We start from the raw sequence: 56,845 nt of genomic DNA, 5'->3' as shown, positions 1-56,845 counted from the left end.
CGGGCCTGGTCGACGGCGTCGTGCAGGTAGTCGCGGATCGCGCCGAAGCGGTTGAAGTACACCTCCATCTGCGCCTTCGCCTCCTCGGCGCTGATTTTCAGCTGCTGGGACAGGCCGTAGGCCGACAGACCGTAGGCCAGCCCGTACGACATCGCCTTGATCCGGCGCCGCATCTCCGGATGCACCTCCGACAGCGGGATGTCGAAGGCCTTGGAGGCGACGAAGGTGTGCAGGTCCTCACCGGAGTTGAACGCCTCGATCAGGCCCGCGTCCTTGGACAGGTGGGCCATGATGCGCATCTCGATCTGGCTGTAGTCGGCGGTCATCAGCGACTCGTAGCCGGGGCCGACGACGAAGGTGTCGCGGATGCGACGACCGGTGTCGGTGCGGATCGGGATGTTCTGCAGGTTCGGTTCGGTGGACGACAGCCGGCCGGTGGCCGCGATGGTCTGGTTGAAGGTGGTGTGAATGCGGCCGTCGTCGGCGACCGACTTCAACAGGCCGTCCACGGTGACCTTCAGACGGGTGGCGTCGCGGTGGGCCAGCAGATGCTCGAGGAACGGGTGCCCGGTCTTCTCGAACAGCGACTCCAGCGCGTCGGCGTCGGTGGTGTAGCCGGTCTTGGTGCGCTTGGTCTTCGGCATGTCCAGCTCGTCGAACAGCACCACCTGCAGCTGCTTCGGGGAGCCGAGATTGATCTGCTTGCCGATCACCTCGTAGGCGGCCTCGGCGGCCTGGGCGACACGGTCGGCGAATTCGGATTGCAACTGCTGCAACTGATCGCCGTCGACCGCGATACCGGCCTCCTCCAAATCGGCCAGCACGCCGAGCAGGGGCAGCTCCATCTCGGTGAGCAGCTTGGTGGACTCGATGCCCTCGAGTTCGGCGTCGAAGGCCTCGGCCAGGTCGGAGACGGCGCGGGCACGCAGGATCTCGGCCTTGGCCAGTTCGGCGTCGACCTGATCCTCGTCGTCCAGCAGCGAGAGCTGGGTGTCCTCGCCGGATTCCACCCGCAACTCGCGCGACAGATACCGCAGCGAGAGGTCGTCGAGGTTGAAGGTGCGCTGGCCCGGCCGGACCAGATAGGCGGCCAGGGCCGTATCGCTGGTGAGACCGGCCAGCCGCCAGCCGCGGGCGCGCAGCGCGTGCTGAGCGGACTTGGCCTCGTGCACGGCCTTCGGGGTGGCGGGGTCGGCCAGCCAGGCGCCCAGCGCCTGCTCGTCCTCCGGGGTCAGGCCGATGACGTCGAAGTAGCCGCCCTCGCCGTCGGCGGCGGCGATCGCGATCGCCTTCACGTCGCCGTTCACCGGGGTCCCGGTGCCCGCTATCGAAATACCATGGCGCACACCGGATTTCGCGTGCTCGGCGAGCCAATCGGCGACCGCGCCCGGCTCCACCGCGCCACCGCTGATCTCGAAACCGCCCTCGGCCTCCGGCTCCGGCGGCGCCAGCGTCTCGAACAGCCGGTCGCGCAGCACCCGGAACTCCAGGTCGTCGAACAGGCGGTGGATCCGATCGCGGTCCCACGGCTGCTGGGCCAGCTGCTCGGGGGTGTAGGGCAGCGGGACGTCCTTGACCATCTCGGTGAGCTGCCGATTGAGCACGACGCTGGACAGGTTGGCGCGCAGGGCGTCACCGACCTTGCCCTTCACCTGGTCGACCCGGTCCACCAGCGTGGCCAGGTCGCCGAATTCGCGCACCCACTTGGTCGCCGTCTTCTCCCCCACGCCCGGAATGCCCGGCAGATTGTCGCTCGGGTCGCCGCGCAGGGCCGCGAAATCCGGATACTGCGCGGGCGTGAGGCCGTACTTCTCCGAGACCGCTTCCGGTGTGAACCGAGTGAGCTCGGAGACGCCCTTCTTCGGGTACAGCACTGTGACATCGGAATTCACCAACTGCAGCGCGTCGCGGTCGCCCGTCACGATCAGGACGCGGAAGCCCTCGGGCACCGCCTGGGTGGCGAGGGTGGCGATGATGTCGTCGGCCTCGTAGCCCTCCAGGGCCATGGTCGGGATGCCGAGCGCGGCCAGCACCTCCTGGGTGATCTCCACCTGGCCGCGGAACTCGTCGGGCGTGGTGATGCGGTTGGCCTTGTAGTCGGGGAACGCCTCAGTGCGGAAGGTCTTGCGGTTGACGTCGAAGGCGGCCGCGACATGGGTGGGCTTCTCGTCGCGCAGCAGGTTGATCAGCATCGCGGTGAACCCGTACACCGCGTTGGTGGTCTGGCCCGTGACGGTTTTGAAGTTCTCGGCGGGTAGCGCGTAGAAGGCGCGATAGGCCAGCGAATGCCCGTCCAGCAACAACAGCGTGGGCCGCTCACCGGCGGAACTCGGGGTCGCTGCGGACACACTGCGCGGGCGCTGATCGGTGGTCGCTGGAGTCACGGCCCCGAGTCTATGTACCGGCACCGACAAACGGGCGCACCGGGGATGACGTGGGCCACATCGACACCCTCTCTCTCGTGGCGGTGGCTACACGACTACGGCACGCCCACCGGAGTACGCCACCTACGCCACGCCCAGGTACGCCGACTTGACCGCCGGATCCGTCAGCAGGTCCCGCCCGGCACCCGTCTTGGTGACCTCGCCGGTCTCCAATATGTAGGCGCGGTCGCTGCGGGTGAGCGCCTGCTGGGCGTTCTGCTCGACCAGCAGCACCGTGGTGCCCTGGGCGTTGATCTCGCCGATGATGCGGAAGATCTGCTTGATCACCATCGGCGCCAGGCCCATCGACGGCTCGTCGAGCAGGAGCAGCCGGGGCCGGGCCATCAGCGCGCGGGCGATGGCGAGCATCTGCTGCTCGCCGCCGGACAGCGTGCCGCCGACCTGTTTGCGCCGCTCGGCCAGCCGCGGGAACACCTCGAAAATCCAGTCCAGTGTCTCGGTGTACTGGGCACGCTGCTTGAACGGGCGGGCGTGGCAACCCATGTCGAGGTTCTCCTGGACCGTCATGCCGGGGAACACACCGCGGCCCTCCGGCGCCTGGATCAGGCCCGCCACCACTCGTTCGTGGGCCTTCATCCGGGTGATGTCCTTGCCTTCGAACATGATTCGCCCCCGGGTGAGCGGCAGCAAGCCGGACAGCGCCCGCATAGTGGTGGTCTTGCCCGCGCCGTTGGCTCCCAACAGGGTCACCAGTTCGCCCTGCGCCACCTGGAGCGAAACGCCATGCAGCGCTTCGATCCTGCCGTAGTTGACCACCATGTCCTCGACTACGAGCAGCGACTCCCCGGCCGCATCGACGCCCGGCGAAACCGATCCCGCCGGAGCGAACCCGGTTGCGACACCGGGCAATTCGTCCGCAGATTCCGGAAGGATCGCCGATCCCGCATCGGCCGATGATTCCGGAGATCCCGGAATACCTTCGCCCCCAGCCGCTTTCACCACATCCTCGACCTCGTCGTCGGGCACGCCGAGGTATGCCGCTACCACGGCCGGATCGTCGCGGATCTCCTCCGGCAGCCCGGCGGCGATCTTGCGGCCGAACTCCAGCACCACGATGCGGTCCGTCACGCCCATCACCAGCCGCATGTCGTGCTCGATGAGCAGCACGGTGAACCCGTCGTCGCGGATCTTGCGGATCAGATCCATCAGCGCCGACTTCTCGCTCGGATTGAATCCGGCGGCCGGCTCGTCCAGGCACAGCAATTTCGGCTCGGTCGCCAGCGCTCGCGCGATCTCCAATCGGCGCTGATCGCCGTAGGAGAGGTTGCGGGCCTTCTCCACCGCGTGCGGCGCTATGCCGACGAACTCCAGCAGCGCCATGCCGCGCTCGATGGCGTCGTGTTACTCTCGCCGATGCCGCCCGGTCCGGAAGATGGCGCCCCGCCCCCAGGGTTGGTGGCCGGCGGCCGTTGCCCCCCCCCCCTTGCCCCCCGGTCCCTTATCTGGCCCCCCGCCCCGTTGTTGGGGGGCGGGGCGTCGGTGCCGACCACCACGTTCTCCAGCGCCGTCATCTCACCGAACAGCCGGATGTTCTGGAAGGTGCGGGCGATGCCGAGACGGGTGATCTCGTTGCGCTTGGTCTTGGTGAGCGGCCGTCCGTCGAAAAACACCCGGCCCGCCGACGGCCGGTACACCCCGGTGATGGCGTTGAAGCAGGTCGTCTTGCCCGCGCCGTTGGGTCCGATCAGTCCGAGGATCTCGCCGCGGCGGATCTCGAAGGTCACGTCGTCGAGCGCGGTGAGACCGCCGAACCGCACCGTCAGCCCCTCGGTGCGCAGCAGCGGCGCCCCGATCTCGGTCTCGATCGCCCGGGTGGGAGCCACCACCTCGGCCACGGTCTCCGCGTCGGCCAGTTCCGGCAGCACCTCGCCGACGTCGACCACGCCCGCGCTCGGGGCCGCTTGCTCGGGCTCGGCGTATCCGGCGGCCATGTCCTCGTTGTCGAACAAGGCGCCGCCCGGCCCGGTCATCGGCTCGCTCCGGTCGTCTCGGGCCGCCGCACCGCCTGATACACCTGACGGCCGTAGGCGAGGAGTTTCTGCCGCACCGGGAACAGCCCTTGCGGACGGAAGATCATGACCACCACCAGTGTGAGACCGAAGAACAGATACTTGTAGTCGCCGAGCGACTGCCCGCCGACGTTCACCGACATGAACCGGTTGGGCAGATACACGATCAGAAAGGCGCCCACGAGCACGCCGAGCTTGTTGCCCTGGCCGCCCAGCACCACCGCGCACAGGAACAGCATCGAGTTGATGATGTTGAACCCGGCCGGGTTGATGAACTGCACCTGACCGGCGTAGAGCGCGCCCGACAGACCACCGATCGCGGCGCCGATGGTGAATGCCCACAGCTTGAACTTGAACGTCGGCACGCCCATCATCTCCGCGGCGTCCTCGTCCTCGCGGATCGCCACCCACGACCGGCCGACCCGGCTGCGCTCCAGATTGCCGACGACCAGCAGCACGATGATCACCAGCACCATGCCGATCCAGAACCACCAGGTCCCGGAGTTGGCGCGGTCCAAGGGATTCCACGAATGCGAGTCGCCGAGATTGCCGGAGGAGAAATAGCCGCCGGGGTGCTGCGCCGACTCCCCCACGCGCGGATACGCGATCCCGGCCAGGCCGAGGCTGCCGTTGGTGATGTCGCCGAGATTGTCCGCCAGCAACCGCACGATCTCGCCGAATCCGAGGGTGACGATCGCGAGATAGTCACCGCGCAGCCGCAGCGTCGGGGTGCCCAGGATCAGCCCGGAGAGCGCGGTCAGGACGATGGCCACCGGCACACACGCCAGCCACGCCCACTGGGGACTCAGAAAACCACCCGCCGTCTGATTCCACGGGCTGTTGGGACTGGTGAGCAGGCCCACCGAATAGGCTCCGACGGCGTAGAACCCGACGTAGCCCAGATCCAGCAGACCCGCCTGTCCCACAACGACATTGAGGCCGATCGCGAGCAGCGCGTACATGGCGAACTGCGCCATCACGCCGCCGAAGCTGGTGCCCGGGGTGTCCAGCAGCGGCGGCGGGAACATCGGCAGCAGCGCCAGTACCACGATCGCCGGTATGCCGACGGCCCATTGCATCGGCCGGGACAGTCCGTTCCACCAGGAGCGGATCGCATCGCCGACGCCGTGCATCGGTCTCGAGGTGGTCATGCCCGCGCCCTCCCCAGGCTCTCGCCCAGAATTCCGGTCGGGCGGATCATCAGCACGGCCACCAGCAGCACGAACGCCACCACGTCGCGCCATTCCGTGCCGAACAGGATCTGCCCGTAGTTCTCCGCCAGGCCCAGCAGCAGCCCACCCAGCAGCGCGCCGCGCAGATTGCCGATGCCGCCGAGCACCGCGGCGCTGAACGCCTTGATGCCCAGCACGAATCCGCCCGAATAGATGATGCCGTTCGGAATCTTGAGCGTGTACAGCAGCGCGGCGGCGCCCGCGAGCAGGCCGCCGATGAGGAAGGTCAGCATGATGACCCGCTCCCGCGACACTCCCATCAGCGTCGCGGTGTCCGGGTCCTGCGCCACCGCGCGGATGCCCCGGCCGAATTTCGTTCTGTTGATGACCAATTCGGTGAGTACCGCCAGCGCCACCGCGGACACCACGATCACCAGCGCGACGTTGGTCACCGCGGCGTCGAAGAGGTGGAATTCGTCGGTGGGCTTCACCAGGATGATCGGCTGCTGGGCATTGGTGCCGCCGAGATCCGGGTCGATCTTGGGTAGCACGTAGTGCACGAATTCCTGCAGCACGAACGACATGCCGATCGCGGTGATCAGGAAGATGAGCCGCTTGGCGCCGCGCCGCCGCAACGGCCGATAGGCCACGCGTTCCAATCCGACCGCGGCCCCGCCCGACACCAGCATGCCGATCACCATCGCCACGCCGAGATAGATGACGGTGAGAAATGTGCCCTGCGAATAGATGTCGCCACTGGCCGCGAAGCCGAGCAGCATCAGCCCCACCAGCTGACCGAACATGCCCAGCATGAATATTTCCGAATGGGCGAAATTGATGAGCAGCAGCACCCCGAAAACCAGTGTGTAGCCGACCGCCACCAAGGCGTAGATCGAACCATAGGTCAGGCCGTCCACGGTGAGTCGCCAGAATTGGTCGACGACACCGGAGACGTTGAAATCGATGGACCCGCTGGCCAGCAGGGTCGTGACTGAGGAAGTCATCGTTACTCTCGCCGTCTGGAAAACAGCGTGCGCCGGCGAATCGCCGTACTCCGGTCGCTCCGGACGTCAGCGTGCCGGCACACGCTGTTGTGTTCGGAGGATCGCTACTTGACCTGGTACATCCAGATCAGGGCGTTCGACAATTCGCCCGTCGCGTCCCACTGGTAATGCCGGGCCACGCCCTGCCCGTCATAGGTGCGCACGAATTCCACCAGGTCGGGGCGCGTCACCTTCCCCTGCGCCAGACCCTTCAGCACGATGGTGGTCAGGTCGTAGCCCTCGGTCGAATAGGTGCCCGCGTCGAATCCGTTGAGCGCCTTGTAGTCGGCGGCGAATTTGTCCGGCGCCGGGCCGCACGGGCAGGACAGCACCGAATCCTTCGAGGCGTTTCCGGCCTGCTTGACGAATTCGACGTCCTTGGTGCCGTCGTCGGAGATGAACGTCGAGGTCACGCCGCCGGAACGCAGCTGCTGCACGAACGGTGCCGCCTCGGCGTAGTAGCCGGCGTAGAAGATGGCGTCCGGTTTCGCCGAGGCCAGCTTGGATACCGCGGCGGAGAAGTCCTTGTCGCCTTCCTTGACGTTGACCGCGCAGCTCGGATCGGCCACCGGGCCCAGCGTCTCGGTCAGCGATTTCGCCAGGCCGGTGCCGTAGTCGGTGTTGTCCTGCGCGACGCAGATCTTCTTGTACCGATCGGTGCCGATCAGGTACTTGGCGACCGACGGCCCCTGAATTCCGTCGTTGCCCAGGCCGCGGAAGAAGGTCTTCCAGCCGTTCTTGGTCAGGTCGACATTGGTGGCCGACGGGGACAGCGACAGCAGTCCGGTATCACTGATGCGCTGCCCGGTCGCCTTCGTCTCACCGGAGAACGTGGGGCCGATCAGGGCGACGATGGATTGGTCGCCGAGAATCTTGTCGATCACCTGGCTGGCTTTCTGCGGATTGCCCTCGGTGTCGAATTCCTTGAGTTTGACCTGGCAGTCCGCGTTGGCCTTGTTGTGCTTGTCCAGCGCCAGTTTCACGCCGCGGACGATATTGAGGCCGAGATTGGCGTTCGGCCCGGTGAGCGGGCCCGCCATGGCGATGGTCGTCTCCGGGGCGCATTTCGTCTTGCCGTCGCCTGCCGGATCGGCGGCCGCGGAGGTATCGGCCGCGGGGACCTCCTTGCCCTCGCTGTTCACCTGCACGAGCGGGGTGATCGTCAGCCCGCCGCCGGTGCCGGTACTGTCACCGGAGCTGTTGTCTGTCGATTTGCTGCTGCACCCGGCAACCGCGAGCACGGCCGCGGCTCCGATCACCAGCGCGCATCGCGTCACACGGCTACGTGTGGCCCTCCGCGTCATTGAACCAAGCACGGTACACCTCTATGTCCTGCTGAACCCTCGGGATCGCCGAGGAAGCCGACCACGTCGACCCGGCTCAGAACTTAGCGGCGTCACGTTAGCTCTGCATCACATTCGAGTCATTTGCATGACTTCGATTCCGAGTATTTACACGGATGTGTTGCACCGGCGTTAATTCTCCGCAATCCGGTGCGCGGGCGGTGAACCCGTCCGCGGCACCGGAGTTCGGTATCAGGACTTCGGCGCGAGGTTTTCCAGCACCACCTCGGCGACCGCCTTCATCGTCGTGCGGCGATCCATCGCGGTGCGCTGTATCCATTTGAACGCCTGCGGCTCGGACAGCCCCTGCGTCTGCATCAGCACGCCCTTGGCCCGCTCCACGAGTTTGCGCGTCTCCAGCCGATCGGACAGGTTCGCGACCTCGTCCTCGAGCGCGGTGATCTCGTGGAAGCGGCTGGCCGCCAACTCGATCGCCGGCACCAGATCCGACTTGGTGAACGGCTTCACCAGGTAGGCCATCGCGCCCGCGTCACGCGCCCGCTCCACCAGGTCACGCTGGCTGAAGGCGGTCAGAATCACCACCGGCGCAACGCGTTTCGTGGCGATCTCGGCCGCCGCATCGATCCCGTCGCGGCGCGGCATCTTGACGTCCATGATCACCAGATCAGGGCGCAACTCCTCGGCCAGGTCGACCGCCTGCTGGCCGTCACCCGCCTCGCCCACCACGTGATAACCCTCCTCGGAGAGCATCTCGACCAGGTCCATCCGGATGAGCGCTTCGTCCTCGGCGACCACCACCCGCTTGGCGGCGGTCGCCGCATCCTTCTTCGCGCCCGCGCCCCCTGCTGTCGTTCCCATAGATAGACCCCTCGTGATTCCGATGCCAAATACCCGAAGCGCGCGCCCGTCCGCCCCACCCTTAGCCGGACCGCCACACTCTCCCGAGTGCCCTAAAGCGTACCGTTCAACCTCGCACAGAACCCATCTACCCAGCGAGAGTTCGGCCACCCCGACACCGATTCGGTCAACCGGCCCCCCACCCGCTATCATTTTCCACCGGTGCGCCGAGTTGGCGGAACTGGCAGACGCGACGGTCTCAAAAACCGTTGTCCTCACGGACGTGTGGGTTCGAGTCCCACACTCGGCACCAGGTTGGGGGGCTATTGGGGGTCCCGTTGGCGGAATTCGGGGTGGTCGGTTCGCGGCGGTCCGCGGGCTTCGGCGGTGATCCCATCGGCCATCGAATCCCTGGATGACCGTAGAGATCGAGCGTCATGGTCCCCGGTCATGTGCCCCGATGCGCCTTCTGCACAACCTTGATATTCGCACACCACACTGATTGCCAGCGACGCGCCCGAATGCCGAAAACACTGCGGCACAGAACCTTTCATTTCATACGCTTCCGCCGCCCGCTGAACACCTAGCGGAACTCGGTCGATCCCAGGTAGCCGCCCCTTACGGCCGAGAAGCACCTCCAGCGCGACTCCGACGAGCGTACCGCCTTCATCGAAGGTGATTGAACTCTTTGTCCCGCAACGGAACTGACGTCTCGCGGGCAGAACGAGAGTCGCGAGAAGCGGCCGCCCGTCTTGGGAACCAGGCAGCTTTCCGGTCACAGCCGATGTGCCTCCACCAACGCGAGTGTCATCTCTTGTTACGTATACGCATCTTCGTATACGCTGTTTCCATCACAGTCAAGGCCACTGCCGGGCGGATCACTGCACGCCCTGCGGCTGGCTACGGAGCACGATGAGGGGTGTGCGATGAGACTCCAACCAACCGCATTTGGGTGGATCGACCTTGACGTGAGCGTCGCCCCTTGCTGGGACAGCGCCCAGATGCAACGGCTAGCCAGACATCTGGGATACGTACTGGTCTGGCCGGAGCCGTCACTCGCACCGCTACTCGACCAAGTGCGCACCGCTGATGTCGATGCAGTAATTGCGCCATCACCTGCACACTTCCATCCGATCACCTTGAACACCCTCATGAACCACGCCGACGTGGAAACTGTGCTGCCTCGCATGTCGTTCGCGCGCTGGACATTTACCCGTTCGAACGGAGGGCTCGGGTGAGCGGGTTGGCAGAGTTCGCAATATTTCTCGGTGCACTCGCGCTCTCGGCTGTCGTATATCTCGTTGTCGCGTACTGGCCACACAGACCGCCGAAAGACCGAACGGTCGAAGCCATACGAGAGCGCATCGAAGACGAAGGACTGGAGTAGTTCCCCTATGCCTTCTCACCAGCTCAAACCGCTTTATGTATACGAAGTACTGTATACTTAGTTCGGCGAACATTGAACCGAAGGGACTGTGCTCCATGGCGGAACCGGCTTACGTTTCCATTGCGGGCGAATACGCGCGGCGTATTCGAAATGGCGAGCTACCACCGGGAATGCAGCTCCCAAGCTATGCCGAGATCGCCTCACGGAACAAGGTCTCAGACATCGTGGTACGCAAGGCGATCGAGCTGCTTCAAAGCCAGGGCCTCGTCCGCGCCGTCCGGCGACGTGGCGTATTCGTCGCGGACCGACCAAACCTCGTTCGGATCTCGCCCGAGCGCCAAATGGAGAATCCCGAAGCGACGTTCGGAAACGAGTCCGGCAGCGATGTTCAGATCAGCCGGACTACCGAACGGGTTCCCGCGACCGAGGAACAGGCCGAGGCATTCGGCCTGCCGGTCGGTCACGAAATCACGCACACTCTCACCCGAGCAAGCGATGACGGCCGGCCGATCTCCGTATCGGACACCTACCAGCCGATCGACGTCACGGACACGACCAGCGCGACGATGCTCGAAGAAACGGTCTCCGACCGACTACCCGCACCCAGCCATGCTGAATGGCTCGAGACCACGCCTGGCGATCTCGTCAAAACAGTCCATCAGCGGTACCTCACCGCCGAAGGCCGCGTAATCATGGTTTCGGACGTGTCCTATCCACGAGATCGCTACGAAGCCTTCGTATTCCGCATGGCGCTGCCACCAGCGTCCGACAACGTGTAGCCGCTGACACGCTCTGCCGGCCTAATGCCAGGGGGCATCGGGTCGGCGGTCGTCAGCTCCGAACCCAGAACTGCGCGCGGTCATCCAGGTTCCACCACGAGACGAACTGTGCGTCTTCATCTTTCAGATCCCACCGTGCAGCGAGCGCATCGAAGAACGCGTCATCACCGGTCTTCCCGCCTTTCGGCTCACCGATGTAGACCAACCGCTCACCACCCGCGGCCTCGAACGCGGCAACCGCTTCCGACGCCATCGTGTTGCCCCAGCCGGGAGGCCAGCACAGAAACAGCACATCATCGGAGTTGAACAACCGTGACGCGAAGTCGTTCAGATCACCGACGCTGTGCCAGATATCCGACTGCCCAGCGGCCTGGACGAACGATACGTTCTCCGTCCTGTCCGGCGGTTCCGAGTCATACGCCTCGATCCGCAAACCTGTACCAGCCAGCTGAGCCGCCCAGTAACCCCGCCCGGCACCCAGCTCCGCCACCGTGCGCCCTTCGCAGATTCGACCCAGCCAGGCGATCGTCTCGGGCGACGGAATCGCGTACGCGTAAGCAGCCTGCAAGACGGTCTGCGCATACCCAAGCCGCGCACTACCTTTCGACCGGCCACCGTTCACCACCCGCCGACCTTCATGCTCGAACACAGACGGCGCAACAACGTCCCAGTACGGATTCGCGCTAACCGACCGATCACCGGTCATGTAGTGCACCAACCGCAGATCGAACGCGGCATCGGCCTGCTCATCCCCCGTCCCCGGCAACATCGGCGCGGTATCCAGATAATCAGCCACCTTCGGATACTCGCGCTCCAGACGTTGCTCATCCCCCAGGAGCGCAGCCAGTTCTTCACGTCGCTCTGCCGTCAGCGCAAGCTCAGCCATACCCCGATTCTCGCCTCCCACAGCCCAGTTCGCGATCGCTTCGACCAAGATCGCGTCCACGGGTGCTCGGTCTAGGCCCGCCAGTAGGAGGGGGACCGCGCTCCTGACGCTAGTACGGAACGCCAGCGTTGCGGATGCCGGGCTTCAGGTGAGGCTTGACGTTTCGGCTTCACTGGAGACTTGACGTCGGATCTAGACAAGTTAGTGGCTGCTGGCCCGGTGACGTGTGGTGGTGCCGGGCCTGTTCCCACTACCCCTGCGCGCCAACGGATTAGCGCGACTTGCGGCCGCGTGGTCCTACTCAGTGGTGGCCTGCATTACGATCCCGCGCCCTCCAGCGTCAAGGCCCATGTGCGACAGGCGGTAGCCAGCCAACCGTTTGGTGCAGTACACCACACACCAGGGCCATTCCAAGATCACCGCCTCCGAGGAAGCGGCGGCTATGGTCAGCGTTAGATGGCGTCCGCGACGGCCTCCCGGAATTTACTCGCAGAATAGCCATATATATCTGCGACGGCCCGAGATTGCACCTCGACGCTGATCCCTAACTTCTGAAGCAGAACCAAATGAAGCAGTGCCTTCGTCACGTACGCAAGACGATACCGAGCGTCTTCCGGAATTTTCTTTTCGAGCTCTCCGGTATTCATGTGTCCTATTGCGTTGCGCGCATCCCTCAACCACTTTGCCCACGTGTCGATGCAGCCGAGCAGATTATCGACTGCTTCCTCGTTTGGCACGCCCGCAAGCTCAAGGAGCCGCTTCTTCAGCCCGGGCCGATTGTCGGAAAGATTGCCCTTGATCCAGTTCTTCTCCGGGTGGCCGGCAAAGGCCGTCATCGCAATGCTGACCATTTCGGATCGTACTGCCGGATCATGAGCAGTGCTTTTAGGAAAGAGCTTCGCATGGAATCCTTCAGCTGCCGACGCAAGGTTGAACAGTTCATTTTGATAGTAGACCGTGGGAGCATAATCCAAGCTAAAAAGCGCATCGAGTGCGATTCCGATTTCCTCGCCCAACGAAAACCACCTATTCAGCGCGGTATCATAGTTATCCCCAAGGTCTGAAAGGTGGAAAAGGAACTTATGACGTTCAGTCTTGGCATCAGTCCAGGTATCGGCATTTGAGAAATACAGTTCAACCGGGTGGGTATCCTCGCCCTGGACGATTGCCAGTTTTCGTGAACGTACTGCACAACCCTGCTGAGATGCCAGAGTGACGAGGTTCTGAACACTGCCAATTACGTTATCGAACTCGTTCCAGCTCGACGGACTATCCGCGCGAACCCGCAGCTTCGCAGTCTCTGTGAAGCTTATGTTACGACCATATGTGTAGTTGCCGAAAGAGGTAGATTTTGTTATCCAGTATATCTCTACCTGCTTTTGCCATGCCGTTGCGCGAGCAATGACGGCATCGGGTACTTCGACGGTTACCTGCGCATTCTTGAAAAGCCGAGTTTCGGCATCTATTGTTGTTTTGTAATCGAGGCCACTTCTGCCAGCAAAGCTAGTCAGGCATGATATTTCAACTTCTATATAGTTGAAAATCTTTTCCATTTCACTTTCCAAATGCACTCCAATGAAGACTAGGGAAGATCTTATCTCTTCCGTGGATGTATATGCTTGCCCGATCGAAATTTTCCCGCCGGCCTTAAAGTTATTAACTAAAGTGATCATCTTTCCTGCGGCGTGGCCGTATATTAGCTCGACGTTCTTTTCGCCGACGAGTTCCTCCACAACCTCAAGATGGGCTGAACCGTCGGAACTTATTTCGAGAACTCCGCCCACGGAATGATCTGCTCGATCGGCGAGCCACCACTTGCCTACGTACCGCACAGTGTCCGTCATAGCCTTGCTGTCGTTCGATACGCGTAGACCGTTTCAGCCGGGCTTCGCGACGACACGGCTGACGACAACGACAGCCATGCACCAAACACCACGGCCATCGCTGTAGTCATCTCCCCAATTCTCGCTGGTTAGCGAGTACGCCCGTGCCTGGCAGTATGTGGTCCAGCTGCCATGCTGTTCAGCCGAGCCTCGTGCCACACATGTGTGCCACACGCCCAGGTCGGCAGCGGTAAATTGGGGCATCCACCGTGCAACCGCTGGCCTGGGTAAGCCCTAGCTACCCACTGAACCCCTGATTCCCAAAGCTGATGTTCTGCGCTGTTCGCTGGCCCGCAGCAGCAACAACACCCCCAACGATCAGCAACGAAACCAACCAAACGAATGCGCAGGTCAGCCGCGTAGTGCCACCGATACCCACGACGCCCGATTGAGACAAACGTCGAGAACGACGAGCTTAGAGACCCGTTGTACCCACGGGACTGAAGGTTCGAGTCTCCCACTCGTCACCACGGCGAGATTCGCCCCCAACCCCACCACCATCGAACCCCCACCCCCTCCCACCCGTACTCCCCACAGACGGGCACTACGCCCCGTCATCTAGTGGAGGGCGCGTATGCGGGTCAATCGGCTGACCGCGGACCTGTCGGAGTATCCGGATCTGGTGGTCATTTATCTCGGGATGCGGGTGCGTAGGCCTCGGGGTGTGTTGCGGCTGCTGGGGTTGGGGCCGAAACTGTATCGGTCGCATAGGGATCGGCCTGATGGGCTGTTGTTGCACGAGGACATCATCTGGTCGTTGTTTCCGCCGCACTGGGGGGCGCGGCAGTACTGGCGGGATCTGGACAGTCTGGAGCGGTGGACTCGGTCGGATCCGCATCGGCAGTGGTGGCAGCAGTTTCTGCGGGATTCGGGAGGGACCGGGTTCTGGCACGAGGCGTACTTCCTGCGCGGCGGTATCGATACCATGTACGACGACATGACCGCGCCGACCGGGCTGGGCAGGGTGGCGCCTACCGTTGCGATGCGCGGGCGTCTGTTCTCCGCGCGGGGCCGGGTGCAGCACGACGAGCCGAAGGTGGCGCCTGTCGTCCGGGAGAAGTCGTATTACCCCGATAATTCCGAATGAGAACAATTACCGATCTATACGGACAACATCGCCGCGGCGAACTGTCGCCGGCGACCCGCTACGCACGGGTGAACATCTGACGAAATAGGCCGGTTCCGGACTTTGCGTACTATTGGTTTTGTTTTCGGCGTTCTACCGTACCTGCCATGCATGTCCTGTTCGTCTGCAACGGCAATGTGTGCCGGTCGGTGATCGCCGAGCGGCTCACTCACGCTGTCGCGGCCGAATACGGCCTACGCGGGCTGACCGCGGAGAGCGCGGGGACGCGCGCGCTCGTCGGTTTCGGCGTGGATCCTGTTGCCGCCGAGACGATCAGCGGGCTCGGCGGCAACCCGGCGAATTTCAAGGCCCGTAAACTGAAACCCGCCTTGGTGGATCGCGCCCATCTGGTGCTCGCGATGACCGAGCAGATCCGCGACGAGATCGTCGCGCTGGCGCCCGCCGCGCGCGTGCGGACCTTCACGCTGCTCGAGGCGCATCGCATCGCCAGGGTCAGCGGCGCCCGCACCGTCGCCGAAATCGACCGTGCCCGAGACGATCTCGCACTGGTCGGCCGGGAGAACATTGCCGACCCGGTCGGGCTGTCGGCGCAGAAGTACTGCGAGGTCGGCGACCATATCGCCGAGGCGCTGGTGCCGCTGCTGCTGGCCCTGCACACCCAGCGGGACCGCGGCACCGACGACCGCGGCCGGCCGCGACTGGTGCTGTTACCGGGCGGGCGGCGCGAACCGCCCCGATATATCGTCGGCGACCGCATCGGACGGCACGCCTGAGGTCTCGGCGAAAACGCCGAACACGGATGCGTCCTCCCCATTTCGCGCATACAGGGACTACACTCCCCGCCGGGATACTCCACCACCGAAGGTCGACACAAGAACAGGAACTCAGACATGCCGAAACGCATTTCGGATGTTTCGCTCCATGTTTATGTGACACCCGAAACACTCGAACGAGTCGTGAAGACGGTGCGCCGCGTGGTCGACGACCATGTCGGCGACAGCGACGTCTTCGCCTGGCGCTTCACGCTTCCGGTCGAATCCGACCAGCCCGCACACACCCTGCTCGAAACCCAGTGGCTACTGGACCATCCCGGCGCCGACCCGAGCGACCGGCGCACCTACGAGATCGCGCTGAGCCTGGTCGGCGACCAGAGCCTGCTCACCGAGGCGAACCTGAACACGCTCGAACAGCAACTGATGCAAGACATTTCGAACGAAGACGCGGTCCCCTACTCCATCCACGCGCTGCAGCGTGAAAGCTTCGACCTGGAAGAGAACCGCGAGCTGATCTGACCCGGCGGGTCAGCGGCGCGGCGGGAAGTGGCGAATGATGCCTTCCTGCACCACCGTCGCCAGCAATTCCCCCGCGCGCGAATAGAAGTGACCGGTGGCCAGGCCGCGCGAGCCGGCCGCCACGGGCGACTGCGTCGCGTACAGCGCCCACTCGTCGAACCGGAACGGGCGGTGGAACCAGATCGAATGATTCACCGTCGCCGCGACGATGCGGTCGAAACCCCAGGACAGCCCGTGCGTGGTGATGATCGAGTCCAGCACCGTGGTGTCCGACGAATAACCCAGTGTCGCAACGTGAATCAGCGGATCGTCGGGCATCTCGCCGTCGGCGCGCATCCACACCCGGTTGTAGTCGAGGGTGCCGCCGGTGCCCTTGAGGATCCACGCCGGATCGTTGGTGTAGCGCATGTCGATCGGGTGCGGGGCCTGGACGAACATCTGCAGCCGGTCCTCGAGGCCCGCGAAGGACTCCTCGACACGGGGCAGGCCGTCGGGATCGGGCACCTGCGGCTGCGGGGCGGCGTGCTCCAGGCCCTTTCCCCAGTCCTGGAAGGCCGCCAACATGACGAACAGCTCCTGATCGTCCTGCAGGGCGGTGACGGTCCGATTCGCGAACGAGCGGCCGTCACGGTGGCGTTCCACCCGGTACTCGATCGGCTTCTTCACGTCACCGCCACGCACGAAGTGGGCGTTGACCGCGTGTACCGGGCGCCCCGGTCCGACGGTCCGGCCGGCCGCGACGATGGCCTGCGCCACCAGCTGCCCGCCGAAGGTCCGGCTCCACACCTTCTCCGGGTGCTGCCCGACGAAGACGTCCTCGCCGGTCTGCTCCAGATCGAGCAGCCCGAGCAGCACTCCCAGGTCACCCGTTGCGGTGTCGGACGGTTCGCCCAGCGACGTACTCACCTCAGTGATCCTCCTCGCCGATTCGGTGCACATGGATGAGGTTGGTGGAACCGATTGTGCCAGGCGGGGATCCGGCCACGATCACCACCAGGTCACCCTTGGCGTACCGGTTCAGCGACAGCAGCTCCTTGTCGACCTGGCCGATCATCTCGTCGGTGGTGCCGACCGGCGGCACGATGAACGTCTCCACGCCCCAGGTGAGCGCCAGCTGGCTGCGCACCTCCGGCAGCGGCGTGAACGCCAGCAGCGGCAGCGTGGTGTGCAGGCGGGCCAGGCGGCGCACGGTGTCGCCGGACTGGGTGAATGCCACCAGGGCCTTGGCATTGAGCCGCTCGCCGATGTCGCGGGCGGCGTAGGAGATGACGCCGCGCTTGGTCCGCGGGACGTGCGTCAGCGGCGGCACCTGCGCGGAGGACTCGGACTCCACGGCGTGCACGATGCGCGCCATCGTCCGGACCGTATCGATCGGGTACTCGCCGACCGAGGTCTCACCCGACAGCATCACCGCGTCGGCGCCGTCGAGCACCGCGTTGGCGACGTCGGAGGCCTCGGCGCGAGTGGGCCGGGAATTGGTGATCATCGACTCCAGCATCTGGGTGGCGACGATGACGGGTTTCGCGTTCTCGCGGGCCATTTGGATCGCGCGCTTCTGCACCAGCGGCACCTGCTCGAGCGGCAGCTCCACGCCCAGATCGCCGCGGGCGACCATGATCGCGTCGAAGGCCAGCACGATCGCCTCGAGATTGTCGATCGCCTCCGGCTTCTCCAGCTTGCCGATCACCGGCACGCGGCGGCCGACGCGGTCCATGATGTCGTGCACCAGTTCCACGTCCGACGGGGAGCGCACGAACGACAGCGCGATGAAGTCGACGCCGAGCTTCAGGGCGAATTCCAGGTCGGCGATGTCCTTTTCGGACAGCGCGGGAACGGACACATCCATGCCGGGCAGTGACACGCCCTTGTTGTTCGAGACCGGGCCGCCCTCGGTGACCCGGCAGACCACGTCGTGGCCGTCGACGCGGACCACGGTCAGGCCGACCTTGCCGTCGTCGACGAGCAGGCGGTCGCCGGGCTTGGCGTCCTCGGACAGCTGTGCGTAGGTGGTGGAGACGCGGTCGTGGGTGCCTTCCACGTCGTCGACGGTGATACGCACCTCCTCACTCGTCGCCCACATGGTCTTGCCTTCGATGAACCTGCCGAGCCGGATCTTCGGCCCCTGGAGATCCGCGAGAATGCCGACGGCACGGCCCAATCGGTCCGCGGCTTTCCTGACCTTCTGATAATTCTCGGCATGGTCGGAGTGCTCGCCGTGACTGAAGTTCAACCGGGCCACGTCCATGCCGCTTTCGACGAGTTCGCGGATCCGGTCCTCGGAGGCGGTAGCCGGGCCGAGGGTGCAAACAATTTTTGTTCGTCGCATCACGAGTCGAGCCTAGTCCTGCCGCGCGGCGGCCGCTGACTGGGCATACCCTCCGCTATCAATCCTCCGAAACATGACGCGCGTCACCGTGCGACATGCCGTGCCAAGCGGGTTTCCAGGCGTGTTTGGGCAAATCCGAGTATCAAGCAGATGACCCAGTAGTAGACCGCCGCGACCCCGTAGAGGGCGAAGAAATCGAACGTGGGCGCGGCGGCCAATTGAGCAGTCCGCAACAACTCGGTAACCAAGATCGTGGACGCGAGCGAGGTGTCCTTCACCAAGGAGATCAGCGTGTTGGACAACGGCGGCACGGCGATCCGCGCGGCCTGCGGCAGGATGATCGAACTCAGCGTCTGCGGGTAGGACAGGCCCAGCGCCTGCGACGCCTCCCACTGGCCCTCGGCGACGGAGAGGATGGCCGCGCGGATCACCTCCGCCGCGTAGCCGCCGACATTGAGACTGAACGCGATCACGGCGGCCGGGAACGGATCGATCACGATGTTCAGCTGCGGCAGCGCGTAGAAGACGATGAACAACTGCACCAGCAGCGGCGTGCCGCGAATGATCGAGATGTAGAACCGGGCCGCCGCCGATACGGGCCACATCTTCGACATTCGCGCCAGCGCTACGAACAGCGCGAGCACCAGGCCGATGGCGAAGCTGATCGCGGTGAGCGGCAGCGTCTTGGTGACCGTCGCCTCCAGCATGGGCTGGAGATTGTGCCGGATCAGCTCCCAGGTGGCGGAGTCCATGCGTTATTTGCTGACGTCGGTTCCGAAGTACTTGTCGGAGATCCTTGCCAGGGTGCCGTCGGCGCGCAGCGCGTCGAGGGCGCCGTTGACCTCGGAGGTCAGGGCGCCGGAGTCCTTGCGGGCGGCGAAGGCCTGGTGGCTGGTCTCGCCCGTCTTGCCGGAGACCTTGACGCTGGTGTCGCTGGTGGTCTTCGTGTATTCGCCGACGGCGAGGGTGTCGTTGACCGTCGCGTCGACGCGGCCGTTCTTCAGTAGCTGGATGGCCTGCACGAACCCCTCGACGGCCTCGACCTTGCAGCCCGCGCCGGACGCGACCTTGCTCCAGTTGCTGGTCGAGGACTGCGCGCAGACCTTGCCGTTCAGGTCGGGCAAGGTGGTGATGCCCGGTTTGTCGGCGCGGGTGACGATCACGCCGTCGGAGGTGGTGTAGGGCTGGGACAGCGAATACTTCTGCTCGCGATCGGGATTCACGGTGACCTGGTTGGCGACCAGGTCGAAGCGCTTGGACTCGAGGCCCGCGAAGAGCGCGTCCCACGGGGTCTGCACGAATTCGACCCGCTTGCCGAGCTTGCCGGCGACGGCCTGCACCACCTCGACGTCGTAACCGGTGAGTTTCCCGTCGGGACCCTGGAAGCTGAAGGGCGCGTAGGTGCCCTCGGTCCCGACCTTCAGCAAGTTCGGATCGTTGCTACCGCAGCCCGCGGCGAGCCCGCTGACGACGGCGACGGCGAGCACGGCGGCGAACAGCTTGCGGCGCAATGATCTACCTCTCCAGCGGGCGCGGATGCCTCGCGCGCACGGCACACAACACCGCCACACCCTACGACATGCGGGTATACCCACCCAGCATTACGCGCGCGGCGATCCGAACAGCCGCAACATGGGGTCCTGGATAGGCGCAACAAGAAAGTCGCGGACAGCCGCGGCAACAGAGCCCCGGACAGCCGCGGCAAGAAAGTCACGGATAGGCGCAGCAAGAGAATCCAGGCCAACCTGCCCGTCATCCCGGCACCCTTTTCGGCGGGATGACGGGGGCGGAGCGGGGTCAGTTCTCCTGGAGTGGGCGGCCGTACTGGTCGCGGACCTTGCCCGTGAGGATCATGATGCCGTCGATGAGGGGCCAGATGCCGCCGATGCCGCAGGTGAGCCATGTGACCGCGATCTGTCCGACGGCCAGGCCGGGGTAGCCGAGATAGAAGCGGCCGACGCCGAAACTGCCCAGGAAGATCTGCAGGAGTCCGGCCACCATCTTCGACTTGTCCGAGTACGGCTCGCCGTACATGTTGCGGCCGAAGGGGGCCTCGGGGTCCATGCCCGGCGCGCCGTACGGGGCGGGCGGGTAGCCGCCCGGCTGACCGTAGGGCTGGCCGTATTGTTGCGGCTGGCCGTACGGGTTCGGCTGGCCGTATGCGTCCACGGGCGGTTGCTGGCCCATGGGCTGCCCCGTGCCCGGCCCGGTTCCGGGCGCGCCGTACTGCGGCCCGTACCCCGGCTGCTGCTGGTATGGGTCGGTCACTCGGTTCCTCCTAGTTCACTCGGGCCCGCCTGACCGGCCCGGTCTCCCCGCCCCGCCGCGTATGTGCCGCGGACCGGACTCAATTCTTGCCCGACTCCGTCGATTTCGTCGCATCGGACGTTGCGGAGTCTGCCGCATTCTCACTGTTATCGGTGAGGGATGCGGTTTCGTTGCCGGTATCGGCCACGGATTCACTCGCCGCCCCGCCGGCGGGCTCGCCCGCTACATCCTCCGCAGACCCGCCTGCCGCATTCTCTGGGGACTTGCTCGCCGCCTCGCCCGCGGGCTTGTTGACCGCACCCTCTGTAGACGCGCCCGCCGCACCCTCGGCAGGCTTGCCTGCCGCGACGTCCGCGGGCTTGCTCGCCGCACCCTCTGCAGACTGGCTTGCCGCGTCCTCAGCGGAATTGCTCGCGGTACCGTCGGCGGGTTTGCTCGCCGCCGGCTCCGGGGACTCGCTCGCAGACTCAGCGGCCGCATCCGTCGACGGTTCGCCCGCGGCCTCTGCGCTGGGCTCGATCGACGTGTTCTTCGCTTCTGCCGCAGTGGTTTTCGTTGCTGTGGGCTTGTCGTCGGACTCGGATTCCGTTGGGAGGTCGTCGGATTCCTCGGACGGGTCGGTTTCCGTAACTGCGGTCGCGGCCGGGGTGGCGGATTCCGCGCCTGCCCGGCGCAGTGCGCCGAACTGCCAGGGCCATGGGCGGTGTCCGCCGGGCTGCAGTTGTTCGGCGGCCTCGCGTCCCTTGGTGGCGAGCAGGAAATAGGCTATGGCGCAGAGGAATACGACCGCGGAGGTGAACGAGTTGATCCGGACGCCCGCGATGTGGGTGGCCTCGTCGTCGCGCAGCAGCTCCACCCAGAACCGGCCGAAGCAGTAGAGCGCGACGTACAGCGCGAACAACCGGCCGTGGCCGATGCGGAAGCGCTTGTCCACCAAGACCAGCACCAGCACGCCGATCAAGTTCCACACCAGCTCGTAGAGGAAGGTCGGCTGCACCACCTTCTCCACCACGCCGGTGGACACGCCGTTCATCATGTCGAGCTGACCGTCGGAGTCGAAGCGCAGGTAGATCTCCAGCCCCCACGGCAGATCGGTGGCGCGGCCGTAGAGCTCCTGGTTGAAGTAGTTGCCGAGGCGGCCGATCGCCTGCGCCAGCAGGATCGCCGGAGCGATCGCATCGCCCAACGCCGGCAAGGGAATTCGATACACCCGGCAGCCGATCCACGCGCCGACCCCGCCGAGCAGCACCGCGCCCCAGATGCCGAGGCCGCCCTCCCAGATCTTCAGGGCGTTCATCGGATGGCCGTCGTCGCCGAAGTACTTCTGCCAATCCGTGGCGACGTGGTAGAGCCGCCCGCCGATCAGTCCGAACGGCACGGCGAACATCGCCACATCGAGCACCGCGCCGGCCGGCCCGCCGCGCTCACGCCAGCGCCGCTCCCCCCACCAGATCGCCGCGACGATACCGACGATGATGCACAGCGCATACGCCCGCAGCGGGAACCCCCCGATGTACCACACCCCGCGCGGCGGACTGGGAATCGAGGCCAGCACCGCCGCCTGTACCCCACCGTGCGAAACAACACTGTCTGCCAGGACTGCAAAAGTCACGCGCCCACCGTAACGGAATACGGACGAACCGTAGTCGCCACCCACCACCGGGCGGGTTTCGCGACCAGGGTTACGAGGCGACCGGGGTGGAGCGGACGCCCTGGGCCAGTTCGGCGGTGAGGGCGCGGACCTGGTCGAGGCCTTCGGCGACGGCGGAGACCAGGGCCGAGCCGACGATCACGCCGTCGGCGTAGGCGGCGATTTCGGCGGCTTGGGCGCCGCTGCGGACGCCGAGGCCGACGCCGATCGGGATGTCGGAGTGGGTGCGGATGCGGGCGCACAGGGCGGGGGCCGCCGAGGAGACGGCGGCGCGGGCGCCGGTGACGCCCATGGTGGAGGCCGCGTACACGAAACCGCTACTGGCCTCGATGGTCTTGGCGAGTCGCTCCTCGGTGGAGGACGGCGCCACCAGGAAGATGCGGTCGAGATCGTGCGCCTCGGCGGCGGCGATCCACTCCCCGGCCTCTTCCGGAATGAGGTTCGGGGTGATCAGGCCCAGCCCGCCGGCGGTGGCGAGATCCCGCGCGAAACGGTCGACGCCGTACTGCAGCACGGGATTCCAGTAGGTCATCACGACGGCCTTGCCGCCGGAATTGCTGATCGCCTCGACTACCGAGAAGACGTCGCGCACCCGCACGCCGCCGCGCAGCGCCTGTTCGGCGGCCGCCTGGATGGTGGGCCCGTCCATCACCGGATCGGAGTAGGCGATGCCGACTTCGATGATGTCGCAACCGGATTCGACCATGGCGGTGCAGGCGGCGATGGAACCGACGAGATCGGGGTAGCCCGCGGGCAGGTAGCCGACCAGTGCGGCGCGATGCTCGGCGCGGCAGTCGGCGAAGGTGCTGCCCAGGCGACTCACTTGTCGTCCTCTCCGTACAGTCCGAACCACTTGGCGGCGGTATCCATGTCCTTGTCGCCGCGGCCGGACAGGCTGACCAGAATAATCGCACCCTCGCCCAGTTCACGGCCCAGTTGCAGCGAGCCCGCCACCGCGTGCGCCGACTCGATGGCCGGGATGATGCCCTCGGTGCGCGAGAGCAGCAGCAGCGCGTCCATCGCCTCGGTGTCGGTGATCGGCCGGTACTCGGCGCGGCCGATGTCCTTCAGGAACGCGTGCTCGGGGCCCACCCCTGGATAGTCCAAACCCGCTGAGATGGAATGAGATTCGATCGTCTGACCGTCCTCGTCCTGCAGCAGGTACGAGTACGCGCCCTGGAACGCGCCCGGCCGTCCGCCGGTGAAAGTCGCGGCATGCCTGCCGGTTTCGACGCCGTCACCGGCCGCCTCGTAACCGATCAGCCGGACCTCGGGGTCGTCGATGAAGGCGTGGAAGATCCCGATGGCGTTGGAACCCCCACCGACACAAGCGGTTACGGCGTCGGGCAGCCGCCCGGTCCGGTCCAGCACCTGCGCCCGCGCCTCCAGCCCGATTACGCGCTGGAAGTCACGCACCAGCAGCGGGAACGGATGCGGCCCGGCGGCGGTGCCGAAGCAGTAGTAGGTGTCGTCGGCGTGGGTGACCCAGTCGCGCAGCGCCTCGTTGATGGCGTCCTTGAGCGTCTGCGAGCCGGTCGTCACCGACACCACCTCGGCGCCCAGCAGACGCATCCGGGCCACGTTGAGCGCCTGCCGGGCGGTGTCGACGGCGCCCATGTAGACGATGCAGTCCAGGCCGAGCAGCGCGCACGCGGTCGCGGTAGCGACGCCGTGCTGACCGGCGCCGGTCTCGGCGATGACGCGGGACTTGCCCATCCGCTTGGCCAGCAATGCCTGGCCCAGCACGTTGTTGATCTTGTGGGAACCGGTGTGGTTCAGGTCTTCCCGCTTGAGCAGGATGCGCGCGCCACCGGCGTGCTCGGCCAGGCGGGTGCACTCGAACACCGGCGACGGGCGACCGGCGTAGTCGCGCTGCAACCGGTCCAGCTCGCCCAGGAAGTCCGGGTCGACGCGGCACTTGTCGTATTCGGCGGTGACCTCCTCGATCACCGCCATCAGTGCCTCCGGCACGTGCCGGCCGCCGTACGCGCCGAAGTGGCCGCCGAGATCCGGTTCGTGGCTGCGCTGGGTGACACCGACGCTCGCCTGCGGCAGCTCACCCGCGCCCGACTCCCGGGTCCGGGTCATCGTGCCGCACCCCGGCGCAGCGGCCGCGGGCAGGACGGGTGCGTCCCGGCGGTCGCCAGCTCGGAGACCGCGGCGCGCGGGTCGCCGCTGGTCACCAGGCTCTCGCCGACCAGCACGGCGTCGGCGCCCGCACCGGCGTAGGCGAGCAGATCGGCGGTGCCGCTGATGCCGGACTCCGCGACGCGGATGACCTCGGTCGGCAGGCCGGGCGCGATACGGGCGAACACGTCGGTGTCCACCTCGAGGGTCTTGAGGTTGCGGGCGTTGACCCCGATGACCGAGGCGCCGGCCTCCAGCGCGCGGTCGGCCTCCTCCTCGGTGTGCACCTCCACCAGCGCGGTCATGCCCAGCGATTCGGTGCGGTCGATGAGCGAGGACAGCACGTCCTGCTCCAGCGCCGCGACGATCAGCAGGATCACGTCGGCGCCGTGCGCGCGGGCCTCGTGGATCTGGTACGGGCCGACGACGAAATCCTTGCGCAGGATCGGCACGTCGACCACCGCGCGGACCGCGTCCAGGTCGTCCAGCGAGCCGTGGAAGCGGCGGCCCTCGGTCAGCACGCTGATGATGCGCGCGCCGCCGTCCTCGTAGGCCTTGGCCAGACTGGCCGGGTCGGTGATGTCGGCCAGCTCGCCCTTGGAGGGGCTGGCCCGCTTCACCTCGGCGATGACCCCGACACCGTCCTGATGGAGTGCGGCGTACGCGTTGCGCGGCGAGGGCGCCGCGGCGGCGGCCTGCTTGACCGCCTGGAAATCCAGGAGGGCTTCCCGAGCGGCCACATCCGCGCGGACCCCGTCGAGAATCGAGTCGAGTACCGTCATCTGGCTCGAATCCTTTCTGGGGAGACGGACTTGCTGCCTGAGAATCCCCCCAGGCGCTGTCTCACCGATGCTGATAAAGGGTAAATGGCTGTGCTCCAAGTTCTGACGCCGGGGTGTTCTGCGTCGCATCCGCCCGGAAGGGGATAATGCTCACCTTCCCGGCTCGTCGTCGGTGGGGTCGGTGCCGGCGTCGAGGGCATCCCACAGCACGCGCTCGGACAGTTGGTCGGGGGCCGTCGAGCCCGTGCCCGACGCCGCAGTGGTCGCGTCGCCCGCCGCGCGCTCCCGGGCCTGTTGCGCCGCAACCTGATCCGCCGCCGCGGCGCGTCGGAACACCGGGTTGTCGTACTTGCCGGACAGCCGCGCGGTGGTCTCGGGCATCCGCGCCAGCAGCACGCCCGCCACGAAGGCCGCCAGCGCGCCGATCAGGGTCAGCACGGCCGGGAACGTCGAGGTCGTCACCTGGTCCACGTGTGCGCGGGCCGGAAGCTCGGCCAGCCGGGCGGCCCGCTCGGCCGTCGCGGTGTGGCCGGTCAGCAGCGCGAAGCCCGGCACGGCGGCCACCGCCGCCAGCACCGCCACCACCACGCCGAGCAGCCGGCGCAGCCAGCCCCGGCCGGCGAGGATCGCGGCGATCGCCGCCAGCAGCACCAGCGACAACGGGGTCAGCGCCCCGAACCAGACACCGCCGTTGAGATGCTGGGTGCGCGCCTCGGTGAGACCGTCGGAGGACTCCAGCGTCACCCACGTCATCCGCGAGGCGGCCCACAGCGCGGCCGCGCCCACGAGCAGCAGCAGCGCCGGGCCGACGGGGTACTTGCGCTTCTCCGTAACGGGTTGGGCTGGTTCGGATTCCGGAGAACTCATCGCGGTGCACCGTCGGGATGGTCGGGGGTGCAGGCACGGACGGTCTGGGCGGCGGCGATGGCCTTGAGGACCGCCATGGCCTTGTTGCGGGATTCGGCGTCCTCGTACTCGGGATCCGAGTCGGCGACGATGCCCGCACCGGCCTGCACGTAGGCGGTGCCGTCCTTGAGCAGCGCGGTGCGGATGGCGATCGCGGTGTCGGCGTCGCCCGCGAAGTCCAGATAGCCGACCACCCCGGCGTAGGCGCCGCGGCGGGTCGGTTCCAGCTCCTCGATCAGCTCCATCGCCCGGACCTTCGGCGCGCCGGACAGGGTGCCCGCGGGGAAACACGCCCGCACCGCGTCGAGCGCGATCTTGCCCGCCGCCAACCGGCCCGACACGGTCGACACCAGGTGCATGACGTGGCTGTAGCGCTCCACGTGCCGATACTCGGTGACCCGCACCGACCCCGGTTCACACACCCGGCCGATATCGTTGCGGCCCAGGTCGACGAGCATCAGATGCTCGGCGTTCTCCTTCGCGTCGGCCAGCAGGCCCTTCTCCAGCAGCAGGTCGTCCTCCTCGTCGGCGCCGCGGGGGCGGGTGCCGGCGATCGGGTGCGTGGTGGCCACCCCGTCCTTCACCGTCACCAGCGACTCCGGGCTGGAACCCACGATCGAGAAGGCGGTGCCGCCGCTGCCGTCCGGGATGTGCATCAGGTACATGTACGGACTCGGGTTCGACGCGCGCAGCATGCGGTAGAGGTCGAGCGGGCTGCCGTCGTAGTCCATCTCGAACCGCTGCGAGAGCACCACCTGGAACGCCTCGCCGGCCTCGATCTCCTTGACCAGCCGGCGGACGCCCGCGCCGAACTCCTGGGCGGTGCGCTGGCGACGGTATTCCGGTTCGGGCCGGTCGAACACCGATACCGTCGACTCGGCGGGGGCGGCCAGCGCCGCGGTCATCCGGTCGAGGCGGGCCACCGCGTCGTCGTAGGCCTCGTCCACGCGCTCGTCGGTACCGTTCCAGTTGACCGCGTTGGCGATCAGCGTGATCGCGCCCTCGTGATGGTCGAAGGCGGCGAGATCGGTGGCCAGCAACAGCACCATCTCGGGCAGCCGCAGATCGTCGACGGTCAGTTCGGGCAGTCGCTCCATGCGCCGCACGGCGTCGTAGCCGAGGTAGCCGACCAGGCCGCCGGTCAGCGGCGGCAGGCCGGGCAGCCGCTCGGTGCGCAGCAACTCCAGGGTGTCGCGCAGCGCGGCCAGCGGGTCGCCGCCGGAGGGCGCGTCGGCGGGAGTGGCGCCCAGCCAGACGGCCTCGCCGTCGACCACGCTCAGCGCGCTGGGACTACCGGCGCCGATGAACGACCAGCGCGACCACGATCGCCCGTTCTCCGCCGACTCCAGCAGGAATGTGCCGGCTCGTTCGGCACCCAGCTTGCGATAGGCCGACAGCGGAGTCTCCGAGTCCGCCAAGACCTTTCGGATCACCGGTACCACCCGGTGCTCGGCCGCGAGCGCGCGGAACTGCACGCGGGTGGTGGTGTCGGTGGTCCCCGGACGGTCGGTCGCTGCGCCGTGCATCCGTCCATCATTCCAGGTGGGAAAGGACACGATATGGACACCCCGGCCAGCCCGGTCGCGGGTCGCCCCGAATAACTTCGGCGAAGAGCAACCGTGGACCCGGCATCCGGGTACCCTCCGGGCTCGAGTCGCACGCGGTATTCCCCATTTCGAGAGGAGTTCGACACAGATGTACCCCTCGCAGCCGGTCGCACCGGAGGGTTCACGCCACGGAGGTCACCCGATGATGCACGGTTCCGCGCCCGGCCAGCCGCCTCGGCCCGGGAATGCCGGCCAGTACTCCAGCGGGCAGAATCCGAGCAAGTACAACGCCCTGGCCTCCTTCGTCACCTATGTGAAGGCGATCGAGAACCTGGACCGCCATCGTTTCCCCGACGAGTACGCCGAGCACTCCGATCGCATCAAGGAACTGCGTCCGTTCCTGAAGGCACACGGCATTCTCGACGTCATGGCGGTCAAGAATCCCGAAGTCGCCGCGCTCCTCGGCGTCTGAGCGCACGCCTCGCGCGGTACCGGGCGCCCACCGTGCCCGGTACTGTCGCATCCTATGAAGGAAGGCCAGCGCGCTCCCCAGTTCGATCTACCCGACCAGTCCGGAATCTCGCGGTCCCTCGACACCCTGCTCGCCGACGGACCGCTGGTGCTGTTCTTCTTCCCCGCCGCCAACACCCCGGTCTGCACCGCGGAGGCCTGCCACTTCCGTGATCTGTCAGGCGAATTCGCCGCCCTGGGCGCGTTCTGCGCGGGCATCAGCACCGATTCGGTGGACACCCAGGCCGGCTTCGACGACAAGCAGCGGCTGGGCTACCCCCTGCTGTCCGACAGCGACGGCGCGGTCGCCGAGCGGTTCGGCGTCAAGCGCGGCCTGCTCGGCAAGCTCATGCCGGTGAAGCGGCAGACCTTCGTCATCGACACCGATCGCACGGTCCTGAAGGTGATTACCGGCGAACTCCGGGCGAACGTGCACGCCGATACCGCCCTGGCCTTCCTGCGTTCACGAAATAGCTGATCCGAAACGCCGGGGCGAGTCATTCCCCGGCACCCGGCCCTGCACATACGCTGTTGCTATGACTTCGCGGAGTGTGGAGCAAACGGCCGGCCACAAGCCCGCCTCGACCACCTGGCGCAATCGGATCCTGGCGCTGCTGGCCGTGGCCGTGGTGCTCGTCGTCGCCTACTTCATCCTCGCGGCGTTCATTCCACGCTGGTGGGCGCAGCGCGTCGCGAGCATGTCCGGCCACGGCAGTTTCGCCCAGGGCATCTGGTCCGGGCTGGCCCTGGGCTTCCTGTGCACCCTCATCCCGCTGCTTCTCCTGTTGTTCGCCGTGCTGTCCTGGCGGCGGCGCGCGGGCCGGTTCCTCGCCGGAGCGGCCGCGGTGCTGGCGCTCGTCGCGGCACTGCCGAATCTCATGACGCTCACCATCGTGCTGGGCGGCAGCAGCGCCGCGCACGCGGGTGAGCGTGTGCTGGACGTGGACGCGCCCGGCTTCCGCGGCGCGTCGCTGACCGCCGCGATCGTCGCCGCGGTCCTGTTCGCGCTCGTGGTGTTCATGGTCCTGCGCCGCAAGTACCGCACCCACCGCGCGGCCAAGCGGTCCGGGCTCGCGCAGCCGGTCGACACCACACCCGCATCGCCGCGACCGGGCCCGCCCGGCCCGCGCGAAGACCCTCCCCTGCACTGAAGCCACGTGATAGCTGTCACGTCATAAACCTGAGCCGTGACCATCGAGCGAAATCATGGCAAACTTGGTGCTCTGCCGGTGACCGATTTGAAGTTTCAATGATCGCTAGCTCAGCTAACGAAGGTTTGTCACGCGGCTGCAGTGAGAGGGCGCGATGTGACGAAGTGGCTGAATCCCACCGAACAGCGAGCTTGGCGGACTCTTGTCGCGCTGACGACTCGGCTACCAGCGGCGATGGATACCCAGCTGCAACGCGATTCCGGCGTAACGCATTTCGAGTACTTCGTCATGGAACTGCTGACCCAAGAACCCGGCCATCGCCTGCAGTTGAGCGAACTTGCCTCTAAGGCAAATGCATCGCTATCTCGACTGTCGCATGTGGTCACCAAATTGGAACGGCTCGGCTGGGCGAAACGCGAGTCCATGCGCGGTCGGCGCGGCGCTCACGCGGTGCTGACCGAAGCGGGCTACCGGAAGGTCGAGGAGGCCCGTCCCGGCTATCTCGAGGCGGTGCGCGGCCTGGTGTTCGACGGGCTCGACGACACGCGGACCGAGGAATTGGTGGAACTCGGCGAGTTGCTGGTGGCGCAGTTCGACGCCGGACTGGCCCGGGGCATCGGACGATCCGGCCGGACGAGTCCGGACGACGGCGAGGAGTAGGTGCGGGTCAGGTCTGGTCGGTCAGCAGCACATCGCCGTCCCAGCAGGTGTGCGTGCCCGTGTGGCAGGCCGCGCCCTCCTGGTCGACGAGCAGCAGCACGGTGTCGCCGTCGCAGTCCAGGCGCACCTCGTGCACGTACTGGGTGTGCCCGGACGTCTCGCCCTTGACCCACAGTTGCTGCCGCGAACGGGAGAAGTAGGTCGCCTTGCGGGTAGCGAGGGTCCGGGCCAGCGCCTCGTCGTCCATCCACGCCATCATCAGCACGTCCCCGGAGCCGCGCTCCTGCGCGATCGCGGCGACCAGCCCGGCCTCGTTGCGCTTGAGGCGGGCGGCGATGGCGGGATCCAGACTCATGCAGACCTTTATATCAATGCGGCCGGATATATCGACGCGGCCCTGCCCGCCCGTCAGCGGACGACGATGCCCTCGGCCCGCATCGCGTCCTTGACCTGCGGGATGGTCAGATCGCCGAAGTGGAAGACGCTGGCCGCCAGCACCGCGTCGGCACCGGTGTGCACGGCCGGGGCGAAGTGCTCGACGCGCCCCGCGCCGCCGCTGGCGATGATCGGCACCGACACCGTCTTGCGGACCGCCTCGATCATCGGCAGGTCGAAACCGCCCTTGGTGCCGTCGGCGTCCATCGAGTTCAGCAGGATCTCGCCCACGCCCAGTTCGGCGCCGCGCAGTGCCCATTCGATCGCGTCGAGGCCGGTGCCGCGCTTGCCGCCGTGCGTGGTGACCTCCCAGCCCGAGGGCGTCGGCGCGGTGCCGTCGGGGACCCGGCGCGCGTCCACCGACAGGACGATGCACTGCGACCCGAACCGCTGCGACATCTCGCGGAGGATCTCCGGGTTGGCGATGGCCGCGGTGTTGACCGACACCTTGTCCGCGCCCGCGCGCAGCAGCCGGTCGACGTCCTCGACGGTGCGCACGCCGCCGCCGACGGTGAGCGGGATGAAGATCTGCTCCGCCGTGCGGGTCACCACGTCGATCATGGTGCCGCGGTCGCCCGAGGAGGCGGTGACGTCCAGGAAGGTCAGTTCGTCGGCGCCCTGCGCGTCGTAGGCCGCGGCCAGTTCCACCGGATCGCCCGCGTCGCGCAGGTTCTCGAAGTTCACGCCCTTCACGACGCGGCCGGCGTCGACGTCCAGGCACGGAATCACGCGTACGGCCAGTGTCATTGCGCCCTCTCCGAAGGTCCGGCAGTGCCGCCGCCCCGACGGGTGGCGACCGCGCTGTCGATCAGTTCCAGCAGTTCCCCGTGCACCCCGGGCGCCGCCGCGAGCACCGACTTCGAGGTGATCGTCCACGGCTCGCCGCGCAGGTCGGTGACCACTCCCCCCGCGGCGCGCACCAGCGCCACGCCCGCCGCGTTGTCCCACGGGTGATGACCGAACACGACCGCCCCGCCGAGCACGCCGGAGGCGGTGAACGCCAGGTCGATTCCCGTGGAGCCGTGCATGCGCAGCCGCCCCGACAGCCGGCTCAGCGCGCCGAGCAGATCGAACCGGAAGCGGCCCGGGATGCGGCCGTGGCTGTCGATGTTGAACGCGCCGAAGCCGATCATCGCCTCGGACAACCGGCCGGACTCCAAGGGCGGCAGCGGTTTTCCGTCCAGCAGCACCGGACCGCCGACGGCGGCGGCGTAGCGGCGGCCCAGCAGCGGCAGCCAGGTCAGGCCCAGCACCGGCTCGCCGCCGTCCACGAGCGCCAGCAGCATGCCCGAGAGTGGGTGTCCCGCAGAGTAATTGAAGGTGCCGTCGATCGGATCGAGCACCCAGGCGGTGCCCGAGGTGAGTTCGGGACCACCGAATTCCTCGCCGTGCACCGGGATTCCGGTCTGCTCCCGCAGCTGCGCCGAGAGAGTGCGTTCCAGTTCGAGATCCAGTTCGGTGGCGAAGTCGCCGCGCCCCTTGCTGACCGCGCTGGGCGCGCCGACGCCCTCGACGAAACGCGGGGTGACGGAATCCAGTATGTCGCCGGCGACGGCGAGCAGCCCGGCCCGATCGATACTCATCGCCTCAGCGCACCGCGTCCAGCGCCTCGGGCAGCGTGAAACGCCCGGCGTACAAGGCCTTTCCGACGATCGCGCCCTCCACGCCCTCACCCACCAGACCCGCGATGGCACGCAGATCGTCGAGGGTGGACACGCCGCCGGAGGCGACCACCGGGGCGTCGGTCGCGTTGGTGACCTCGCCCAGCAGTTCGAGATTGGGGCCGGTGAGGGTGCCGTCCTTGGTGACGTCGGTGACGACGTAGCGGGCGCAGCCGTCGCGCTCCAGCCGCTCCAGCACCTCCCACAGGTCGCCGCCGTCGCTGACCCAGCCGCGGCCGCGCAGCCGGTACTCGCCGTCGATGAGACGCACGTCCAGCCCGACGGCGATGCGGTCGCCGTACTCGGCGATGGCGCGGGCGCACCACTGCGGGTCCTCCAGCGCGGCGGTGCCGAGATTGACCCGGGCGCAGCCGGTGGCCAGCGCCGCCTTCAGCGAATCGTCGTCGCGAATGCCGCCGGACAGCTCGACGCGCACATCCAGCTCGCCGACGACCTCGGCGAGCAACTCCCGGTTGGAGCCGCGCCCGAAGGCGGCGTCCAGATCGACCAGATGGACCCATTCGGCGCCGGCCCGCTGCCAGGCCAGCGCCGCCTCGCGCGGCGAACCGTAGCCGGTTTCGCTGCCGGCCTCCCCCTGAACCAGGCGCACGGCCTCACCATTGGCGACATCCACGGCGGGTAGCAAGACAAGACTCACGCTCGCAGCCTACTGGGCTGCGCCCGAGGTCCCGGCGCCGGGATGGCGCAAATAGGACGCCGGTCGCGGCCGCGTGGCGACGACCGCGAGGTTTGCCCCGCCCGTCGCCGGGCTATACGAAGATGACTGTGCCGACCCCGCGAACGAGAGGCCGATCACACGCCGTGCGTGCGTAGGCTGGGTCGCGGGCACGCCCAGTTCCCGTTCACCGTCGACGAGCAAGGATTCCCGTCATGTTCCGGATCACGCTGCGCCACTTCGCGATTACGCTGCCACCGGCGGCGGTCGCGGTGTCCGCGCTGGTCGTGACCCCGCCGGTGGCCGCGGCGCCCACAGATCCGGTTCAGCTGGCCGCCTGCGACTTCGGCCGCCAGCTGACCACTTTCGACTTCAACCGCTACGACGAGTACGACCAGCGGGTGCTGGACCGCTCCACGGGGCCGTTCCGCGAGCAGTTCGAGAGTTCCGCCGCCGACCGCCGCGCGCGGGCCACCGGCTCGCACACCATCGCCGAGGCGAAGACGGTCGAATGCCGCACCGAGGCCTCCGACCCCGAGCACGCGGAGATCCTGGTGACCGTCGACCAATCCACCCGCAGCGACGTCACACTGGGCCTGCCGCAGCCGACCCGCTCCAGCATGCGCGTCTTCCTGGACAATGTGGACGGCCGCTGGCTGGCCGGTCGAGTGGATCAGATCCAGCCGGCGAGCTGAGCGCTCAGGATCCGGCCGAGCCGCTGTCGGCCCAGCCGGCCGACCAGTACCGCAGCCAGGTCGGGAGATCGAACGCGGTCGCCAGCAATGCCGGAATGTCGCCCATCGCAGTCCCTTTCCACCGTGCCGAGATTCACGTCGTTACGACGATAAGCGGTGGTTGCCCGATATCCGCCCACGCTGGGGTATCCGGCGTGCCGGGCACGGAACTGCCGGGCCTACAGGGACCCGATCCAGTTGCGCAGCAGTTGCGCGCCCGCGTCTCCCGACTTCTCCGGGTGGAATTGGGTCGCGCACAGCGGGCCGTTCTCCACGGCGGCGAGGAACGGGCCACCGTGCTCGGCCCAGGTGAGTTTCGCCGGGGCGAGCGTGCCGTTGTCGGGAAGTCCCCAGGTGCGTGCGGCGTAGGAGTGCACGAAATAGAAGCGGGTGTCGGCGTCCATCCCCGCGAACAGCGCGGTGTCGGCCGGCGCTCGCACGGTGTTCCAGCCCATGTGCGGCAGCACCTCGGCGGGCAGGCGGTCGACGGTTCCGGGCCATTCCGCGCAGCCCTCGCTCTCGACGCCGAATTCCACGCCGCGTTCGAACAGGATCTGCATGCCGACGCAGATGCCGAGTACCGGGCGGCCGCCCGCGAGTCGCTTGCCGATGATGCGTTCCCCGCGCACCGAGCGCAGGCCCGCCATGCATGCCGCGAACGCGCCGACACCCGGCACCACCAGGCCGTCGGCGGCCAAGGCGATCTCCGGATCGGCGGTCACCGTGACGTCGGCACCGGCCCGGATCAGAGCGCGGTTGGCCGAGTGCAGATTGCCGGACCCGTAGTCCAGCAGCGCGACCGAAACCGTCACAGCGTTCCCTTCGTCGACGGCACCCCGGTCACCCGGGGATCGATTTCCACGGCGGCGCGCAGCGCCCGCGCCACCGCCTTGAACTCGGCCTCGGTGACGTGGTGCTGGTCGCGGCCGTAGAGCACCCGCACGTGCAGCGCGATGCGGGCGTTCAGCGCGATCGACTCGAAGACGTGACGGTTCAGCACCGTGGAGTACGGCGCGCCGGGGCCGTTGGTCGGAATCACGGTGTGCAGCAGGTGATCCGGTTCGCCGGTGTGCACGCAGTAGGGCCGCCCGGAGACGTCGACCGCGGCGTGGGCGAGGGTCTCGTCCATCGGGATGTAGGCGTCGCCGAATCGGCGGATGCCGTGTTTGTCGCCGAGCGCCCGGCCCAGCGCCTGGCCGAACACGATCGCGGTGTCTTCGACGGTGTGGTGCGCCTCGATCTCGATGTCGCCCTCGGCGCGCACCGACAGGTCGAATCCGGCGTGGGCGCCGAGCGCGGTGAGCATGTGGTCGTAGAAGGGCACGCCCGTGGCGATGTCGGTGCGGCCGGTGCCGTCGAGATTCAGCTCGACGACGATACTGGACTCTTTGGTGGTGCGCTCCACCCGCGCGGTGCGGTTCATGGTCGTCGTCATTCTCCGATCAACTCCGTCGCGGCGAGTTTCTCGCTCACCCGCAGGAATTCGTCGTTCTCGGCGGCCAGGCCGATGGTGACCCGCAGGTGCGCCGGGATGCCGACGTCGCGGATCAGTACGCCCTGGTCCAGGTATTTCCGCCAGGCGGCCGGGGCGTCGGCGAAGCGGCCGAACAACAGGAAGTTCGCGTCGCTCGGGGACACGGTGAAGCCGAGTTCGCGCAGCGCCGCCGCCACCCGATCGCGCTGGGCCGCCAGTTCCGCGACGCTAGCGAGGGTTTCGTCGGCGTGCCGCAGCGCCGCGCGCGCGGCCGCCTGGGTGACGACCGACAGATGGTAGGGCAGCCGCACCAGCAGCAGCGCGTCGATCACCGCGGGCGCGGCGGCCAGGTAGCCGAGGCGGCCGCCCGCGAACGCGAACGCCTTCGACATGGTCCGGCTGACCACGAGTTTCGCGGGGAACCGGTCGATCAGCTCGATGGCGCTGGGGGCGGCGGAGAATTCGGCATACGCCTCGTCGACCACCACCAGGCCGGGCGCGGCGTCCAGGATCCGGACCAGGTCCGCCTGCGGGATGCCGTGCCCGGTCGGGTTGTTCGGACTGGTCACGAAGACCACGTCGGGGCGGCGCTCGGCGATGGCGGTCAGCGCGTAGTCGACATCGAGGGAGAAGTCGGCATCGCGCTTGGCTTCCAGCCACTCGGTGTCGATGCCCTCGGAGATGATCGGGTGCATCGAATACGAGGGCACGAAACCGAGCGCGCTGCGGCCGGGCCCGCCGAACGCCTGCAACAGCTGCTGCAGGATCTCGTTGGAGCCGTTGGCCGCCCACACGTTGGTCACGTCCAGCCGCACGCCGGTCTGGCGGGTCAGGTACGCGGCCAGGTCGGTGCGCAGGGCGACGGCGTCGCGGTCGGGGTAGCGATGCAGATCGGCGGCGGCGGCGCGGACCGACTCGGCCACGTCGTCGACCAGCGCACGGCTCGGCGGATGCGGGTTCTCGTTGGTGTTGAGCTGTACCGGCACCGTCAGCTGCGGCGCGCCGTAGGGGCTCTTGCCGCGCAGGTTGTCGCGCAGCGGCAGGTCCGCCAGGGTGATCCGGGACCCGGGCGCGCCGGCCGCGTCGATTTGTGTCATGGGGGTGTGAAATCCTTCGGTTTCGACCGCATCGATCCAGCTACCAGCCTATCGGTCCACCGCCGGCGGATTTGCGGCGCGGCCCCGACTGCGGGTGGTGGTGCGGCGCCGGGCAGCCGGAGCTGAGAGCGAGGGACCGGGAAACGCGGATTCTCAGCCGAGCTGCTCGAATCGGGCCCGCACGGCTTGGCCGTGAGCCGGGAGATCCTCCGCGTTCGCCAGGGCCACCACATGCCCCGACACATCCTTCAGCGCCGATTCGCTGTATTCCACGACGTGAATGCCGCGCAGGAAGGTCTGCACGCTCAGGCCCGACGAATGCCGGGCACAGCCCGCGGTCGGCAGTACGTGGTTGGATCCGGCGCAGTAGTCGCCGAGGCTCACCGGCGACCAGGCGCCGACGAAGACCGCTCCGGCGCTGCGGACGCGGGCGGCGACCGCGGGCGCGTCGGCGGTCTGTATCTCCAGATGCTCGGCGGCGTAGGCGTTCACGACGCGCAGGCCCTGGTCGATGCCGTCGACGAGCACGGTGCCGGATTGCTTGCCGGACAACGCTTCCGCGACGCGCTCGTGGTGTTTGACGACGGCCAGCTGGGCGTTGATCGCGGTGTCGACCGCGTCGGCCAGTTCGGCGCTGTCGGTGACCAGGACGCTGGCGGCGAGCACGTCGTGCTCGGCCTGGCTGATCAGGTCGGCGGCCACGTGCACCGGGTCGGCGGTGGCGTCGGCGAGGATCGCGATCTCGGTGGGTCCGGCCTCGGCGTCGATGCCGACCAGGCCGCGGCACAGCCGCTTCGCCGCGGTGACGTAGATATTGCCCGGGCCGGTGATCATGTCGACCGGGGCCAGCGGGGCGCCGTCGGTGTCGGTGCCGCCGTAGGACAGCAGCGCGACCGCCTGCGCGCCGCCCACCGCCCAGACCTCGTCGACGCCGAGCAGGCTCGCGGCGGCCAGGACGGTCGGGTGCGGCAAGCCGTCGAACTGCGCTTGCGGCGGCGAGGCCACCACCAGCGATTCCACCCCGGCGGCCTGCGCAGGGACGACATTCATCACGACGCTGGACGGGTAGACGGCATTGCCGCCGGGCACGTACAGGCCGACCCGCTCGACGGGCACCCAGCGCTCGGTGACGGTGCCGCCGGGCACCACCTCGGTGGTGGTGTCGGTGCGGCGCTGGTCGGCGTGCACGCGGCGGGTGCGCTCGATGGCGACCTCCAGCGCGGCGCGTACCCGCGGATCGAGTTGTGCCAGCGCCCGATCCAGTTCGGCCGCCGGGACCCGGATCGCGGCGGGGGTCACGCCGTCGAACTTCGCGCTGAACTCCAGGGCCGCCGCGACGCCGCGGTCGCGGATCGCCTCGACCACCGGGCGCACCTGATGCAGCACCGAGTCGACGTCGACTCCCCCGCGCGGCAGCGCGGTGCGCAGCTCGGCAGCGGAGGGAGTACGACCGCGCAGATCGACGCGGGCGAGCTCGATGCGGGAGGTCATAGCGGCGCGGAGTCCTTGTCTGTGGTCGGGTTGTGCCGGTGGTCGTCCGGCCGGTTACCAGACTATCGGGTCGCGCCCAGCGATTTTCCGGCCGCCCGCCGCGGGTACCGGGGGAACTCGTTGTCCGGGTGTGTTCAGCCGAGACGTTCGCGGAGGACCGGGACGCCGTCGCCCTCCAGGTCGGCGAGGGCGACGGGCCGGCCGACCATGACGAGGGCCAGCGCCTCACCCGGCCCGCGAACCTCCGGGCCGTCGCCGCGCGACCATTCCAGGTCGGTGGCGACGAACCGCAGCCCGCGGGTGTAGCGGCGCGGGAAGGCGAACGGATCGGGGTGCGACAGCACCGCCGCGAGCCGCTCGGCCGGCACCTCGCGCGGTCGCCCGAGCGGACGTCGAATGTCCTGCTGGTGCACGAACATATCGGCCAGGGCGAGCGTGGGGGCCACGCGCGAGAACCACCCGCCCGGTCCGTCGAGCCGGTCCACCAGTTCCTCGGTGGGCCGCGCCCCGAATTCACGCACCAGCAGCCCGTTGATCCCATCCACCGACCGCCCCCGCACCGTGAACCCGAGATAGGTCCGCAGCGACACGGTATCGGTCTGCAGATGCGCCACCACATCCCGAACCCGCCACCCCGCACACAGCGACGCCGTCTCCCACTCCCCCTCCGACAACTCACGCAACAGCGAAACCAGTTCGCCCCGCTCCGCCCTGAGCATCTCCCGTGTATTCACACCGAAAGCCTATTCGGCGCAACACCTTCGCGGTACCCGTGCGTCAGGCGCGAGTGTCGCTGTCGATCAGCAGCTTTCCGTTGCTCGACTTGACCAAGCGCAGGGTCACAGAGTTGTTCTGCCCGCTTTTGTAGGTCACGCTGGCTACTCCGATATCGACCGAGCCGTCGGCGTTGGCGCTACCGCTGCCCTGCACGTCGATGGTGTTGAAGCCGATCACCCGGTTCTGCTGCCAGTAGGTCCGGAATTCCTGTTGGCTTCCGTACACCTGCTGCGCGGCGGGGGTCAGCTGGTTCCAGGCACTGCTCGGATCCGACGTCGTCAGGGTCTCGTAGAAATCCTGGGTCGCATCGATGGCCTGAGTCGAGTTCACCGCACCCGCGCTCTTGGTCTGGCCGAGGGCTCCGGTATTCGGCTCGCTGGTGCGGGCCGGGGCGGAGGTGGAGGCCGAACCGGCCTCGGAGGAAGGGGGATTCGTGCCGCCGGGGGAGAACAGGAAGTACATGGCGGCGGCGACGATGGCTACGCCGGCGGCAACGCCGCCCCAGACCAGGGCCTTCCGGCCGCCGGATGACGCGGGGGGCTCGGCGGAGCGGACGGGATGGGAGCGGGTGTCCGGGTGGGAGCCGTTGGGGATCGGGCGGACGCGCGGCAGATCGGGCTCGGAAACCGCTGCGGCCGTTGCCATCATCTCCGCGGTGGAGATATCGGCCTGGGCCGAGCGGCGGTCCAGGGTGCGGGTGGCGCGGCGGGCGGCGGGCCGGTGCGTGGCGAGCATGCGGGTGCTCTCGGCGCCGTCGCCGAATTCGGCGAAATCGGCCAGCTGGTCGCGGACGTCGGTCATGCTGGGCCGATCCTCGGGATCGAAGCTCAGCAGCGACAGCAGCAGATCGGTCAGCGGCCCGGCGTTGCGCGGCTCGCCCAGCTGCCCGTTGGCGGCCGCGTACAGCAGCGCCAGCGGGTTCGGGTTGGTGCCGTAGGGCGGCTCGCCCTCGAGCGAGTGGAAAAGCGTTGCGCCGAGGGCGAATACATCCGCGGCCGGGGTCGGCTCGGCGCCGCGCGCCACCTCGGGCGCCAGGTACGCCGCGGTGCCGGAGATCAGCCCCGTCGCGGTGAGGGTGACGTCGCCCTTGGCCTTGGAGATGCCGAAGTCGGTGATCTTCACCGTGCCGTTCTCGCCGAGCAGCACGTTGCCGGGCTTGACATCGCGGTGCACGATGCCCGCCCGGTGCGCGGCCACCAGCGCCGACGCCACCTGCTCGCCGATGCGGGCCACCTGCGGTAACGGCAGCGTGCCCTGCGAGGACAGCACCACCGCGAGGCTCTGCGACGGTAGGTATTCCATGATCAGGCACGGGTCGCCCGCATGGTCGGTGATGTCGAAGACGACGATCGCGTTCGGGTGCTGGAAGCGGGCGGCGTTGCGGGCCTCGCGGGAGGCACGCTGCCGCACTATGTCCTTCTCGCCCGCCGGCAGGCTGGGCTGAGTGAGGATCTGCTTGATAGCAACCGAGCGCTCCAGTCGCTCGTCGACGGCACGCCAGACGACGCCTGTGCCGCCGCTACCAATCCGCTCGACCAGGCGGTAATGCCCTGCGATCACTTGGCCGGTTTCGATGGCACTACTCCGAGTTTCTGCGCGATCCGTGACTTACCGAGCGCGGTTGCCCGCGCGTTCCTCGGGCAAGTGTAGCGGGCCGGACGGGCGGGTCTGCCGCCGGAGCGAGATACGTGTGAAATATGTACGAATGCCCTGAGATGCGGGTGAGATCACGGTGCAATCCACCTGAGACACACTGTGTCCGAGATCACTTTCCGGTCACCGTCGCTCTGGTGTCCGCACCGTCACGGCCGGGCCCGCAGGAACCGTCCCGCGGCCTCGACGGCCGGGCCCGAACTGCCCGCGTCGCTGACGAATACGGCAAAGGCCAGATCGCCGCGGATGCCGACGAACCAGCCGTGCGCGTGCTTGTCGTCGATGTACTCGGCGGTGCCGGTCTTGCCCAGCAGGTCGGGGATATCGCGCAGTTGCGTGGCGGTGCCGTCGGTCACCGTCTCGCGCATCATCGTCTTCACCTGATCGGCGACGGCGGCCGGGAGCGGCTGCGGGGCGTGGTCGGGGGTGCCCGGTTTCCCGGCGACGATGGTCGGGGCGGGCACCGAGCCGTGCGCCAGCGACGCGGCGACCAACGCCATCCCGAACGGCGTCGCGGTCACCTTGCCCTGTCCGATGCCCTCCTCGACGCGCAGCGCGGGGGTGTCGGCGGTGGGCACCTTGCCGGTGACGGTGGTCATGCCCGGCGCGGTGAAGTCGATGCCGAGGCCCAGTTGCGCTGCGGCCGCGGTCAGCCCATCGGGTGGCAGGCCCGCCGCGAGCCTGCCCATCGTGGTGTTGCAGGACCGTGCGAACGCGGTGTGCAGCGGCACGGTGCCGAGGTCGAAGTTGTTGTCGTTGGGAATCTGGCGGCCCTCGATGTTCTCGGTGCCGGGGCAGGCGACCGGGCTGTCGGGGGTCACCCGACCGGCTTGCAGGGCCGCGGACACGGTCACCGTCTTGAAGGTGGAGCCGGGCGGGTACAGGCCGGTCAGCGCGATGGGCCCCTGCGCGTCGGCCGCCGGATTCTGTGCCATCGCGAGCACGTTTCCGGTGGACGGCTGCATGACGACCATGGCCGCCGGAGTCGGGATCGGCTCCAGCGCCGCGTCGGCGTCGCGCAGCATGCCGATGTCGAGGGTCGCGGGGATGTCGGTCAGCGGCCGCGGGTCCTGGCCGCCGACGCGCTGGGGGCCGCCGGGCGTCTGGGCGCGCACCACCCATCCGGACGCGGCGTCGGTCTCTGTCTGCCACAGCTCCGACAGTCCGGACAGGGTCGGCGAGGTGAGCGCCTTGTCGGAGGTGAGCAGCCGGGTCTGCGGTGCCAGAGTGACATTCGGCAGCGCCGCCAGGCGGTCCTGGATCGGGTCCAGGTCGGCCTGGCGCAGGGCGATGGCGGTGACCGATTTGCCTTGCGCCCCAGCCAGTTCGGTGTCGAGCGAGCCCGCGGTGAGGCTGGGTTCGATCGGATTCAGCAGGGCCGCGAGGGCCGCGGTGTCGGCGCCGGTCGCCACGTTGACGAGGGTGACGACCTGCTGGGTCAGCAGGTCGGCGCCCGTGCGGTCGAGCACGCGGGCGGCCGGGTCCGGCGCCACGGTGCCGTAGCCGAGCGGGCCGGTCTCCAGTCCCGGCGCGACGGTCGCAGGATTCCAGCGAATCTTCCAGGTGTCGCCGGATTCGGTGGCGTTGCCGGTGGTCTGGTACGCCCACTGGTTCTTGCCGCCCGGGCCGAGCTTCCAGGTGGCGAGGAGGGTGAAAGTGGCGCTGTCGTCGGTCTTGTCGACCATGTCGACCTCGAAGTGCACGTCCTTGCCGAGCGAGTCGTACAGCGGGCCGAGGACGCCGGACGCCTGCGCCGGGTCGCTGGTGACGGCGGCCGCGGCGGGGATGTCGTCGCGGTTGAGCGCGTCGGCGAAGGTGTGCACCGTACTGTTCAGCCGGTCGGTGGACTTGTTGCCCGAGCAGGCGGCCAGAGCCAGGACCGGAGTGGCGAACAGGGCGAACAGTCTCATACCGGTACGCACCCGCCCGACCCTACCGGCTGGGAGCATCCGTCCGCGGAAATGCCGGAGGTCCTGCGCGCCGTGCCGGTTCAGTGATACAGCCACGGCGTGGCCGCGAGCGTGGCGAGGTCGGCGGGGTCGAGTTCGATGTCGAAGACGTCGGCCAGGGTCTTGGGCAGTTCGGAGGGCTCCAGTTCGCGCGAATGCGCAGTGCCGTCGGGGTATTCGGTCAGCCAGGCGGTGCCGTCGAGGACGTGGTGCGCCTCCGGACGGAACCGCTGCACGTATGGGCGCGTGACGAACGGTGATCGCGGCGAGGTGGAGACGAAGTGGTTACCGACGGCGTAGTCGATCCGATACTGCGGGTTCATGGTCACGGTGTGGCGCAGGGTCCAGCCGTCGCGCGCGAAGTGGTACGTCGTCCACAGTTCGCTGCCGAGTTCGCCTTCGGAGCGTTCGAGGCGGAAGCGCCACTCACCGGCGCGCACCTCGCCCGCGTCGGGGTTCAGCTCCAGCGGGGCGGACGGGCCGCCGCCGAAACCGATGTCGCACAGCCACACCCGGTCGTCGTCGGACGCGGTGACCCGCAGCATCGCGTGTGACGCGGGGCGCAGGCCGCCGGGCGCGCCCATCACGACGCGGCCGTGCAATCCGGTGACGCCGAAGCCTAGACGTTCCAGCGCCGCCGCGAACAGGCCCACGTGCTCGTAGCAGTATCCGCCGCGGCGCCGCCGGACCATCTTGTCCTGCACCGTCTGCAGGTCCAGCGGGACCGAGCGCCCGAGGATGATCTCGAGATTCTCGAACGGGAGAGTCGTGGTGTGCGCGTGCTGCAGCCCCCGCAGCGTCGCCAGCGTCGGGACGCGCTCACCGCGGTACCCGATGCGCGCGAGGTACGCGTCCAGATCCAGCGCATCGCCGTCCCAGTGATATGCCGGATCCGCGGGCTTGCCCATCACGCCTCCTCGTCACGTCGGCGGCAGCGCCGCCCTCCGCGTGCATCAACCACATCGGTCCCGAACCTGTTCCACGATCGCGAAACATTTCGGCCCGCTGTCGTGCGGCCGGCGATGCTCGGTCCGGCGCGCAGCGCGAAATCCGTACGGCGGCAAGGCAGGAATCGTGCGAGTTCGCCGACGGCGCAGGCGGATTGGTCAAGCGGCGCACTTCGCGCCGGGCGGGGCGGGTGGTGCGGTCGCGATGCCTCGCGCGACGTCGACGACGTAGTCACTGACGGGTCCGTCTATCGGCTCCGTGTCGGCGAGCAGACGCTCCACGACGCAGCCGCCTTCGAAGTAGGCCGGACCGATGGAGTGGTCGCCGGGGACCACGGCACCTTCGAGGTTGCGACCGGTGGCGATGGTGTACATGGAGAACGGCTTGCCCGCGGCGGTCAGCGCGGCGCGCATCTCCACGCTCGTGGGGAAGGGGACGACGCGGTCGGCGACGCCGTGGATCAGGAAGCTGCGGCGCACGGTGATGCCGGACGCCAGCAGCGCGGGCGACCGCTGTGCGTAGGCCTGCGGGCAGACCACCGGCGAGCAGCCGCCGGCGTCCCGCTCGATCTGACCACGCAGTTCCGGACCGGCCAGGTCGGCGCCCAGCCATGCGGTGAAATCGTCCGCGGGACCGAAGTTGTCGACCCAGTAGTCGTACAGTCCGGGCGGTGCGGCCGCCGCGACCAGCCCGCTGGTGATGCCGCCTTGGCTCCAGCCCCACAGCACGGTGCGCGTGACCGCCGGATGCTCCGCGCGGTACCAGTGGGTCGCGGCCAGCACGTCGTCGCGCCCGGCACGCAGGTTCCACGCGCCGGTGACCCACTCGCTGTCGGCGGCGCGCATGTCCATGACCAGCAGCGGAGTGGCGGTCCGGCGCGCGATGGCGGTGAGGTAGCCGCCGAGATCCGCGGAACTGCTGTTGTGACCGTGCACCCCGACGATCAGCGCGCGCGGTTCCAGATCGCCCGGCGCGCACCGATAGGGGTCGTATACGAGTCCCGTCGCGGCCTCGCCCTCGACGGTCAGCGTCACCGGCCGCACCGCGACCCGCACCGGACACCCCGGCTCTCCCGAAGCCGGTTGCGCCGCAAAGATTGTCGACGCACCCAGACCGAGTAGTCCGAGACCCAGCCCCCACCAGCGGTTTCGACGCCTCATGGCCGCATCATCGCACGCCGAAACCGGTGATCGTCGCAGCTTCGAGCCACCGTTGCCGATTCTCCTCCGAGCTGTGGTGATCGAGCGGGTTGAGCAGTGGTTCGTCATACGGGCGTGACCGCCGCACGGCGCTAGGGCGCGAGCCCGACGACGGCTTCCAGGTCTTCGAGGCCGGCCAGGTGCGCACTGAGTTCGCTGCGTTCGGCCTCGGTGAGGGGAACGGCGCGGGCGCGCGTGAGGGCATCGACCGCGGCGGGGGTGTCATCGGCGCGGAGGGCGAGTTCGGCGCGATAGGCCAACGCCTCGACCAGTTCTATGGCCGGTGCGCGATCCTGCTCCCGGGCCAGCGTGGCGTCCAGGATCTTCGCCGCCTGCCGAGCGTCGCCCTTGGAGTCGCCGAGCACGACGGCGGTCTCCAGCGTCCTGGCCAGCTTGCCGACCGCGGGCGTACCGGCGCCACCGGTACCAGGGGACGCGAAGAAACGGATCCAGTTCCCGCCGGGGTCGATGACCGTGAACCCGGAGTAGTTGTCGGCGTTCTTGCGTTTCCGCGGGCGGGTCGTCCGCGGGATCCCGGAGACCAGCAGCTTGCCGTGGACCGCGCGCATGCCCGCGGCGAACGCCTCGAACAACTGCTGGGTATCGGGCACGAGGACAACACAACTGCCGTAGGAGTCCTCGGGCCTGAAGTCCGGCAAACCGAAGAACTGCAACTGGAGGTCTTCTCGCCGCAGGCCCACGCACGGGTACGGGCGCAGCTGGTAGTAGGTCCGGGTGAAGCCGAGCATGGTGTAGAACTCGACGATCTCGTCGATGGATCCGCACGGCAGCAGCGGGACGGTTATTTCGTGGGCCATGGCATTGCTCCGTCTCGAAGGGAAGTTTCCGCCGCCGCTCGCGGCCGCTACTCGGCCGGTGGTGCGGGGCGGCGAGTGGGGGAACCGGGCTCGCCGGCCATGCTGAACGCGCCCTTTTCCAGGCGGTGGATCAGCCGCCGGGTCCACTCCGCGCCGGTATCGGCGGTCGCCAGCCACAGCGAGAGGACCTCGCCCACCGGACCCCACGCGTCCAGCTCCGTATCCGCGGGCACGTACGCGGTGATGCTGGCGCGCCAGTCGCGCATCGCGTCGGCCCGGGTGCGCAGGACCTGCAGGGCCTGCTCCCGGGGCAGGTCCTCGATCAGGCCCACCGCGGCACACAGGACATCCAGTCTCGGCTCGCGGTCGGCCAAGGCCCGGCGCAGGAGGCCGAGGTACCCCTGCTCACCGGTGTCCGTCAGCTCGTACTCGATCCTCGGCGGGCCCCCGGCGGCCGAGGGATCCGCATCCGACGTCGCCGCCAGCAGACCCTGTCCTGCCATGCTCTTGAGCGCGTGATACACCGAACCCGATGTGGCGGTGGACCATTCGTGTGCGCCCCAGGATTCCAGATCCGCGCGGATCTGATAGCCGTGTGCGCGACCGCGCCTGCGCAACGCTCCCAGGACCAGAAGTCGTACCGGCTTCATCGAACCCCTCACGCCTGGATAGCCAAATTTGGCTACTGCGAGAAACATACGCCCCTCCGGGCCATTAGCCAAATTTGGCTACTGCGGAGGAACGCACTTCCCTTCGAGGCGGATAGGATTCGTTCATGCGTTCGATAGATGCGGCGGAGCGGCGAGCTCGGCTGGGTGTTCGGCATCGGTTGGCTCCGGCGGTGCGGGGGGAAGAGGTCGCCGGGGTGGTCGAGGCGATGGTGGCGTTGCATGCCACCGATCCGGCGACAGTGTTCCTTTCCGTCGCGGCGCGCAGTCGCGGGCTGGAGCCGGCGGACGTGGAGCGGGCGCTGTACGAGGACCGGACGTTGCTGCGGCTGCTGGCCATGCGGCGCACCATGTTCGTGGCGCCGGTGGATCTGCTCCCGGCATTGCAATCGGCGGTGGGCGACGCGCTGGCCGCCAAGCAGCGCCGGACCTACAGCCGCTACCTGCAAGAGGTCGTGGACGGCGATGTCGCGGCGTGGTGGGAGGAGGTGGAGCAGGAGACCCACCGCGAACTGCTGGCGCGCGGCAGCGCGACCGGCGCGCAACTCGGCGCCGCGGTGCCCCGCCTGCGAACGCAGGTCGACACCGCTCCGGGCAAGCCTTATTCCAAGCCCACCAACATCACCACGTGGGTCCTGGTCACGCTCGGTTGCGCCGGGCACATCGTGCGGGGGCGGCCCAACGGCAGCTGGGCCAGCAGCCAGTACCTCTGGGCGCCGATCGAAAAATGGCTGCCCGGCGGGATTCCCGCACTGCCGATCGACACCGCCCGCGACGAACTGGTACGCCGCTGGCTGCGCACCTTCGGCCCGGCCCCGGTCACCGATCTGAAATGGTGGACCGGCTGGACCGTCGCCGAGGTACGGAAGACGTTGGCGCGGTTGGAGATCGAAGAGGTCGATCTCGACGGCGTCACAGGCGTCGCACTCGCCGGAGACCTCGAGCCGGTGCCCGCCCCCGAGCCGTGGGCGGCGCTGCTCCCGGCGCTGGATCCCACGCCGATGGGCTGGCAGTCGCGGGATTGGTTCCTCGGCCCGCATCGCCCGGCACTGTTCGACAGCAACGGCAACGTCGGGCCCACCGTCTGGTGGGACGGCCGCATCGTCGGCGGATGGGCGCAGCGCGCCGACGGCGAGATCGCCTGGCGGCTCTTGGAAGACGTCGGTTCGGAGGCGCGCGAGCTGATCGCGGCGGAGGCGGAGCGGATGCGAGCGTGGTTCGCCGATGTTCGCGCGATACCCCGGTTCCGCACCCCGCTGGAGCGTGAACTCAGCGCTTGAGCGCGCCGGACATCCCCACAAGATCGGGGGCTGTCGCGGCCGCCGATCTCTGTTAGCGTCGGCCTGTTGTAGTTCGGGTCCGACCGGACGGGGCCAGGGGGTTCATCGATGTCACTTGCCGACGACCGGCACCATATGCCGGACACGTTGCGCGACAGCGTGTTTCGTGATGCTGCGGTGGGTGTGTGCGCACTGGTGAGCGCCGGCGGCGCGGCCGACCCGTCCGAGCGCACGCGCGTCGCCGACCGCATCGGCGCGAGCGGTGTGATGTATCACTTCCCGCCGCACGAACTGCGAAACCTGTTCGAGGACAACTGGCATCGGCTCACCCTCGACCCCGCCTTCGGCCGCGCCTACGTGCTCCAGCAGGTGGCACGGGCCACCGACCGTCCCGCGCAGGCCCGCGCCGCCGTGCGGGTCGGTCTCGAAATCGCCGGAGCCGACGGCGGATTCGACCTCCGCGAGGCCGCGGCCCTGCGCGAATGCTGCCGGGTGCTGCGGTTGCCGCCCGCCGAGTTCGGGCTCTAGTCCGGCCTACATGTCCAGGCCGAGATCCAGGACCCGGACCGAGTGGGTGAGCGCGCCGACCGCGAGATAGTCGACACCGGTGCGGGCGTAGTCGGCGGCAGCGTCCAGGGTCAGCCCGCCCGAGGATTCGAGCTTCGTCCGCGGCGAGCGAGCGTCGCGGCGCTGCACCGCGGCCTGGGTGGCCCACAGCGGAAAGTTGTCCAGCAGCACGAGTTCCACGTCTTCGGCCAGCACGGCGTCCAGCTGGTCGAGGCTGTCCACCTCGACCTCGCAGGCGATGTCCGGAGCCAGCTCGCGCACCGCGCGCAGCGCCGCGACCACCGAACCGGCGGCGACCACGTGGTTGTCCTTGATGAGCGCCGCGTCACCCAGGCCCATGCGGTGGTTGACGCCGCCGCCGACCCGCACCGCGTACTTCTGCAGCGCCCGCAGGCCGGGCAGGGTCTTGCGGCTGTCCCGGATGCGGCAGCGGGTACCGGCCACCGCGTCGACCCACGCGGACGTGGCAGTCGCGATGCCCGACAGGTGGCACACCAGGTTCAGCATGGTGCGCTCGGCGGTCAGCAGCGCGCGCGTCGGCGCGACCAGACGCAGCACCGCGTCACCGGCCGCCACCCTGGTCCCGTCGGCGACGCGCTCGGTCACCTCGTAGTCGCCCGCGCCGATCACCTCGTCCAGGACCAGCAGGCCCACATCGAGTCCGGCCACGGTCCCGGGCTGCCGCGAGACCATCGCGGCCTTCACCGTCGCATCGGCGGGAACCGTTGCGGCCGTGGTGATGTCGGGACCGTACCGCAGATCCTCGTCCAGCGCGGTGCGGATCAGCCGCACGACTTCCGCGCGGTCGAGTCCGGCAGCCAATGCCATGATGTACTCCTGTTCCGGGTCTCTCTCGCGCACGGGCGGTCCGTCCGCGAGCCGGGTCGATAACGTTCCGGCCGTTCGCATTCCGCGACAATCCGCGCCCGCCGTCCCGCTGTCCGCCCGACACCGTGCTGCGGTTGCTCGGCGGACCGCATGCGGGATGCGGGCCGTACTGCCGTGCGGTGCCGGTGTCGGACTGATCGGTAGCGCGGTTCTCATGACACCGGCGCTCATGACACCGGCGCGACGGCGAATGGCACCGGCGCGTCGGGCGACTCGGTGACCAACTGCGGACGGCCATCGGCACCCAGCCGGACAGGAAGGCTGCGACGCAGGTCGTCGCGGGTTTCGGGATGGTCGGAGCGGGTGTGGCAGCCGCGGCTCTCGGTCCGCGCGGTCGCGGCGACCAGGAAGGCGCGGGCGGTGAGGGTCAGCGCCGCGTCCTCCAGCACCGCGACGCACGGCGCGGCGTCCCCGGCGGACTCCCCCGCCGCCTCGGCGACGCCCTCCCGTTCCGCCGCGGGAACGGGCGACCCCGCCGCGCCGTCCGCACGCCCGATCGGATCGGAGAGCAGTTGCAGCAGCCGCAGCACCGCCGACCGCAGTCCCTCCCCGTCGCGAACCACCGCCGCGTGGTCGGACATGATCTCCTGCAACGCCTTCCGGTCCGCGCGCGGGAACGTCACGGCGCCCAGTTCGGACACCCGCGCACGCTCCCCGAGTCGTTCGGCCGCCGCCGCCCCGGCCCGCTCGCCGACGACCAGGCCCTCGAGCAGACTGTTGGACGCGAGCCGGTTCCCTCCGTGCAGCCCCGTACGGGCGACCTCACCGGCCGCGTACAACCCCGGCACGGCGGTGCGGCCGTACGGGTCGGTGACGACGCCCCCGCACTGGTAGTGCGCGGCCGGCGCCACCGGGATGAGATCCGCTCGCGGGTCCAGCCCGGCGGCCACGCAGGACGCGGTGATGGTCGGGAAGCGCCGGGCGAAACCCTCGAGGGCCCGCGCGTCGAGATACACGTGGTCGGTGCCGAGCGCGCGCATCCGGGCGGCGATGGCACGCGACACCACATCACGGGGCGCGAGGTCACCGCGCGGGTGCACCCCCGCGGTCACCGACCGGCCCTCCGCGTCGACGAGGATCGCGCCCTCGCCCCGCACCGCCTCGCTGACCAGCGGCCGCCTGCCGAGGCCGCCGGGCGTGAACAGCACCGTCGGATGGAACTGCACGAATTCCAGGTCGGCCACCAGCGCCCCGGCCCGCAGCGCCAGCGCGATCCCGTCCGCCGTGGCGCCCGGCAGATTGGTGCTGCACGCGTACAGCTGCCCGAGACCACCGGTCGCCAGCAGCACGGCCGGTGCGTGCACGACACCGAATCCCTTGTCCGACACCGCGATCACGCCCTGCACACCGCCGGGCCCGGTGACGACGTCGACCGCCGCGGCGCCGAACAGCACCGGCAGCCCGGCGGTGTTCAGCGCGCGCTGCACCTCCGCGCCGGTCGCGTCACCACCGGCGTGGATGATGCGGCGCGTGCTGTGCCCGCCCTCCCGAGTCCGGGAGACCTGGCCGTCGCGGCCGAGATCGAACACCGCCCCGAGGTCGGTCAGCGCCGCGACCGCGTCCCGGCCGCCCTCGACGATCGAGCGCACCGCGGCCGGATCGCACAGGCCCGCCCCGGCCTCCAGCGTGTCCTGCACGTGCGCGTCCACCGAATCACCGTCCGGCGCGACCACGGCGATACCGCCCTGGGCGTACTGCGTGGAGGTGTCGGTGGGACCGCCCTTGCTCAGGGTGAGCACCCGCAGCCCGCGCAGCGACGCGGTCCGCGCGGCCGTGAGACCGGCGACGCCGCCACCGATCACCACGAGATCGGCGTCGGCTTCCCACGCGACCGTCGGCGTGCTGGAGACCGCGGTGCGCGGTCCGGTCACTCGCCCCCGCCCGAATTACCGATGGCGATCATGCGCTGTACCGAATTGCGGGCCAGCGCGGCGGTTTCCGCGTCGACGTGCACCTCGTCGAGGTTGTCGGTCAGGCAGCGCAGCAGCGCCGCGGGCGTGATCATCTTCATGTACTTGCAGGACGCGCGGTCGTTGACGGCCTGGAAGTCGATGCCCGGCGCGGCCCGCCGCAGCTGATGCAGCATGCCGATCTCGGTGGCGACCAGGACCTGGTTCGACTTGGCGGCCTTGGCGGCGTCGATCATGCCGCCGGTGGACAGGATGTGCACCCGGTCCGCCGGGAAGGCGCCCTCCCCGGCGAGGTACAGCGCCGAAGTGGCGCAACCGCATTCGGGGTGCACGAACAGTTCGGCGTCGGGGTGGGTGCGGGCCTGCTCGGTCAGCTCGTCACCGTTGATGCCGGCGTGCACGTGGCATTCGCCGGCCCAGATGTGCATGTTCTCGCGCCCGGTCACACGCTTGACGTGCGCGCCCAGGAACTGGTCCGGCAGGAACAGCACCTCACGGTCCGGGTCGACGGAGGCCACCACGTCGACGGCGTTGGACGAGGTGCAGCAGATGTCGGTCAGCGCCTTCACCGCGGCGGTGGTGTTCACGTACGAAACCACCACGGCGCCGGGGTGTTCGGCCTTCCACGCGCGCAGGTCGTCGGCGGTGATGGAGTCCGCCAGCGAGCAGCCCGCCCGCTGGTCGGGGATCAGCACCGTCTTGTCGGGGCTGAGGATCTTGGCGGTCTCCGCCATGAAGTGCACGCCGCAGAACACGATGGTGTCCTCCGGGGCCTCGGCCGCGATGCGCGACAGCGCCAGCGAATCCCCGACGTGGTGGGCCACGTCCTGGATCTCCGGCAGCTGATAGTTGTGCGCCAGGATGGTCGCGTTGCGCTCACGCGCGAGGCGCTGGATCTCCTGCGCCCATTCCGGGGTGGCCGCTACGCCCGTGTACCCCGTCGGACCGTCCGTGACGTGCCCGGCAAACGTCATGGTCGCCATGGCATGACTCCTTCCTCATGCGCTCGGCAACTTCGCCGATTCGCATCAACCCGGTTTTCGACTTACAATCGAAAACGTGGCCCATAGTAGCACCATTCACGAATCGCTCACCGCGGTGTTCCAGGTTCGCCGCTTCCCGGACACCATCGCCGCAGGTCAGGTCCTTAGTCACCCGGTTGATCCGCAATTGCCGCGGTGCGCACCGGGTTGGCACACCGAACTGGCGGTGTTGCTGTGGGAGCGCGCGATGGAGCCACAGACCGGCACCTGGTCGCTACCGGGCGGCCGCCTGCGCGACGACGAGGATCTCGACATCTCGGCGCGCCGGCAACTCGCGGAGAAGGTGGACGTGCGCGAGCTGTGGCACATCGAGCAGCTGTCGGTGTTCAGCGATCCGCACCGGGTCCCCGGCCCGCGCCGCATCGCCTCGGCGTATCTCGGACTGGTGCCGCTGACCGCGGATCCGCACCTGCCGCCGGACACCCGCTGGCATCCGCTCTCGTCGCTGCCGGACATGTCCTTCGACCACGGCACGGTCGTCGACCATGCCCGGACCCGGCTGGCCGCGAAGCTCTCCTACACGAATATCGCCTTCGCCCTGGCCCCCTCGCGATTCACCATGTCGACACTGCGCGAAATCTATTGCGCCGCCTTGGGGTACGAGGTGGACACCACCAATCTGCAGCGAGTCCTCAGCCGCCGCAAGGTGATCACCCCGACGGGCGATACCGCGACACCCGGCAAGACCGGTGGCCGTCCCGCCGCCGTCTACCGATTCACCGACGACGAGATCCGGGTTACCGACGAGTTCGCGGCCCTGCGTCCCCGTGGCTGAACAGCACCGAGTTCGATCCTGAAAACCGTTTCAGCTATCTTCAGGTTGCATTCAGTAGGATGCTGCGAGAGTGCTGGACCATCGAGAAAACAACTCCCACAGGAGATTCGACCGTTGCTGCCGCTTCCCCAACCCCCGCGAACGCCCTTTCTGCGCAGGATCGCCACCGCATCGACGCTGGCGATAGCCGTCACCGGACTCACCGCCGGAACCGTCGGCGCCGCACCGCAACCCGACAGCAGTCCGGCCGTCGGCTACACCGCCACCACCGCCGATGACCGGGCGATCATCGAGATCGACTCCGGCGCCATGGAAGTCGAGCACGGTGTGTTCGAGATCGAAGCCGCCGACGGCACCGTGCTGGCGGGCACTCCGCTGGAGTTCCGGGTCGACGATTTCGTCTTCCCCATCGCCGCCGACATCCAGGGCCGGACCGCCACGCTAACACCGCAATTCGACCTCGCCCACGCCACCTACCGGCCGGTGGCGCTGCCCTTCGAGGAGCACGCGCAGTGGGCGACGCCCTACGATCGTGAGGTCGCCGCCTTCACCCGATTGAAGGACACCATCGCCACCGGCGCCGCGATCGGCCTCGTGGTCGGCGGCATCGGCGGCGGCCTCGTCGGCTGTGTGCTGGGCGGGATCGCCGGAGCCACCATCGCCGGAGCCACCATCGTCGGCTTGTTCGGCCCGTTCATTCCCGCCGCGGCGGTGGGCTGTGTGGGCGGCATCATCGCCATCGGCGCCCTCGGCACCTTCGCCGGTCAGCTCCTCGTGACGGCACCGATCGCCATCGCGGCCGTCGCGCAGTATTTCACGACGATCAATCAGCCGTTCGTGCCGCGCCCTCCACAGCAGGCCCGATAGCCGGGTCGGTAATGCGCTCGGATGTCGGTCGGAATCCGCCCGCTCTATCCTGCGGGCGGATTCGGCGTATCCGGGGCTTCCCCGAACAGCCACGCGCTCCGCGAAGAGCGTGAGACGTCCCGGTGGCTCAGTATTCGCGATGCCGGTGCTTCGACGTGCGCCGGTAGCGGCGCTTGCTCGGAACCGGTTGCGCGGCATTGGATCTGCGCAATTCGTGACGACGCCGCCAGGCGGCGAGATCGGCCCGTTCGGCCGCCGCACTCCGCTCGTCTCGTGCCTGCGCCGCTCTGTCCGCGCTGTCCATCGCCGCCCTCCTTCCGTTTCGACACCCCACGGTAGGCGGCGGAGACAGACAGCGGCCAGCGATTTTTCACCCGGTCGGCGAACTCAGGTGGACATCCGCACCCGTGGTTTCGGGGCCGGTCCGGTCGGCCGTCCGACGACCCGGCTGGAGGTCCAGAACACGGCCTCCACGACCCAGAACAGCAGCAGCCACAGCTGCACGATCACCACCGGGACCACCAGGAAGACCACCGCCGGGACGGCGACGAGCAGGAACTTCGCGATATCGCCCGCGGTGGCGCCGCGCAATCCGGAACCCAGCCGCACCGCGGCCCACATCATCCACCGCTGCGGCACCGAGACGCCCAGTTCGTGCAGCGCGCGGCGGAACAGGCCGTCGGCGTCGGCGCGGCTCACCTCGGTGCCGCGGGACAGATAATCGTGCAGGATGGCGGCCTTGGTGAAGGCGCCGTAGCGCGGGATCAACCAGACCAGCGCGCGGGGCACCGAGGCGAAATCGGTCCGGAATCCGGCCGGGACCACGAAAGACTCACGGCCGCCGCGATATTCGATGGGCTCGCGTACGCACCAGGACTCCGCGTCGAGTTCCTCGACGACGAGTGCGCCACCAGTGAATCCCAACCCGCCGCCTCCTCTGCGAACCCGGCGCGTTCAGGGCCGGAAGGACTTCAGCTTACGGCGGGCGGGGAAATCTTCGGCAACGCTTCGGCTTCGGCCCGGCGTCAACGTGGCGAACCGGAATCGGCGCCCTCGAACGGGCCCGGCTGCGCGGCCTGTGTTCCGTAGGGGCCGTAGCTGATTTCCGAGGCGTACGCGCGGGCGCCGTGGGACTCGGCCATGCCGACGACGGGCCCGGCGCCCAGGTCCTCGGAGGTGCTCAGCGCCGACAGCACGAGCACCACGAGCGCGGCCACCAGCGGCTGCACCACCAGCTGCGTCCATCCGGTGAACTCCGACGGTGAAATCAGCGGGGGCAGTTCGATGATCGTCCGCACCGGCGGATTCGACACATGCGGATACCGCCACTCGGCGACCCGCTCCCCCACCCAGGCCATCAACCAGGCGCCAGCCAGCGAACCGAACAATAGCCCGCCCTGCAGCAGCGGCCCCCGGATCCGGCGCACCCGCCACGCGGCGGCGGCCGTGAGCAACCCGGCGATGACACCGACGCACACGAAGATCGCCACCGCGTCGAACCGGTGCGCGCTCTCGCCGGTCAGTGCCGCGCCCCGGCCCGGCTCCACGACGATCACCTTCTCCGGGGGCGCCAGCAACGCCCAGACCACGCCGCCGAGCGCGCTGACCGCCAGCACGGCGGCCACCACGCACAGCACGGCGCGCACCTCGCCGCGGCCCGCGCCGGACGGCACGGCGGCGCTCTGATGGGCCATCAACGATGGTCCAGGCTCTTGGAATCGATCACCCCGTGGCGCGAGCATTTCGCCCACCAGCCGTCGGGGCTCACCTGAACGATCATGCGCCGCCCGCACTGCTCGCAGAAACGCGGCGGCTCCAGGCCCAAGACGGCCGCGGCCGGGACCGCGTCGGCCAGGTTCGGTACCACCCGCTTACCCGTGAAGGGGTTGTAGCGCTCTTCCATGATGTCCACGACCACCTCGAAAAGTGCAGCTCCTGGGCTGCCGACAATACCCGACCGGGTCCCGCCCGCCGGGTAGCGGTGCCGTCCCGGCGGGTGGACGGTTGCCGCTCAGAGGGTTTCGTTGAGTGCCTTGATGGGCATCTTCAGCTCGCCCAGCAGATCCAGGTCCTGCTCGGCCGGGCGGCCCAGCGTGGTCAGGTAGTTGCCGACGATGACGGCGTTGATGCCGCCGAGGATGCCCTGCTTCGCGCCGAGGTCGCCGAGGGTGATCTCGCGGCCGCCGGCGAAGCGCAGCATGGTGCGGGGCAGCGCGAGCCGGAACGCGGCGACGGACTTCAGGGCCTCGGCCGCGGGCAGCACCTCGAGATCGCCGAAGGGGGTGCCCGGGCGCGGGTTGAGGAAGTTCAGCGGCACCTCGTCGGGCTCCAATTCGGCCAGCTGCGAAGCGAATTCGGCGCGCTGCTCGATGGTCTCGCCCATGCCGAGGATGCCGCCGCTGCACACCTCCATGCCCGCCTCGCGGACCATGCGCAGGGTGTCCCAGCGCTCCTCCCAGCTGTGCGTGGTGACCACGTTCGGGAAGTGCGACCGGGCGGTCTCGAGGTTGTGGTTGTAGCGGTGCACGCCCATGGCGGCGAGCTGGTCGACCTGGTCCTGGGTGAGCATGCCCAGCGAGCAGGCGACCTGGATGTCGACCTCGTTGCGGATGGCCTCCACGCCGGCGGCGACCTGCGCCATCAGCCGCTCGTCCGGGCCGCGCACGGCCGCGACGATGCAGAATTCGGTGGCTCCGGTCTTGGCGGTCTGCTTGGCGGCCTCCACCAGCGAGGGGATGTCCAGCCAGGCGGCGCGGACCGGGGACTGGAACAACCCGGACTGCGAACAGAAGTGGCAGTCCTCGGGGCAGCCGCCGGTCTTGAGCGAGATGATGCCCTCGACCTCCACCTCCGGGCCGCACCACTTCATGCGGACCTCGTGCGCCAGCTCCAGCAGTTCCTCCAGCCGGTCGTCGGAGAGGCGCAGCACCTCGGCGGTCTGCTGCTGGTCGAGGCCGACGCCGCGGTCGAGCACCTGCTCGCGGGCGATCGCCAGAATGTCGGTGTCGGTCCTGACGGGTGCCTGGGTCATGCGCACGAATCCCTTCGTCCGGCCGGGCTGCGGCCGTGCAACTTGAACGGTGTTCAGGCTAGGGTAGCGTGGGGATCGAGTCAAAGCACGAAAGGGTTGTCGCCAAGTGCAACTGCACCGCACGGACGTCGTCGACGGGGCCATCGCCATCCTCGACCAATTCGGCCTGGCCGATCTCACGATGCGCCGGCTGGCGACCTCGCTGCACGTCCAGCCTGGCGCGCTGTATTGGCACTTCCCCAACAAGCAGGCGCTGCTCGGCGCGGTCGCCGACCGCATTCTGGCGCCGCTGGACGAGCCGGTCGCCGCCGACGAGTGGTCCGCGCAGGTGGGCGAGCTGGCGCACCGGATGCGCTCGTGCCTGCTCGCCTACCGCGACGGCGCGGAGCTGGTATCGGCCACCTACGCCTCGCGCCTGACCACCAGCAAGGGCCGGGAACGGGTGGCGGGCGCGCTGATCCGCGGCGGCATGGGCCGCGAAGAGGCCGATCTGGCCGCCTACACGCTGTTGTACTACGTGCTCGGCGAGACCGTCGACGAGCAGTCGCGGATGCAGATGGATTCGGCGGGCGCGCTGCCGGAGGAGTCCTCGCCGTTGTACGAGAACACCAGCGCGACCGACCGTTTCGACTTCGGGTTGCAGCTGTTCGTGGGCGGGGTGCGGCATCTGCTGGGCGACCGGGTGCGCTGACCGGACAAACCGGACGGTAGAGTCCTCTTCGTCATTCCCGGCGGGTGCGGGAATCCGGTGGAAATCCGGAACGGTCGCGCCACTGTGACCGCGGGGGGCGCCGGGCCCCCCCCGGAGTAAGACCACCCCCGCCCGGGGGCACCGGAGAGGGGGCGCGGGGGC

General features: G+C 68.3%; 56 protein-coding genes, 1 tRNA gene and 1 pseudogene (1 of these 58 cut by a window edge). 15 read left to right on the top strand and 43 right to left on the bottom strand.

Annotation, left to right across the window (positions count from 1 at the left end; genetic code table 11):
• From polA to QH470_RS32200, 7 genes and pseudogenes are all read right to left on the bottom strand, one after another.
• On the bottom strand, positions 1–2,384 hold the 5' portion of the coding sequence (gene polA, locus QH470_RS32230) for a DNA polymerase I (protein ID WP_280276152.1). The gene continues 361 nt to the left of window position 1, outside the view; the window shows 2,384 of its 2,745 coding nt (coding positions 1–2,384); its start codon is at positions 2,382–2,384; the stop codon falls past the left edge of the window.
• 123 nt (positions 2,385–2,507) lie between these two features.
• A complete protein-coding gene (locus QH470_RS32225; protein ID WP_280276157.1) occupies positions 2,508–3,203 on the bottom strand; it encodes an ABC transporter ATP-binding protein in 696 nt (231 codons plus the stop codon).
• Positions 3,204–3,392: 189 nt separating this feature from the next.
• Positions 3,393–4,414 (bottom strand): annotated as a pseudogene (locus tag QH470_RS32220) (ABC transporter ATP-binding protein); the annotation flags it as partial.
• Complete coding sequence (locus tag QH470_RS32215; protein ID WP_280276151.1) at positions 4,411–5,604, bottom strand: branched-chain amino acid ABC transporter permease; 1,194 nt, start codon at positions 5,602–5,604, stop codon at positions 4,411–4,413. The pseudogene QH470_RS32220 and the gene QH470_RS32215, both read right to left, overlap by 4 nt.
• Positions 5,601–6,629 carry a branched-chain amino acid ABC transporter permease gene (locus QH470_RS32210; protein ID WP_280276150.1) on the bottom strand — a complete coding sequence of 343 codons (1,029 nt, stop codon included), beginning with the start codon at positions 6,627–6,629 and terminating at the stop codon, positions 5,601–5,603. The genes QH470_RS32215 and QH470_RS32210 overlap by 4 nt, the downstream gene beginning before the upstream one ends.
• A 104-nt stretch (positions 6,630–6,733) precedes the next feature.
• Positions 6,734–7,972, bottom strand: a complete 1,239-nt coding sequence (locus tag QH470_RS32205) for a branched-chain amino acid ABC transporter substrate-binding protein (RefSeq protein WP_280276149.1) — start codon at positions 7,970–7,972, stop codon at positions 6,734–6,736.
• Positions 7,973–8,203: 231 nt separating this feature from the next.
• Positions 8,204–8,830 carry an ANTAR domain-containing response regulator gene (locus tag QH470_RS32200; RefSeq protein ID WP_280276148.1) on the bottom strand — a complete coding sequence of 209 codons (627 nt, stop codon included), beginning with the start codon at positions 8,828–8,830 and terminating at the stop codon, positions 8,204–8,206.
• A gap of 205 nt (positions 8,831–9,035) precedes the next feature.
• Between QH470_RS32200 and QH470_RS32195 the strand changes: the two genes are divergently transcribed.
• Together QH470_RS32195 and QH470_RS32190 are read left to right on the top strand one after the other, a co-directional pair.
• Positions 9,036–9,122 (top strand) — tRNA-Leu (locus QH470_RS32195).
• A 1,169-nt stretch (positions 9,123–10,291) separates the two neighbouring features.
• Entirely contained in the window at positions 10,292–10,975 is a 684-nt protein-coding gene (locus QH470_RS32190; RefSeq protein WP_280276147.1) for a GntR family transcriptional regulator, read from the top strand.
• 52 nt (positions 10,976–11,027) lie between these two features.
• On the opposite strand, the gene QH470_RS32185 is transcribed toward QH470_RS32190, so the two are convergent.
• Entirely contained in the window at positions 11,028–11,861 is an 834-nt protein-coding gene (locus QH470_RS32185; protein ID WP_280276146.1) for a hypothetical protein, read from the bottom strand.
• Positions 11,862–12,313: 452 nt separating this feature from the next.
• Entirely contained in the window at positions 12,314–13,705 is a 1,392-nt protein-coding gene (locus tag QH470_RS32180; RefSeq protein ID WP_280276145.1) for an ApeA N-terminal domain 1-containing protein, read from the bottom strand.
• 613 nt (positions 13,706–14,318) lie between these two features.
• On the opposite strand from QH470_RS32180, the gene QH470_RS32175 reads away from it, so the two are divergent.
• The 3 genes from QH470_RS32175 to QH470_RS32165 all read left to right on the top strand — a co-directional run bounded on the left by QH470_RS32175 (position 14,319) and on the right by QH470_RS32165 (position 16,123).
• Entirely contained in the window at positions 14,319–14,831 is a 513-nt protein-coding gene (locus tag QH470_RS32175; protein WP_280276144.1) for a phenylacetaldoxime dehydratase family protein, read from the top strand.
• A 146-nt stretch (positions 14,832–14,977) separates the two neighbouring features.
• Positions 14,978–15,604, top strand: a complete 627-nt coding sequence (locus QH470_RS32170; RefSeq protein ID WP_280276143.1) for an arsenate reductase/protein-tyrosine-phosphatase family protein — start codon at positions 14,978–14,980, stop codon at positions 15,602–15,604.
• Between the two features lie 156 nt (positions 15,605–15,760).
• Entirely contained in the window at positions 15,761–16,123 is a 363-nt protein-coding gene (locus tag QH470_RS32165) for a hypothetical protein (RefSeq protein ID WP_280276142.1), read from the top strand.
• Between the two features lie 9 nt (positions 16,124–16,132).
• Here QH470_RS32165 and QH470_RS32160 read toward each other — a convergent pair whose 3' ends face one another.
• The 11 genes from QH470_RS32160 to QH470_RS32110 form a co-directional block, all read right to left on the bottom strand.
• Positions 16,133–17,038, bottom strand: coding sequence for an acyl-CoA thioesterase (locus tag QH470_RS32160; RefSeq protein ID WP_400183049.1), 906 nt, complete (start codon positions 17,036–17,038; stop codon positions 16,133–16,135).
• Complete coding sequence (gene pyk / locus QH470_RS32155) at positions 17,031–18,452, bottom strand: pyruvate kinase (protein WP_280276140.1); 1,422 nt, start codon at positions 18,450–18,452, stop codon at positions 17,031–17,033. Before pyk ends, QH470_RS32160 begins: the two co-directional genes overlap by 8 nt.
• Positions 18,453–18,532: 80 nt before the next feature.
• Positions 18,533–19,201, bottom strand: coding sequence for an amino acid ABC transporter permease (locus QH470_RS32150; RefSeq protein ID WP_280276139.1), 669 nt, complete (start codon positions 19,199–19,201; stop codon positions 18,533–18,535).
• 3 nt (positions 19,202–19,204) lie between these two features.
• Positions 19,205–19,960, bottom strand: coding sequence for a transporter substrate-binding domain-containing protein (locus QH470_RS32145; RefSeq protein WP_280276138.1), 756 nt, complete (start codon positions 19,958–19,960; stop codon positions 19,205–19,207).
• Between the two features lie 286 nt (positions 19,961–20,246).
• Positions 20,247–20,717 (bottom strand): TM2 domain-containing protein, encoded by a 471-nt coding sequence (locus QH470_RS32140; protein WP_280276137.1) that lies wholly within the window; start codon positions 20,715–20,717, stop codon positions 20,247–20,249.
• A 79-nt stretch (positions 20,718–20,796) separates the two neighbouring features.
• Positions 20,797–22,377, bottom strand: coding sequence for a prolipoprotein diacylglyceryl transferase (gene lgt / locus QH470_RS32135; RefSeq protein ID WP_280276136.1), 1,581 nt, complete (start codon positions 22,375–22,377; stop codon positions 20,797–20,799).
• Between the two features lie 22 nt (positions 22,378–22,399).
• Complete coding sequence (gene trpA / locus QH470_RS32130; protein WP_280276135.1) at positions 22,400–23,221, bottom strand: tryptophan synthase subunit alpha; 822 nt, start codon at positions 23,219–23,221, stop codon at positions 22,400–22,402.
• Positions 23,188–24,456: a tryptophan synthase subunit beta gene (gene trpB / locus QH470_RS32125; protein WP_280276134.1), complete on the bottom strand. Its 1,269-nt coding sequence runs from the start codon at positions 24,454–24,456 to the stop codon at positions 23,188–23,190. Before trpB ends, trpA begins: the two co-directional genes overlap by 34 nt.
• Positions 24,453–25,277 (bottom strand): indole-3-glycerol phosphate synthase TrpC, encoded by an 825-nt coding sequence (gene trpC / locus QH470_RS32120; protein ID WP_280276133.1) that lies wholly within the window; start codon positions 25,275–25,277, stop codon positions 24,453–24,455. Before trpC ends, trpB begins: the two co-directional genes overlap by 4 nt.
• A 150-nt stretch (positions 25,278–25,427) precedes the next feature.
• Entirely contained in the window at positions 25,428–26,144 is a 717-nt protein-coding gene (locus QH470_RS32115) for a TIGR02234 family membrane protein (RefSeq protein WP_280276132.1), read from the bottom strand.
• Positions 26,141–27,709 carry an anthranilate synthase component I gene (locus QH470_RS32110; RefSeq protein ID WP_280276131.1) on the bottom strand — a complete coding sequence of 523 codons (1,569 nt, stop codon included), beginning with the start codon at positions 27,707–27,709 and terminating at the stop codon, positions 26,141–26,143. Before QH470_RS32110 ends, QH470_RS32115 begins: the two co-directional genes overlap by 4 nt.
• 223 nt (positions 27,710–27,932) lie before the next feature.
• Between QH470_RS32110 and QH470_RS32105 the strand changes: the two genes are divergently transcribed.
• From QH470_RS32105 to QH470_RS32090, 4 genes are all read left to right on the top strand, one after another.
• Positions 27,933–28,202, top strand: coding sequence for a hypothetical protein (locus QH470_RS32105; RefSeq protein ID WP_280276130.1), 270 nt, complete (start codon positions 27,933–27,935; stop codon positions 28,200–28,202).
• A gap of 54 nt (positions 28,203–28,256) precedes the next feature.
• Positions 28,257–28,718, top strand: a complete 462-nt coding sequence (locus QH470_RS32100; RefSeq protein ID WP_280276129.1) for a peroxiredoxin — start codon at positions 28,257–28,259, stop codon at positions 28,716–28,718.
• Between the two features lie 58 nt (positions 28,719–28,776).
• On the top strand, positions 28,777–29,391 hold the full coding sequence (locus tag QH470_RS32095; RefSeq protein WP_280276128.1) for a permease: 615 nt from the start codon (positions 28,777–28,779) through the stop codon (positions 29,389–29,391).
• A 156-nt stretch (positions 29,392–29,547) separates the two neighbouring features.
• Positions 29,548–30,051: a MarR family winged helix-turn-helix transcriptional regulator gene (locus QH470_RS32090; protein ID WP_280276127.1), complete on the top strand. Its 504-nt coding sequence runs from the start codon at positions 29,548–29,550 to the stop codon at positions 30,049–30,051.
• Between the two features lie 7 nt (positions 30,052–30,058).
• On the opposite strand, the gene hisI is transcribed toward QH470_RS32090, so the two are convergent.
• The 4 genes from hisI to priA are packed head-to-tail and all read right to left on the bottom strand — an operon-like array spanning position 30,059 to position 32,805.
• Positions 30,059–30,406: a phosphoribosyl-AMP cyclohydrolase gene (hisI, locus tag QH470_RS32085; protein WP_280276126.1), complete on the bottom strand. Its 348-nt coding sequence runs from the start codon at positions 30,404–30,406 to the stop codon at positions 30,059–30,061.
• A gap of 53 nt (positions 30,407–30,459) precedes the next feature.
• Positions 30,460–31,233: an imidazole glycerol phosphate synthase subunit HisF gene (gene hisF / locus QH470_RS32080; protein WP_280276125.1), complete on the bottom strand. Its 774-nt coding sequence runs from the start codon at positions 31,231–31,233 to the stop codon at positions 30,460–30,462.
• Positions 31,230–32,069 carry an inositol monophosphatase family protein gene (locus tag QH470_RS32075; protein ID WP_280276124.1) on the bottom strand — a complete coding sequence of 280 codons (840 nt, stop codon included), beginning with the start codon at positions 32,067–32,069 and terminating at the stop codon, positions 31,230–31,232. Before QH470_RS32075 ends, hisF begins: the two co-directional genes overlap by 4 nt.
• 4 nt (positions 32,070–32,073) lie before the next feature.
• On the bottom strand, positions 32,074–32,805 hold the full coding sequence (gene priA / locus QH470_RS32070) for a bifunctional 1-(5-phosphoribosyl)-5-((5-phosphoribosylamino)methylideneamino)imidazole-4-carboxamide isomerase/phosphoribosylanthranilate isomerase PriA (RefSeq protein ID WP_280276123.1): 732 nt from the start codon (positions 32,803–32,805) through the stop codon (positions 32,074–32,076).
• A 233-nt stretch (positions 32,806–33,038) separates the two neighbouring features.
• Here priA and QH470_RS32065 point away from each other — a divergent pair, with 233 nt between their 5' ends.
• Positions 33,039–33,518 (top strand): hypothetical protein, encoded by a 480-nt coding sequence (locus tag QH470_RS32065; RefSeq protein WP_280276122.1) that lies wholly within the window; start codon positions 33,039–33,041, stop codon positions 33,516–33,518.
• Between the two features lie 218 nt (positions 33,519–33,736).
• Here the strand turns inward: QH470_RS32065 and hisH are convergent, their stop codons facing one another.
• The 11 genes from hisH to QH470_RS32010 form a co-directional block, all read right to left on the bottom strand.
• Positions 33,737–34,369: an imidazole glycerol phosphate synthase subunit HisH gene (gene hisH, locus QH470_RS32060; RefSeq protein ID WP_280276121.1), complete on the bottom strand. Its 633-nt coding sequence runs from the start codon at positions 34,367–34,369 to the stop codon at positions 33,737–33,739.
• Positions 34,366–34,992, bottom strand: coding sequence for an imidazoleglycerol-phosphate dehydratase HisB (gene hisB, locus QH470_RS32055; RefSeq protein ID WP_280276120.1), 627 nt, complete (start codon positions 34,990–34,992; stop codon positions 34,366–34,368). The genes hisH and hisB overlap by 4 nt, the downstream gene beginning before the upstream one ends.
• Complete coding sequence (locus QH470_RS32050; RefSeq protein ID WP_280276119.1) at positions 34,989–36,128, bottom strand: histidinol-phosphate transaminase; 1,140 nt, start codon at positions 36,126–36,128, stop codon at positions 34,989–34,991. The genes hisB and QH470_RS32050 overlap by 4 nt, the downstream gene beginning before the upstream one ends.
• Before the next feature lie 153 nt (positions 36,129–36,281).
• On the bottom strand, positions 36,282–37,619 hold the full coding sequence (hisD, locus tag QH470_RS32045; protein ID WP_280276118.1) for a histidinol dehydrogenase: 1,338 nt from the start codon (positions 37,617–37,619) through the stop codon (positions 36,282–36,284).
• Between the two features lie 134 nt (positions 37,620–37,753).
• A complete protein-coding gene (locus QH470_RS32040; RefSeq protein ID WP_280276117.1) occupies positions 37,754–38,353 on the bottom strand; it encodes a maleylpyruvate isomerase family mycothiol-dependent enzyme in 600 nt (199 codons plus the stop codon).
• Between the two features lie 43 nt (positions 38,354–38,396).
• Positions 38,397–39,956, bottom strand: a complete 1,560-nt coding sequence (locus tag QH470_RS32035; RefSeq protein ID WP_280276116.1) for a serine/threonine-protein kinase — start codon at positions 39,954–39,956, stop codon at positions 38,397–38,399.
• A 242-nt stretch (positions 39,957–40,198) separates the two neighbouring features.
• The gene (locus QH470_RS32030; RefSeq protein ID WP_280276156.1) at positions 40,199–41,959 is read right to left on the bottom strand and encodes a penicillin-binding transpeptidase domain-containing protein; all 1,761 of its coding nucleotides are present in this window, start codon (positions 41,957–41,959) and stop codon (positions 40,199–40,201) included.
• Positions 41,960–42,039: 80 nt separating this feature from the next.
• Positions 42,040–42,906 carry an arylamine N-acetyltransferase family protein gene (locus QH470_RS32025; RefSeq protein WP_280276115.1) on the bottom strand — a complete coding sequence of 289 codons (867 nt, stop codon included), beginning with the start codon at positions 42,904–42,906 and terminating at the stop codon, positions 42,040–42,042.
• Positions 42,907–43,104: 198 nt separating this feature from the next.
• Positions 43,105–44,106 (bottom strand): alpha/beta hydrolase family protein, encoded by a 1,002-nt coding sequence (locus QH470_RS32020; RefSeq protein ID WP_280276114.1) that lies wholly within the window; start codon positions 44,104–44,106, stop codon positions 43,105–43,107.
• Between the two features lie 131 nt (positions 44,107–44,237).
• Positions 44,238–44,963, bottom strand: a complete 726-nt coding sequence (locus QH470_RS32015; RefSeq protein ID WP_280276113.1) for a VOC family protein — start codon at positions 44,961–44,963, stop codon at positions 44,238–44,240.
• Between the two features lie 47 nt (positions 44,964–45,010).
• Entirely contained in the window at positions 45,011–45,613 is a 603-nt protein-coding gene (locus tag QH470_RS32010; protein WP_280276112.1) for a PadR family transcriptional regulator, read from the bottom strand.
• Between the two features lie 125 nt (positions 45,614–45,738).
• Here QH470_RS32010 and QH470_RS32005 point away from each other — a divergent pair, with 125 nt between their 5' ends.
• Both QH470_RS32005 and QH470_RS32000 read left to right on the top strand, forming a co-directional pair.
• Complete coding sequence (locus tag QH470_RS32005) at positions 45,739–46,911, top strand: winged helix DNA-binding domain-containing protein (protein ID WP_280276111.1); 1,173 nt, start codon at positions 45,739–45,741, stop codon at positions 46,909–46,911.
• A 108-nt stretch (positions 46,912–47,019) separates the two neighbouring features.
• Positions 47,020–47,439 (top strand): tellurite resistance TerB family protein, encoded by a 420-nt coding sequence (locus tag QH470_RS32000; RefSeq protein WP_280276110.1) that lies wholly within the window; start codon positions 47,020–47,022, stop codon positions 47,437–47,439.
• Between the two features lie 6 nt (positions 47,440–47,445).
• Here QH470_RS32000 and nadC read toward each other — a convergent pair whose 3' ends face one another.
• The 3 genes from nadC to nadA form a co-directional block, all read right to left on the bottom strand.
• Positions 47,446–48,306: a carboxylating nicotinate-nucleotide diphosphorylase gene (gene nadC, locus QH470_RS31995; protein ID WP_280276109.1), complete on the bottom strand. Its 861-nt coding sequence runs from the start codon at positions 48,304–48,306 to the stop codon at positions 47,446–47,448.
• 227 nt (positions 48,307–48,533) lie between these two features.
• Positions 48,534–50,237: an L-aspartate oxidase gene (locus QH470_RS31990; protein ID WP_280276108.1), complete on the bottom strand. Its 1,704-nt coding sequence runs from the start codon at positions 50,235–50,237 to the stop codon at positions 48,534–48,536.
• A complete protein-coding gene (gene nadA, locus QH470_RS31985; protein WP_280276107.1) occupies positions 50,234–51,259 on the bottom strand; it encodes a quinolinate synthase NadA in 1,026 nt (341 codons plus the stop codon). The genes QH470_RS31990 and nadA overlap by 4 nt, the downstream gene beginning before the upstream one ends.
• A gap of 76 nt (positions 51,260–51,335) precedes the next feature.
• Here nadA and QH470_RS31980 point away from each other — a divergent pair, with 76 nt between their 5' ends.
• Together QH470_RS31980 and QH470_RS31975 are read left to right on the top strand one after the other, a co-directional pair.
• Positions 51,336–52,094, top strand: coding sequence for an NUDIX hydrolase (locus tag QH470_RS31980; RefSeq protein WP_280276106.1), 759 nt, complete (start codon positions 51,336–51,338; stop codon positions 52,092–52,094).
• A gap of 114 nt (positions 52,095–52,208) precedes the next feature.
• Positions 52,209–52,961: a DUF8020 domain-containing protein gene (locus QH470_RS31975; protein WP_280276105.1), complete on the top strand. Its 753-nt coding sequence runs from the start codon at positions 52,209–52,211 to the stop codon at positions 52,959–52,961.
• Positions 52,962–53,088: 127 nt separating this feature from the next.
• Here the strand turns inward: QH470_RS31975 and QH470_RS31970 are convergent, their stop codons facing one another.
• The 5 genes from QH470_RS31970 to bioB all read right to left on the bottom strand — a co-directional run bounded on the left by QH470_RS31970 (position 53,089) and on the right by bioB (position 55,992).
• Complete coding sequence (locus tag QH470_RS31970) at positions 53,089–53,265, bottom strand: hypothetical protein (RefSeq protein ID WP_280276104.1); 177 nt, start codon at positions 53,263–53,265, stop codon at positions 53,089–53,091.
• An 83-nt stretch (positions 53,266–53,348) separates the two neighbouring features.
• Positions 53,349–53,885: a DUF1353 domain-containing protein gene (locus tag QH470_RS31965; RefSeq protein WP_280276103.1), complete on the bottom strand. Its 537-nt coding sequence runs from the start codon at positions 53,883–53,885 to the stop codon at positions 53,349–53,351.
• Between the two features lie 101 nt (positions 53,886–53,986).
• Positions 53,987–54,655 carry a DUF2567 domain-containing protein gene (locus QH470_RS31960; RefSeq protein ID WP_280276102.1) on the bottom strand — a complete coding sequence of 223 codons (669 nt, stop codon included), beginning with the start codon at positions 54,653–54,655 and terminating at the stop codon, positions 53,987–53,989.
• Complete coding sequence (gene bsaP, locus QH470_RS31955) at positions 54,655–54,864, bottom strand: biotin synthase auxiliary protein BsaP (protein WP_280276155.1); 210 nt, start codon at positions 54,862–54,864, stop codon at positions 54,655–54,657. The genes QH470_RS31960 and bsaP overlap by 1 nt, the downstream gene beginning before the upstream one ends.
• Positions 54,865–54,972: 108 nt before the next feature.
• A complete protein-coding gene (gene bioB, locus QH470_RS31950) occupies positions 54,973–55,992 on the bottom strand; it encodes a biotin synthase BioB (protein WP_280276101.1) in 1,020 nt (339 codons plus the stop codon).
• Positions 55,993–56,098: 106 nt separating this feature from the next.
• On the opposite strand from bioB, the gene QH470_RS31945 reads away from it, so the two are divergent.
• Positions 56,099–56,683 carry a TetR/AcrR family transcriptional regulator C-terminal domain-containing protein gene (locus tag QH470_RS31945; protein ID WP_280276100.1) on the top strand — a complete coding sequence of 195 codons (585 nt, stop codon included), beginning with the start codon at positions 56,099–56,101 and terminating at the stop codon, positions 56,681–56,683.
• Positions 56,684–56,845: the final 162 nt, after the last annotated feature.

This window comes from Nocardia wallacei, assembly GCF_029868745.1.
GTDB lineage: Bacteria > Actinomycetota > Actinomycetes > Mycobacteriales > Mycobacteriaceae > Nocardia > Nocardia wallacei_B.
The sequence above is the reverse complement of the archived record's forward strand: the minus strand, read 5'-3'. Positions and strand labels throughout refer to the sequence as shown.

Coding starts and splice junctions, on each gene's coding strand:
- QH470_RS32005 (WP_280276111.1), top strand. CDS start 45,739: ATGCGTTCGATAGATGCGGCGGAGCGGCGAGCTCGGCTGGGTGTTCGG.
- QH470_RS32065 (WP_280276122.1), top strand. CDS start 33,039: ATGTTCCGGATCACGCTGCGCCACTTCGCGATTACGCTGCCACCGGCG.
- QH470_RS32215 (WP_280276151.1), bottom strand. CDS start 5,604: ATGACCACCTCGAGACCGATGCACGGCGTCGGCGATGCGATCCGCTCC.
- trpC (WP_280276133.1), bottom strand. CDS start 25,277: ATGACGGTACTCGACTCGATTCTCGACGGGGTCCGCGCGGATGTGGCC.
- QH470_RS32210 (WP_280276150.1), bottom strand. CDS start 6,629: ATGACTTCCTCAGTCACGACCCTGCTGGCCAGCGGGTCCATCGATTTC.
- QH470_RS31970 (WP_280276104.1), bottom strand. CDS start 53,265: ATGGACAGCGCGGACAGAGCGGCGCAGGCACGAGACGAGCGGAGTGCG.
- hisI (WP_280276126.1), bottom strand. CDS start 30,406: ATGAGTCTGGATCCCGCCATCGCCGCCCGCCTCAAGCGCAACGAGGCC.
- hisB (WP_280276120.1), bottom strand. CDS start 34,992: ATGACGACGACCATGAACCGCACCGCGCGGGTGGAGCGCACCACCAAA.
- nadC (WP_280276109.1), bottom strand. CDS start 48,306: ATGGCATTGGCTGCCGGACTCGACCGCGCGGAAGTCGTGCGGCTGATC.
- QH470_RS32030 (WP_280276156.1), bottom strand. CDS start 41,959: ATGAGACTGTTCGCCCTGTTCGCCACTCCGGTCCTGGCTCTGGCCGCC.
- QH470_RS32205 (WP_280276149.1), bottom strand. CDS start 7,972: ATGACGCGGAGGGCCACACGTAGCCGTGTGACGCGATGCGCGCTGGTG.
- QH470_RS32050 (WP_280276119.1), bottom strand. CDS start 36,128: ATGACACAAATCGACGCGGCCGGCGCGCCCGGGTCCCGGATCACCCTG.
- QH470_RS32180 (WP_280276145.1), bottom strand. CDS start 13,705: ATGACGGACACTGTGCGGTACGTAGGCAAGTGGTGGCTCGCCGATCGA.
- QH470_RS32025 (WP_280276115.1), bottom strand. CDS start 42,906: ATGGGCAAGCCCGCGGATCCGGCATATCACTGGGACGGCGATGCGCTG.
- QH470_RS32075 (WP_280276124.1), bottom strand. CDS start 32,069: ATGAGTATCGATCGGGCCGGGCTGCTCGCCGTCGCCGGCGACATACTG.
- QH470_RS32185 (WP_280276146.1), bottom strand. CDS start 11,861: ATGGCTGAGCTTGCGCTGACGGCAGAGCGACGTGAAGAACTGGCTGCG.
- QH470_RS32020 (WP_280276114.1), bottom strand. CDS start 44,106: ATGAGGCGTCGAAACCGCTGGTGGGGGCTGGGTCTCGGACTACTCGGT.
- QH470_RS32200 (WP_280276148.1), bottom strand. CDS start 8,830: ATGGGAACGACAGCAGGGGGCGCGGGCGCGAAGAAGGATGCGGCGACC.
- QH470_RS32010 (WP_280276112.1), bottom strand. CDS start 45,613: ATGAAGCCGGTACGACTTCTGGTCCTGGGAGCGTTGCGCAGGCGCGGT.
- QH470_RS32225 (WP_280276157.1), bottom strand. CDS start 3,203: ATGGTGGTCAACTACGGCAGGATCGAAGCGCTGCATGGCGTTTCGCTC.
- hisD (WP_280276118.1), bottom strand. CDS start 37,619: ATGACCTCCCGCATCGAGCTCGCCCGCGTCGATCTGCGCGGTCGTACT.
- hisF (WP_280276125.1), bottom strand. CDS start 31,233: ATGACACTGGCCGTACGCGTGATTCCGTGCCTGGACGTCGACGCCGGC.
- nadA (WP_280276107.1), bottom strand. CDS start 51,259: ATGGCGACCATGACGTTTGCCGGGCACGTCACGGACGGTCCGACGGGG.
- QH470_RS31960 (WP_280276102.1), bottom strand. CDS start 54,655: ATGGCCCATCAGAGCGCCGCCGTGCCGTCCGGCGCGGGCCGCGGCGAG.
- QH470_RS32095 (WP_280276128.1), top strand. CDS start 28,777: ATGACTTCGCGGAGTGTGGAGCAAACGGCCGGCCACAAGCCCGCCTCG.
- trpB (WP_280276134.1), bottom strand. CDS start 24,456: ATGACCCGGACCCGGGAGTCGGGCGCGGGTGAGCTGCCGCAGGCGAGC.
- QH470_RS32150 (WP_280276139.1), bottom strand. CDS start 19,201: ATGGACTCCGCCACCTGGGAGCTGATCCGGCACAATCTCCAGCCCATG.
- QH470_RS32110 (WP_280276131.1), bottom strand. CDS start 27,709: ATGCACGGCGCAGCGACCGACCGTCCGGGGACCACCGACACCACCACC.
- QH470_RS32100 (WP_280276129.1), top strand. CDS start 28,257: ATGAAGGAAGGCCAGCGCGCTCCCCAGTTCGATCTACCCGACCAGTCC.
- QH470_RS32000 (WP_280276110.1), top strand. CDS start 47,020: ATGTCACTTGCCGACGACCGGCACCATATGCCGGACACGTTGCGCGAC.
- bsaP (WP_280276155.1), bottom strand. CDS start 54,864: ATGGAAGAGCGCTACAACCCCTTCACGGGTAAGCGGGTGGTACCGAAC.
- QH470_RS32190 (WP_280276147.1), top strand. CDS start 10,292: ATGGCGGAACCGGCTTACGTTTCCATTGCGGGCGAATACGCGCGGCGT.
- QH470_RS32105 (WP_280276130.1), top strand. CDS start 27,933: ATGATGCACGGTTCCGCGCCCGGCCAGCCGCCTCGGCCCGGGAATGCC.
- QH470_RS32015 (WP_280276113.1), bottom strand. CDS start 44,963: ATGGCCCACGAAATAACCGTCCCGCTGCTGCCGTGCGGATCCATCGAC.
- QH470_RS32115 (WP_280276132.1), bottom strand. CDS start 26,144: ATGAGTTCTCCGGAATCCGAACCAGCCCAACCCGTTACGGAGAAGCGC.
- QH470_RS32175 (WP_280276144.1), top strand. CDS start 14,319: ATGCGGGTCAATCGGCTGACCGCGGACCTGTCGGAGTATCCGGATCTG.
- QH470_RS32170 (WP_280276143.1), top strand. CDS start 14,978: ATGCATGTCCTGTTCGTCTGCAACGGCAATGTGTGCCGGTCGGTGATC.
- bioB (WP_280276101.1), bottom strand. CDS start 55,992: ATGACCCAGGCACCCGTCAGGACCGACACCGACATTCTGGCGATCGCC.